Source organism: Parabacteroides sp. AM17-47 (assembly GCF_003434625.1).
GTDB lineage: Bacteria > Bacteroidota > Bacteroidia > Bacteroidales > Tannerellaceae > Parabacteroides > Parabacteroides distasonis.
In genome coordinates this window covers 1-57671 of sequence record NZ_QTLI01000019.1, presented here as the reverse complement: position 1 = coordinate 57671, position 57671 = coordinate 1, and the positions used below count along the sequence as shown (strand labels likewise).

Annotated in this window: 41 protein-coding genes and 2 tRNA genes (1 of these 43 running past the window's edge); 35 read left to right on the top strand and 8 right to left on the bottom strand. The window is 45.2% G+C overall.

The genetic code is table 11. The annotated features are described in order from the left end of the window. The 3 genes in view from DW205_RS15785 to DW205_RS15775 are tightly spaced (at most 35 nt apart) and all read left to right on the top strand, a layout consistent with a single transcriptional unit that may run on beyond the window. A protein-coding gene (locus DW205_RS15785) for a glycogen debranching enzyme N-terminal domain-containing protein (RefSeq protein WP_005861612.1) crosses the window boundary here: on the top strand, nucleotides 1-946 show its end. It extends 989 nt beyond the left edge of the window; 946 of the gene's 1935 nt are visible here — the last part of the coding sequence; the start codon falls outside the window, past its left edge; its stop codon occupies nucleotides 944-946. Between the two features lie 14 nt (nucleotides 947-960). Next, nucleotides 961-2229: a glycosyltransferase gene (locus tag DW205_RS15780; protein WP_005865850.1), complete on the top strand. Its 1269-nt coding sequence runs from the start codon at nucleotides 961-963 to the stop codon at nucleotides 2227-2229. A gap of 35 nt (nucleotides 2230-2264) precedes the next feature. After that, a complete protein-coding gene (locus DW205_RS15775) occupies nucleotides 2265-3557 on the top strand; it encodes a glycoside hydrolase family 57 protein (protein ID WP_005861616.1) in 1293 nt (430 codons plus the stop codon). 136 nt (nucleotides 3558-3693) lie between these two features. Here the strand turns inward: DW205_RS15775 and DW205_RS15770 are convergent, their stop codons facing one another. Both DW205_RS15770 and DW205_RS15765 read right to left on the bottom strand, forming a co-directional pair. Further along, entirely contained in the window at nucleotides 3694-5070 is a 1377-nt protein-coding gene (locus DW205_RS15770) for a DUF4270 domain-containing protein (RefSeq protein WP_005865853.1), read from the bottom strand. Between the two features lie 11 nt (nucleotides 5071-5081). After that, complete coding sequence (locus tag DW205_RS15765) at nucleotides 5082-5906, bottom strand: glycogen/starch synthase (RefSeq protein WP_005865855.1); 825 nt, start codon at nucleotides 5904-5906, stop codon at nucleotides 5082-5084. 100 nt (nucleotides 5907-6006) lie between these two features. On the opposite strand from DW205_RS15765, the gene panC reads away from it, so the two are divergent. From panC to DW205_RS15720, 9 genes are all read left to right on the top strand, one after another. Continuing rightward, nucleotides 6007-6846, top strand: a complete 840-nt coding sequence (gene panC / locus DW205_RS15760) for a pantoate--beta-alanine ligase (protein ID WP_005861622.1) — start codon at nucleotides 6007-6009, stop codon at nucleotides 6844-6846. A gap of 13 nt (nucleotides 6847-6859) precedes the next feature. Further along, nucleotides 6860-7210, top strand: coding sequence for an aspartate 1-decarboxylase (gene panD, locus DW205_RS15755; protein ID WP_005861624.1), 351 nt, complete (start codon nucleotides 6860-6862; stop codon nucleotides 7208-7210). 98 nt (nucleotides 7211-7308) lie between these two features. Beyond that, nucleotides 7309-8631: an MATE family efflux transporter gene (locus tag DW205_RS15750; protein ID WP_005865857.1), complete on the top strand. Its 1323-nt coding sequence runs from the start codon at nucleotides 7309-7311 to the stop codon at nucleotides 8629-8631. Nucleotides 8632-8774: 143 nt separating this feature from the next. Then, nucleotides 8775-9212 (top strand): Fur family transcriptional regulator, encoded by a 438-nt coding sequence (locus DW205_RS15745; RefSeq protein ID WP_005865860.1) that lies wholly within the window; start codon nucleotides 8775-8777, stop codon nucleotides 9210-9212. A gap of 80 nt (nucleotides 9213-9292) precedes the next feature. Beyond that, nucleotides 9293-11203 carry a heavy metal translocating P-type ATPase gene (locus tag DW205_RS15740; RefSeq protein ID WP_005865862.1) on the top strand — a complete coding sequence of 637 codons (1911 nt, stop codon included), beginning with the start codon at nucleotides 9293-9295 and terminating at the stop codon, nucleotides 11201-11203. A gap of 101 nt (nucleotides 11204-11304) precedes the next feature. Then, nucleotides 11305-12642: a signal recognition particle protein gene (gene ffh / locus DW205_RS15735; RefSeq protein WP_005861632.1), complete on the top strand. Its 1338-nt coding sequence runs from the start codon at nucleotides 11305-11307 to the stop codon at nucleotides 12640-12642. A gap of 22 nt (nucleotides 12643-12664) precedes the next feature. Further along, complete coding sequence (gene folD / locus DW205_RS15730) at nucleotides 12665-13561, top strand: bifunctional methylenetetrahydrofolate dehydrogenase/methenyltetrahydrofolate cyclohydrolase FolD (protein ID WP_005865864.1); 897 nt, start codon at nucleotides 12665-12667, stop codon at nucleotides 13559-13561. Nucleotides 13562-13659: 98 nt separating this feature from the next. Next, nucleotides 13660-13733: transfer RNA gene (locus DW205_RS15725), tRNA-His, on the top strand. A gap of 92 nt (nucleotides 13734-13825) precedes the next feature. Beyond that, nucleotides 13826-13899 (top strand) — tRNA-His (locus DW205_RS15720). 142 nt (nucleotides 13900-14041) lie between these two features. On the opposite strand, the gene DW205_RS15715 is transcribed toward DW205_RS15720, so the two are convergent. Next, complete coding sequence (locus DW205_RS15715) at nucleotides 14042-15589, bottom strand: M28 family metallopeptidase (protein WP_005865866.1); 1548 nt, start codon at nucleotides 15587-15589, stop codon at nucleotides 14042-14044. Between the two features lie 128 nt (nucleotides 15590-15717). Here DW205_RS15715 and DW205_RS15710 point away from each other — a divergent pair, with 128 nt between their 5' ends. From DW205_RS15710 to DW205_RS15695, 4 genes are read left to right on the top strand one after another with little or no spacing between them, the layout of a single operon-like run. Next, nucleotides 15718-16077, top strand: coding sequence for a hypothetical protein (locus tag DW205_RS15710; protein WP_005861714.1), 360 nt, complete (start codon nucleotides 15718-15720; stop codon nucleotides 16075-16077). Nucleotides 16078-16125: 48 nt separating this feature from the next. Next, a complete protein-coding gene (locus tag DW205_RS15705) occupies nucleotides 16126-17235 on the top strand; it encodes an efflux RND transporter periplasmic adaptor subunit (RefSeq protein ID WP_005865868.1) in 1110 nt (369 codons plus the stop codon). Between the two features lie 6 nt (nucleotides 17236-17241). After that, nucleotides 17242-20355 (top strand): efflux RND transporter permease subunit, encoded by a 3114-nt coding sequence (locus tag DW205_RS15700; RefSeq protein ID WP_005865870.1) that lies wholly within the window; start codon nucleotides 17242-17244, stop codon nucleotides 20353-20355. A 28-nt stretch (nucleotides 20356-20383) separates the two neighbouring features. Continuing rightward, the gene (locus tag DW205_RS15695) at nucleotides 20384-21658 is read left to right on the top strand and encodes a TolC family protein (RefSeq protein WP_005865872.1); all 1275 of its coding nucleotides are present in this window, start codon (nucleotides 20384-20386) and stop codon (nucleotides 21656-21658) included. Nucleotides 21659-21830: 172 nt separating this feature from the next. On the opposite strand, the gene DW205_RS15690 is transcribed toward DW205_RS15695, so the two are convergent. Further along, entirely contained in the window at nucleotides 21831-22094 is a 264-nt protein-coding gene (locus tag DW205_RS15690) for a hypothetical protein (protein WP_005865874.1), read from the bottom strand. An 88-nt stretch (nucleotides 22095-22182) separates the two neighbouring features. Between DW205_RS15690 and DW205_RS15685 the strand changes: the two genes are divergently transcribed. After that, on the top strand, nucleotides 22183-22959 hold the full coding sequence (locus DW205_RS15685) for an EFR1 family ferrodoxin (RefSeq protein ID WP_005865877.1): 777 nt from the start codon (nucleotides 22183-22185) through the stop codon (nucleotides 22957-22959). Nucleotides 22960-22979: 20 nt separating this feature from the next. After that, entirely contained in the window at nucleotides 22980-23963 is a 984-nt protein-coding gene (locus DW205_RS15680; protein WP_005865879.1) for a TlpA disulfide reductase family protein, read from the top strand. Nucleotides 23964-24064: 101 nt separating this feature from the next. Here DW205_RS15680 and DW205_RS15675 read toward each other — a convergent pair whose 3' ends face one another. Both DW205_RS15675 and DW205_RS15670 read right to left on the bottom strand, forming a co-directional pair. Then, nucleotides 24065-27403 carry a glycoside hydrolase family 2 TIM barrel-domain containing protein gene (locus tag DW205_RS15675; RefSeq protein ID WP_005865881.1) on the bottom strand — a complete coding sequence of 1113 codons (3339 nt, stop codon included), beginning with the start codon at nucleotides 27401-27403 and terminating at the stop codon, nucleotides 24065-24067. Nucleotides 27404-27514: 111 nt separating this feature from the next. Beyond that, on the bottom strand, nucleotides 27515-28069 hold the full coding sequence (locus DW205_RS15670) for a DUF3332 domain-containing protein (RefSeq protein WP_005865883.1): 555 nt from the start codon (nucleotides 28067-28069) through the stop codon (nucleotides 27515-27517). Between the two features lie 519 nt (nucleotides 28070-28588). On the opposite strand from DW205_RS15670, the gene DW205_RS15665 reads away from it, so the two are divergent. From DW205_RS15665 to DW205_RS15600, 14 genes are all read left to right on the top strand, one after another. Then, nucleotides 28589-31678, top strand: a complete 3090-nt coding sequence (locus tag DW205_RS15665) for a TonB-dependent receptor (RefSeq protein WP_005865885.1) — start codon at nucleotides 28589-28591, stop codon at nucleotides 31676-31678. A gap of 30 nt (nucleotides 31679-31708) precedes the next feature. Next, entirely contained in the window at nucleotides 31709-33316 is a 1608-nt protein-coding gene (locus DW205_RS15660; RefSeq protein WP_005865888.1) for a RagB/SusD family nutrient uptake outer membrane protein, read from the top strand. A 123-nt stretch (nucleotides 33317-33439) separates the two neighbouring features. Then, nucleotides 33440-34405, top strand: a complete 966-nt coding sequence (locus DW205_RS15655) for an alpha/beta hydrolase (protein WP_005865889.1) — start codon at nucleotides 33440-33442, stop codon at nucleotides 34403-34405. Between the two features lie 38 nt (nucleotides 34406-34443). Next, nucleotides 34444-36393 (top strand): ABC-F family ATP-binding cassette domain-containing protein, encoded by a 1950-nt coding sequence (locus DW205_RS15650; protein ID WP_005865891.1) that lies wholly within the window; start codon nucleotides 34444-34446, stop codon nucleotides 36391-36393. A 584-nt stretch (nucleotides 36394-36977) separates the two neighbouring features. Further along, entirely contained in the window at nucleotides 36978-38144 is a 1167-nt protein-coding gene (gene nagA, locus DW205_RS15645; protein WP_008778038.1) for an N-acetylglucosamine-6-phosphate deacetylase, read from the top strand. Nucleotides 38145-38156: 12 nt separating this feature from the next. Continuing rightward, nucleotides 38157-39323 (top strand): N-acetylglucosamine-6-phosphate deacetylase, encoded by a 1167-nt coding sequence (gene nagA / locus DW205_RS15640; protein WP_005865895.1) that lies wholly within the window; start codon nucleotides 38157-38159, stop codon nucleotides 39321-39323. Nucleotides 39324-39506: 183 nt separating this feature from the next. After that, nucleotides 39507-41492, top strand: coding sequence for a glucosamine-6-phosphate deaminase (locus DW205_RS15635; protein ID WP_005865897.1), 1986 nt, complete (start codon nucleotides 39507-39509; stop codon nucleotides 41490-41492). 158 nt (nucleotides 41493-41650) lie between these two features. Beyond that, complete coding sequence (locus DW205_RS15630) at nucleotides 41651-42217, top strand: RNA polymerase sigma-70 factor (RefSeq protein WP_008778039.1); 567 nt, start codon at nucleotides 41651-41653, stop codon at nucleotides 42215-42217. 65 nt (nucleotides 42218-42282) lie between these two features. Next, on the top strand, nucleotides 42283-43323 hold the full coding sequence (locus DW205_RS15625; protein ID WP_005865901.1) for a FecR family protein: 1041 nt from the start codon (nucleotides 42283-42285) through the stop codon (nucleotides 43321-43323). 246 nt (nucleotides 43324-43569) lie between these two features. After that, nucleotides 43570-46830 (top strand): TonB-dependent receptor, encoded by a 3261-nt coding sequence (locus tag DW205_RS15620; RefSeq protein WP_229103439.1) that lies wholly within the window; start codon nucleotides 43570-43572, stop codon nucleotides 46828-46830. 33 nt (nucleotides 46831-46863) lie between these two features. Continuing rightward, nucleotides 46864-48378 (top strand): RagB/SusD family nutrient uptake outer membrane protein, encoded by a 1515-nt coding sequence (locus DW205_RS15615; RefSeq protein WP_005865904.1) that lies wholly within the window; start codon nucleotides 46864-46866, stop codon nucleotides 48376-48378. 163 nt (nucleotides 48379-48541) lie between these two features. Next, entirely contained in the window at nucleotides 48542-49927 is a 1386-nt protein-coding gene (locus DW205_RS15610; protein ID WP_005865905.1) for an SGNH/GDSL hydrolase family protein, read from the top strand. A gap of 67 nt (nucleotides 49928-49994) precedes the next feature. After that, nucleotides 49995-52565 (top strand): glycoside hydrolase family 38 C-terminal domain-containing protein, encoded by a 2571-nt coding sequence (locus DW205_RS15605; protein ID WP_005865906.1) that lies wholly within the window; start codon nucleotides 49995-49997, stop codon nucleotides 52563-52565. A gap of 112 nt (nucleotides 52566-52677) precedes the next feature. Continuing rightward, nucleotides 52678-53628 (top strand): transporter, encoded by a 951-nt coding sequence (locus tag DW205_RS15600; RefSeq protein ID WP_005865907.1) that lies wholly within the window; start codon nucleotides 52678-52680, stop codon nucleotides 53626-53628. Nucleotides 53629-53694: 66 nt separating this feature from the next. On the opposite strand, the gene DW205_RS15595 is transcribed toward DW205_RS15600, so the two are convergent. Next, nucleotides 53695-54162 carry a hypothetical protein gene (locus DW205_RS15595; protein ID WP_005865908.1) on the bottom strand — a complete coding sequence of 156 codons (468 nt, stop codon included), beginning with the start codon at nucleotides 54160-54162 and terminating at the stop codon, nucleotides 53695-53697. A gap of 411 nt (nucleotides 54163-54573) precedes the next feature. Between DW205_RS15595 and DW205_RS15590 the strand changes: the two genes are divergently transcribed. Continuing rightward, on the top strand, nucleotides 54574-55854 hold the full coding sequence (locus tag DW205_RS15590) for a DUF2262 domain-containing protein (RefSeq protein WP_005865909.1): 1281 nt from the start codon (nucleotides 54574-54576) through the stop codon (nucleotides 55852-55854). Nucleotides 55855-55899: 45 nt separating this feature from the next. Here DW205_RS15590 and DW205_RS15585 read toward each other — a convergent pair whose 3' ends face one another. Then, nucleotides 55900-56403, bottom strand: coding sequence for a methylated-DNA--[protein]-cysteine S-methyltransferase (locus DW205_RS15585; protein WP_005865910.1), 504 nt, complete (start codon nucleotides 56401-56403; stop codon nucleotides 55900-55902). 157 nt (nucleotides 56404-56560) lie between these two features. Here DW205_RS15585 and DW205_RS15580 point away from each other — a divergent pair, with 157 nt between their 5' ends. Beyond that, a complete protein-coding gene (locus DW205_RS15580) occupies nucleotides 56561-57043 on the top strand; it encodes a ferritin (RefSeq protein WP_005861772.1) in 483 nt (160 codons plus the stop codon). Nucleotides 57044-57161: 118 nt separating this feature from the next. After that, entirely contained in the window at nucleotides 57162-57602 is a 441-nt protein-coding gene (locus tag DW205_RS15575; protein WP_005861774.1) for a DUF695 domain-containing protein, read from the top strand. Nucleotides 57603-57671 lie beyond the last annotated feature (69 nt).

Sequence of the window (57671 nt, the reverse complement as noted above, 5' to 3'; positions counted from 1 at the left end):
GGCGATGCCGGCGATGCGGGCGTATATGGAGAATGGGCGTTTCGATGCGGTGATTCGTGAGATCGAGCATCCGGATGTCTTTTTATGGGCGATCTGGGCGATCCAACAGTATGCTAAACATGAGGGCGTTGAAAAGGCACGTGAGCTATACGGCGATTTCGTGAAAGAGGTTATCGATTATATACGGGACCAGAAACATCCCGATATGAAATTGATGGAGAATGGTTTACTTTTCGCTAATGGAAAAGATAAGGCGATTACTTGGATGAATTCTACCGTAAACGGAAAACCTGTCGTAACTCGTTCCGGTTATATAGTGGAATTTAACGCTCTTTGGTATAATGCTCTTTGTTTCTATACGGAATTGATGGGGGGAGTACCTGTCGAGGGTATTGATCCGATTATCAAGTCGATGGATAAATCGTTCCCGGAAACCTTTGTGAACGGGTATAATTATTTGTTCGATTCCGTGAATGGTTCTACGGTAGATTGGAGCGTACGGCCTAATATGATTTTCGCTGTGGCATTGCCTTATTCCCCATTGACGAGGATGCAGAAACGTGCCGTGGTGGATATCGTGACGAAAGAGTTGCTTACCCCGAAGGGCTTGCGTTCCTTGAGTCCGAAGAGCGAAGGATATCGCCCGTATTATGTGGGGCCGCAATATGAACGAGATTTGGCTTATCACCAAGGTACTGCTTGGCCGTGGTTGTTAGGCGCCTATTTGGAAGCTTATTTGCGTGTATTCGGAAAGAGTGGCGTTGCTTTTGCTGAACGTATGTTGATAAGCTTGGAGGAGGAGATGTCATTACACTGTATCGGGACGATCCCGGAATTGTTTGATGGTAACCCACCGTTTACCGGACGTGGAGCTGTCTCTTTTGCGATGAATGTTGCGGCTATCCTCCGTGTTGTGGATTTGTTGAAGAAGTATAACGCCGAATAAAACTAAGTACCATTATGAAAGCATTAATGTTTGGATGGGAATTTCCTCCTCATATCTTGGGCGGTTTAGGAACGGCCAGTTTCGGTTTGACACGAGGCATGGCAATGCAGCCCGATATGGATATTACTTTTTGTATACCGAAGCCCTGGGGCGATGAAGACCAGAGCTTTCTAAAGATAGTGGGTGTCAACCAAGTTCCGATTGTTTGGAAGGATGTTGACCGTGAATATGTGCAGCAACGGGTTTCCAAAGCAGGAATGAACGCTGACCAGTATTATAAGTACAGGGATCATATTTATGCGGATTTCAGTTATCGTCATGTGACTGATTTAGGGTGCCTTGAGTTTTCCGGACGTTATCCGGATAATCTTCTGGAAGAGATCAATAACTATTCGATCGTTGCGGGAGTAATCGCTCGTACGGAAGAGTATGATATCATCCATGCGCACGACTGGTTGACTTATCCGGCGGGTATTCACGCTAAAAATGTGAGTGGTAAGCCTTTGGTCATCCATGTTCATGCTACGGATTACGATCGTAGTCGCGGTAATGTGAATCCGGATGTCTATGCGATTGAGAAGAATGGTATGGACAATGCAGACCATATCATAACGGTGAGTAATTTGACTCGTCAGACGGTGATTGAGAAATATCATCAAGATCCCTCTAAGGTAACGACCGTACATAACGCCGTAGAGCCTTTAAGTCCTGAGATTTTAGCGATCCCAGATAAAAAGGGTGTAAAGGATAAGGTTATTACATTCTTAGGTCGTATCACGATGCAGAAAGGGCCGGAATATTTCGTTGAGGCTGCCGCAAAGGTTTTGGCTAAGGCTCCTTATGCACGTTTCGTGATGGCTGGTAGTGGTGATATGATGGATCAAATGATTCGTTTGGCTGCGGCACGTAATATTTCAGATCGTTTCCACTTTACTGGATTTATGAAGGGTAAGCAGGTCTATGAGGTGTTGAAAGCCAGTGATGTATATGTGATGCCTTCGGTTTCCGAGCCTTTTGGTATCTCTCCGTTGGAAGCCATGCAATGTGGTGTACCCTCTATCATTTCTAAACAATCCGGTTGCGCCGAGATCTTGGATTATGCGATTAAGGTGGATTATTGGGATATTGAGGCGTTAGCGGATGCCATGTATTCTATTATTACTTATCCTGCCATGCATGAGTTCTTGAAAGTGGAAGGTAAGAAAGAGGTGGATAATATCAAATGGGAGTATGCCGGACAAAAGGTTCGTCGTATTTACGACAATGTGATAGGTAACAAATAAATTAACGACAAGACAAAAATAAAACAAACAATATTATGAAAACGATCTGCTTTTATTTTCAAATACATCAGCCGTTCCGTTTAAAAAGATATCGCTTCTTCGATATAGGTAACGACCATTACTATTACGATGATTTCCAGAATGAGGAGATTATCCATCGTATAGCTGAACAATGTTACTTGCCGGCAAACCGGACTATTTTGGAGATGATTAAGACCAGTGGTGGTAAGTTTAAGGTAGCGTTCTCTATTTCCGGCGTAGCGTTGGAGCAGATGGAGATTTATACTCCGGAAGTGATCGATAGCTTTAAGGAATTGGCGGCTACGGGGAATGTGGAATTCTTGTCTGAGACTTATGCTCATTCTCTTTCTTCCTTGGGAGATCCGGAGGAGTTCAAGCATCAAGTAAAGAAACAAGAAGATAAGATCAAGACTTTATTCGGGGTTAAACCGAAAGTGTTCCGTAATACGGAGTTGATTTACTCGGATGATATTTCCGCTATGGTTTCTGAGATGGGCTATAAGGGGATGTTGACGGAGGGTGCTAAGCATATCTTAGGTTGGAAGAGTCCGAACTATATGTATTCTTCTTGCGTAGCTCCGAAGTTGAGTTTATTATTGAAGAATGACCGTTTCAGCGAGGATTTATCGAACCGTTTCAGTGATTATAGTTGGAATGAGTATCCTTTGACAGCCGATAAGTATATGTCATGGATCGCTGCTACTCCGGATTCAGAGCAAATCATTAATTTGTTTATGAATTATGAGGTGCTGGGATCTTTGCATCCAGCTTCAACCGGTATTTTTGAGTTCTTCAAGGCTTTGCCTCGCTTTGCCGCAGATAAGGGTATTAGTTTCTCTACTCCATCGGAAGTATTTACATTGATCAAGCCGGTAGATTCTATCTCCGTTCCTTATCCGATCTCTTGGGTAGATGAGGAGAGAGATTGTAGTTCTTGGTTAGGAAATGTATTGCAGCAGGAAGCATTCCGTAAGATTAACGAGATCGGTGAGCGTGTTCGTTTGTCTCAGACTCGTCGTATCCGTCAGGACTGGTACTATCTGCAGAGCAGTGACCATTTCTATTATATGAGTACAAAGCATATGGGACAGGGAGGCTTTAGCCCTTACGATAATCCGTATGACGCATTTAATAACTATATGAATGTTCTTTCCGATTTCATTGTTCGTGTGAATGCGGAATTCCCGGAAAACATAGAGAATGAGGAATTGAATTCATTGCTTTCTACGATTAAGAATCAAGGAGAGGAGATCGAGAGTCTACAGAAAGAATTAGATAAATTAAAAAAGAAGGCGGCGAAGAAATAAGTCGTTAATTGATTTGACTAGACTATTTTTGGAGAGTGACGGGTCCTTTAGGGGGCCCGTTATTTTTTGCTTTGGAACAGTGCATAAAAAAAGCGAGATGTTCTTCTTCTCGCTTTTTTTGTATGAATACTTTTTATTATCTGGCATATTTACATGAAGTGATACCGATTTTCATTACTTCTTCATCTTTCCGTATTTTTACTCCTGAAGGGGCCAAATAGTTCGTGATTGCGGTTGTGATTGTTTGTACGCTACCATAATTGTTACTTTGGGTATAAGTCCAATCAACCGGTATGATAAGTAACGCCATATCTTTATCCGGATCTTTCTCTATCTGATATTTCAATAAATTGGCGAGATTCGGGAAAGAGTAAGTGCGAGTCGTCTCATTGTAAGCTTCCGATAAAAACGAGGTTACATTATTGTTTATCTGGTTGCCCTCAAAGAAACTTTTTACCGAATCCTCTGGCAATATTAATAGATAAGGAGGAGGAGCCAATGCATATTGCCAATCTTCTTGCGGCATCGCTTTTAACTCGAGTGGTAAATTATTCACGATACGCTCTTTCATGATCGGAGTGATTTCCTTTGTCGGAAGAACAATGCGTGTACAAACGCCGGCAGGAGTCTTAAAGAATGCATAGCTGTCGTTCGGTTGTAGCAATTGACTCATATCCGTATTTTTGAAACGACTTAGCTGAATAACCTCTTTAGTGACGGAGAAAGCTTCCCACGTGGTTATTAAAGAGTCTTTTCCTGCTGTGCTTTTAACCGCATAATTATAATATATCTTAAGGACAGAGCTAGCCACGGACAATATATTACCACTACCGAAGGTAGTTGTTACATAAAGCCCCGGGAAAAACTCATTGAAAGTTTCTTGATTCTTGAATGTACCCGGATTATTAATCGTTTCATCATAAAATTTTTGTCCGAACTCAGTAGGCATTTTAATGCTTACATGAGGGCTGTAACCATCAGAGTTTCTAAGGGAGTCGGATATACTTGTGTTATAAGCTGTATAAGCTTGAGCACCCATTGACTCTTGCATATTGCAATATTGCTTAGGGTCAATATTTGTATAAAAATTCTTTTGTAATGGACTTGTAATTTTAAAGATCTCCGCACGCATAGGCGCCAAGGAGTCTCCTACCCATACACCGTTTTTATTGGAACCATTATAATATATATTGAATTCCACCGAATCAATTTTTCCCTCATAAGGTGTATGCGCAAATTGAAAATCACTCGGACAATAGAATTGGCACATATAATCCGATACAAGGTTACCATACAGCGGATCGTAGAGTTCACCCAACTGGGCGCTAGTAGACCTTGCGTAAATAGAATCTAATTGCACCGTAGTGGCTTGTATCTGGAACGTGTCCATATATACTGCAATTGTATCGTCGCCTGGCTGAATACTTGTTCCTATCGAACTAAAATCATCATTACACCCGGCCAAAATGCTAGCACCAAGGCCAAGTCCAAGTATTAAAAGCTTGATTTTCATTACTACATTTATTATTTCGTGTTAGAATCCAATACCACGTCGTAGAACTTATTGAACTCGTCCATATAAGTTTCCGGTGACTGATAGGGAAGGAAAGGAGTATCTTTCTTGGCAGAGATATAATCAAGGACTTCTTGATTGATCGTCTCGCTACCTTGGATTACACCATCAGCGAAATCAATCGCTAATTTGGTTAAGGCCACAAAACTTGTATCTGCCTTGATTAACTTCAAGTCAGCTTCTTTGGCTCCGTCCGCCTTCAGTTTTGTCGCGAAATCTTTGTTTAGCGGGTTCTTGAAGTCATCGTTGTAGATCGAATAAACGATTTTCGCGTTACGCAGGCACGGGTCATCGGCATACATTCTCTTGATGTAAAGAGCCGTTAACGCTGACATCCAGCCATGGCAATGGATTACATCAGGAATCCAACGCAATTTTTTTACGGTTTCCAATACTCCGCGTACATAGAAGATCGAACGATCGTCATTATCTTCATACTCATTTCCATTCTCATCGCTGACCGTGGATTTCCGTTGGAAGAAATCCTCGTTGTCAATAAAGTAAACCTGCATCCGGGCCGATTGAATGGATGCTACCTTAATGATCAGAGGATGGTCCGTGTCGTCAATAATAAGATTCATACCAGACAGACGGATAACCTCGTGCAACTGATTGCGGCGCTCGTTGATATTTCCGAATTTTGGCATGAATGTCCTGATTTCGCGACCACGCTCCTGAATTCCTTGCGGCAAATTTCTACATATTGTCGCGATCTCGGATTCGGGAAGGTAGGGAGTGATTTCTTGGGCTATAAACAAGATTTTTTTTGCATCCATTCTGTAAACTAGTTTTATAAAGACGCTACAAAGATACGAAAAATCTTTTATTTACGGTAATTATTTAGTTGCTTTGCACCGTCAATTAAGCATCTATCTGATGAAAATAGTAAATAGTATTAAAGATTTGAAGGCTTATCTTGCTGAGGCAAAGCAGGATAATAAGAAAATTGGCTTTGTTCCTACCATGGGAGCACTGCATAATGGACATCTTAGCTTGGTACAACATTGCGTGAAAAACAATGATGTATGTGTAGTCAGTGTTTTTGTAAATCCAACCCAATTTAATGACAAACACGACTTGGAAACGTATCCCCGTACGTTGGAGGCTGATTGTGTGTTATTAGAATCTGCCGGCTGTGACTATGTATTCGCTCCCTCTGTAGAAGAGATGTATCCGGAGCCAGATACCCGTACGTTTGATTTGGGAACGGTATCTGAGGTAATGGAAGGCGCTAAGCGTCCGGGGCATTTTAACGGTGTAGCGCAGGTGGTAAGTAAATTGTTCTATATCGTGGAGCCGGATAACGCTTATTTCGGAGAAAAGGATTTCCAGCAGATCGCTGTGATCCGGGCGATGGTGAAACAATTGAATATCCCTGTAACGATCAATGCTTGTCCGATCGTTCGTGAGGGCGATGGCTTGGCCTTGAGTAGCCGGAATACCCGTTTGACACCGGAACAACGTCAAAAAGCTCCGTTAATTGCTCGTACGTTAAAAGAAAGTACTACCTTTGTGCCCGGAAAAAGCGTACAAGAAGTGATTGACTATGTTGTCAATACGATTAATAGCGATCCTGTCATGGAAGTTGAGTATTACGAGATCGTAGATGGCAATACGTTAGAGTCTATCAAGAACTGGTCGGATACCGATTATCCGGTAGGTTGCATCACGGTATATTGCGGAGAGGTACGTTTGATCGACAATATCAAATACTAATTATAAGTCATACATGTTTATAGAGGTAGTAAAGTCAAAAATTCACCGGGTAACGGTAACGGAAGCTAACTTAAACTATATCGGTAGCATCACTATCGACGAGGATTTGTTGGACGCCGCTAATTTGATCGCGAACGAGAAGGTCTCGATCGTGAATAATAATAACGGAGAACGTTTTGAGACGTATATTATCAAGGGCGAACGTGGCTCGGGAGTGGTTTGCTTGAACGGAGCGGCTGCCCGTAAGGCTCAACCCGGAGATATTATAATCGTTATGTCGTATGCCATGATGGATTTCGAGGAGGCGAAAACATTCAAGCCTTCCGTGGTATTTCCCGATACGGCGACAAATAAGTTGATATAGCAGACGCTAGGCTTTGTAGAGATCTCTAATCATAAGAAAAGCTCGTCGGGATGCGGCGGGCTTTTTTTATCTTCATAAATTTAAGTAATAAGCGAGTTATGTACACGAACAGGAATATATGGAATGTTAGCTACCCGATCTTTTTGAGCTTGTTGGCGCAAAACGTGATAAACGTGACTGATACGGCTTTTCTAGGTAGGGTTGGTGAAGTCGAGTTGGGGGCTTCCGCTATGGGAGGACTTTATTATATCTGCGCTTTTACGATCGCCTTTGGTTTTAGTACGGGATCTCAAATCGTGATTGGCCGTAGAAACGGAGAGGGACGTTATGACCAGATAGGGCCTGTCATGATACAAGGCGTTTTCTTCCTATTGTCGCTGGCTGCTATATTGTTCTTGTTTTCTCGTTTTTTCGCGGGAGATGTGATGCGTGTATTGATTTCTTCGGACGCTATCTTGAATGCCACGGAGGAATTTTTGGATTGGCGTGTGTTTGGCTTCTTCTTCTCTTTCGTGAACGTGATGTTCCGGGCTCTTTTTATTGGTATTACCCGTACAAAGGTGTTGACATTGAACGCTGTCTTGATGGCAATGACGAATGTCTTACTGGATTATCTTTTGATTTTCGGACATGCCGGATTCCCAAAGATGGGCATTCAAGGGGCGGCTATCGCTTCCGTCATAGCCGAGGCGGTATCGATTCTCTTTTTCGTGGTTTACACGAGACTTACCGTAGATATACGTAAATATGCGCTTAACCAGATTCGTTCTTTCGATTTTGGCTTGTTGAAACGGGTGCTGGATATTTCCGTGTTCACGATGCTGCAATATTTCTTGTCTATCGCTACTTGGTTTATGTTCTTTATCGCTGTGGAGCATTTGGGGCAACGGGAGTTGGCGGTGGCGAATATCGTACGTAGTATTTACGTCGTGATGTTGATTCCCGTTAATTCCTTAGCGACCACGACAAACACGTTCGTGAGTAATAGTATCGGGGCGGGAGCGATCAATCAAGTTATGCCGACTATCAGGAAGATCTGTAAGTTATCGTTGGGCATTATGGTCGTGTTTGCCGCTATTGTCAGTTTGATGCCGGGATGGGTCGTGTCTGTTTATACGAATGACGCTTCATTAGTGGCGGCCTCGGTTCCATCCGTCTACGTGATTGTCGGTTCTTTATTGATCGGATCGGTAGCTAATGTGGCGTTCAACGGGGTGTCGGGTACGGGAAATACACGTTCTGCGCTTTTTATGGAAGCGGCGGTATTGATTCTGTATGTGCTTTTTGTATATGTCGCGGGGATACGTTTGCGTTTGTCGGTAGCCGTATGCTTCTTGACAGAGGCTATTTACTATAGTGGATTGCTCGTCGCTAGCGTAATCTATTTAAAGAAAGCCTCTTGGCAAAATAAGAGAATATAAGTATATGAGGGGAAAAAAACACGTACGTCTTTTTTCGAAAACACGTACGTGAATTCTGAAAAACATGTACGTGTTTTTTTGAACTGTGAATATTGGGAAATTGTTCGTATTTTTGTATTGTAATCAAATAAGAAAGGTAACTCATGTCCACGAAGCAATGTGAAGATATGTTGGTAGGAAAAGGAGTACGGCCTACTGCCGCACGGATCCTTGTCTTGCAAAAATTATCAGAACGAACCAGCCCGGCTTCCCTGTTCGAATTGGAGGCGGAGTTGGAGACGTTGGATAAATCGACCATTTCCCGTTCATTGGCCTTGTTATTGGAACATCATGCGATCCATTCTTTCGAAGATGGTAGTGGCTCTATAAAATATGAGATATGCCAGAGCCGTTCGGAGACATGCCCAGTGGGTGATAGGCATATTCATTTTTTCTGCGAGGTATGCCGTAAAACCTCTTGTTTAAATAATATCAAGATCCCGGTCGCTCAATTGCCGGAAGGATATATAATGGATACCATTAATTATACGGTAAAGGGTGTTTGCCCATTGTGTAATAAGCGACGTTTTCAGAAACCCTGATAATTTGCAATCAAGTTGCAACTCCCTTCTCTTACCTTTGTACCGTAATCAAGAAGTAAATAATTAAAATAGATAAGATTATGAGTACAACATGTGGATGTGAACATTGCCATTCGCACGGAAGTTCCGGTTTATGGATGCCGACGGTTTCTTTCGTTTTGTTGGTGATAGGACTTATCGGGAAGTACTCGGGGATAAGTTGGTTTGCTGAGTCTTGGATAGAGGCTATTTGGTTTCTGGTCGCTTTTTTGCCGGTAGGACTTCCTGTTATGCGAGAAGCTTGGGAAGCGGCTTTGCGGAAAGACTTTTTTAGTGAGTTCTCGTTAATGGCGATCGCCTCGATCGGGGCGTTTTGTATTGGGGAGTATCCCGAGGCCGTAGCCGTGATGCTTTTCTATACGGTAGGAGAGAGGTTGCAACTTCTAGCCGTGAATAAAGCTTCGAAGAATATCAGTGACTTATTAGATGTCCGGCCGGAACGAACGGATGTATGGCGGACGGGTACATATATGAATGTATCTCCGAAGGATGTGAAAGTAGGCGAGCGGATCGAGGTGAAGCCCGGCGGACGTGTGCCTTTGGATGGCGTTTTATTGGAAGCCGAGGCACAGTTCGATACCTCGGCATTAACCGGGGAAAGTATGCCTCGTTCTATCCGTGAGGGTGAGGAGGTGCTTGCCGGAATGATCGTGCAGGGGCAGGCGGTACGTATACAAGTGAATCGGCCGTACGAGCAAAGTGCCTTGGCCCGTATTTTGGCTTTGGTGAAAGATGCCTCGGAGCGGAAAGCGCCGGCGGAATTGTTTATTCGGCGTTTCGCACGGATTTATACCCCAATCGTGATTCTTCTGTCGTTTCTAATCGTGTCGGTTCCTGCTTTGGTAGGGATGGTGACGCCTTCTTTCCAGTATGTTTTCTCGGATTGGTTATATAGGGGATTGGTTTTCTTGGTTATTTCTTGTCCTTGTGCCTTGGTTATAAGTGTTCCGCTCGGGTATTTCGGTGGTATAGGCGCCGCTTCTCGTGCCGGGATATTATTTAAGGGCGGTAATTATTTAGATGCGATCACACGGGTAAATACGGTAGCGTTCGATAAGACCGGTACATTGACTACCGGGCGTTTTGAGGTCACAACGGTGGAAAGCACGGAGATCCCGGTTTCTGATCTTTTGAGTATTTTGTTATCAGTAGAGCGGAAAAGTACCCATCCGGTAGCGCAGGCTGTAGTTCGCTATGCGGAAAAACAAGATAGCGTGCCGATGGAAATCACTGACATGCGGGAATTGGCAGGGCATGGTGTCGAGGCTATCGTGAACGGTCGGCAGGTGCTTGTCGGTAACATTCGTTTATTGGCCGAACGTGATATTCCTGTCCCGAAGGAATTATCCGATAGTGTTTCTACCGTGGTGGTTTGTGCGATCGATGGGAAATATGCGGGGCATCTTCTCCTTTCGGATACCTTGAAGAAGGATGCCGTGGATGCGATTCGTCGGTTAAAGGATTTGGATGTTAAAGATATTTGCTTGTTATCCGGGGATAAGCAAGAGATCGTGAATCAATTCGCTGAGCGTTTGGGTGTCGATAAAGCGTATGGTAATCTGCTGCCGGAGGATAAAGCCGCTTATATAGAGCGATTAACGGCGGAGCCGGATAAGTCGGTTGCCTTTGTGGGCGATGGGATGAACGATGCGCCGGTACTGGCTTTAAGTGATGTCGGTATTGCGATGGGTGGATTGGGATCGGATGCGGCCATCGAGAGCGCGGACGTGGTTATCCAAACGGACCAGCCCTCTAAAGTAGCGGAAGCTATTTCTATCGGACGTGCTACCCGGAATATCGTCCGTCAGAATATCGTGGGATCTATTGGCGTGAAGGTGATAGTCCTTGTGGCGGGAGCCTTCGGTTTTGCCACGCTTTGGGAAGCTGTTTTCGCGGATGTAGGCGTATCTTTGCTGGCGGTTCTTAATTCGATCCGTATACTAAAACGTTGAGAAGTGAAGAATTTCGAGATCGCTTTCATCGCATACTCATCTCTTTTTCGTACCTTTGCCCCTTAATCCAGTAGAAAATAATATAAATACACATACGAATTATGTTTGAGAACTTAAGCGAAAGGTTAGACAGATCGTTTAAACTGTTGAAGGGCGAAGGCAAGATTACCGAGATCAATGTGGCGGAAACATTGAAGGATGTGCGTAAAGCGTTGTTGGATGCCGACGTCAATTATAAGGTTGCCAAGAGTTTTACGGATACGGTAAAAGAGAAGGCTTTAGGACAGAACGTGCTTACATCGGTTAAGCCTAGTCAGTTGATGGTTAAGATTGTTCACGATGAGTTGGCCAGCTTGATGGGAGGTACGGCAGTCGACGTGAATTTGCAGGGAAATCCCGCCATTATATTGATGTCCGGTTTGCAAGGTTCGGGTAAGACTACTTTCACTGGTAAACTAGCGTCTTTATTAAAGACCAAGAAAAATAAGAAACCATTATTAGCCGCTTGCGACGTGTATCGTCCGGCAGCTATCGAGCAGTTGCGTGTAGTCGGAGAGCAGGTAGGTGTTCCGGTATACATGGAATTGGAGAATAAGAATCCGGTGGAGATCGCTATGAACGCTATCCGCGAGGCACGGGCTAAAGGCAATGACGTCGTGATCGTGGATACCGCCGGTCGTTTGGCTATCGATGAGCAGATGATGAACGAGATCGCCGCTATCAAGAGCGCTATCCAGCCGGATGAGACCTTGTTCGTGGTAGATGCCATGACGGGTCAGGATGCCGTGAATACCGCGAGGGAATTTAATGAGCGGCTGAACTTCGACGGCGTCGTACTTACGAAGTTGGATGGTGATACCCGTGGTGGTGCCGCTTTGTCGATCCGTACGGTTGTTGATAAGCCGATTAAGTTTGTCGGTACGGGCGAGAAGATGGATGCCTTGGATATTTTCCACCCTGAACGTATGGCGGATCGAATCTTAGGCATGGGTGATATCGTGTCTTTGGTGGAACGTGCGCAAGAGCAATATGACGAGGAAGAAGCGAAACGTTTGCAGAAGAAGATCGCTAAGAACCAGTTCGATTTTAACGACTTTATCTCCCAGATCCAACAGATCAAGAAGATGGGTAACTTGAAAGAGTTGGCATCCATGATCCCGGGTGTAGGAAAGGCATTGAAAGATGTGGATATCGATGATAACGCGTTCAAGAGTATTGAGGCTATCATTTATTCGATGACTCCGGATGAGCGCAGCAACCCGGCTATCTTGAATGGCTCACGCCGTCAGCGTATCGCTAAAGGTAGCGGTACGAGCATCCAAGAGGTGAACAAGCTGATCAAGCAATTTGATGAGACCCGTAAGATGATGCGTATGCTTACTTCTGCGAAGTCGGGGAAGATGAAGCTACCTTCGATGAAGCCCTCGTTCAGACGTTAATTAACAGGAGACAATCAATAATATGGAAGAACAACATTATCAATTGCTGGATGGTAAGGCCGTTTCCGCTCAGATGAAGAAGGAGATGGCTGAGGAGGTAGCCCAGATCAAGGCTGCCGGAGGTAAGATCCCTCACTTGGCTGCTATTTTGGTGGGCCATGACGGTGGTAGCGAGACTTATGTGGCTAGTAAAGTCAAGACTTGTCAGGAGATTGGTTTTAAGTCTACCTTAATTCGCTTTGAGGAGGATGTTACGGAGGAAGAATTGCTTCGTAAGGTCGATGAGTTAAATAATGATCCGGATGTGGATGGCTTTATCGTACAGCTTCCGCTTCCGAAACATATATCCGAGCAGAAGGTGATTGAGGCGATCGATTATCGTAAAGACGTGGACGGTTTCCATCCGATTAACGTGGGTCGTATGTCTATCGGTTTGCCTTGTTTCGTATCGGCTACGCCTGCCGGTATCTTGGAATTATTGAAGCGTTATCATATCGAGACGCAAGGAAAGCATTGCGTGGTTTTGGGACGTAGCAATATTGTCGGCAAGCCGATGGCTACCTTGATGATGCAGAAATCTTATCCGGGCGATTGTACGGTGACCGTATGCCATAGCCGTTCTAAGAACTTGAAGGAGATGTGCTTGTCTGCTGATATTATTATCGTGGCTTTAGGTGTTCCTGAATTCTTGAAAGGGGATATGGTGAAGGAAGGCGCCGTGATCGTTGACGTGGGAACAACCCGTATGCCAAGCAGCGTAACCAAGAGCGGATTTAAGTTAACGGGAGATGTCTTGTTTAACGAGGTCGCTCCTAAATGTTCCTATATCACTCCGGTTCCGGGTGGCGTAGGGCCTATGACAATCATTTCTTTGATGCGTAACACATTGTTAGCGGGAAAGAAAGCGATCTATAAGTAAGTGGATGGATAAAAAAGTTCGCAAAAGGTTTGTGTAATCAGAATTTATACCTATCTTTGCGCCGTCTTAAAGGGGGAATCCTTTGAAAGGCGGATATGGTGAGAGTAGCTCAGTTGGTTAGAGCATCGGATTGTGGTTCCGAGGGTCGTGGGTTCGAGCCCCATCTTTCACCCATTGTGGTTTTTTAGATAAAAATCTTGTTATGAATAAAACAAGGTTTTATGAACCAAGGCGTCTGTGAAGAATGAAAGGTTTTTTTATATGGTGAGAGTAGCTCAGTTGGTTAGAGCATCGGATTGTGGTTCCGAGGGTCGTGGGTTCGAGCCCCATCTTTCACCCTAGAATGAGAAAAGGATATGCCCTATTAGGGCATATCCTTTTTCTATTTCTTATAATGGGCATTGTAAGTCTTTTATGATGCCCATCATAAGGAGCTTACAATAGGCATTGTAAACTCCTTATAATAGCGATCGTGCTGACCTACTCTTCGGTATATAAACCTTCTCTTGATAATTGCTTATCCAGATTCGCTACACCGAGGGCTATGATAGCGGTAACCGTAGCCGTATGTTCTTGGTATTCGGGGATGTTCTTTGTGTATAAATCCCGTTCCGTATGCCAGATTTCGCCGTAATCAAAATCATATCCTTTGAAATCCTCTGTGGTGAAACCTAATGTGGGGACACCTTCGATGGCGAAAACTGATGCGTCTGTTCCCCCCATGCGTGTCGGGCGTTTACGGGGTTCACGAACTTTTACCTCGAAAGGATAGTCCGGACGGATTTTTTGGATGGGTTCGCTGATCTTCACGAAATCATCATACATGGCTTGAGGGACGGAGATACCGACAGGAGGTTCCGGGCCACCGTCACGATTGAACAAATTAGCGATTTTGGGTAATTTATCCTTATGCGCTTTCACCCAAGCTTGTGCTCCTAATAAGCCAAATTCCTCACCGGCGAATCCGATAAATAAGATCGTGCGCTTAGGCTTGGCTCCGGATTTGGCGATCATGCGAGCGGCTTCCATCATCGGTCCGATTCCAGTACCGCAATCGATGCCTCCGGTAGCCACGTCGAAAGCATCTAGGTGACCGCTGATAATAACATATTCGTCCGGGTATTTGCTGCCTTTGATAGACGCTACGACATTATGGTATTTAACCGGGCCTAATTTAAAATGATTACGAATATCGAACTCTAGTTCGAATGTACGTCTCTCTTTCACCATTTGTTCGATGATCGCGAATTGATGCTCGTCTAATTTGATATCCGGAAGTTCCGGCAGATTGTCGAAGTTCGTATTCGGGTCGTTCATCATTTTCCGGTCGTATAACGCACGGATAGGTACGGTGGAGGATTGGATAAAACCTAAAGCTCCGGCCTCGCACATTTCCTTATAATATAATCCGGGGAATTCTTTATAAGGCAACATCTCGTTTTTCTCCCCGTTTTCCCAGTTGCGGCGTCTTAGATCATTGTTTTTCTTCATGATCTCGTTGTTCTCTTTCTTGATCTCCGCACGGATGGAATCTCCCGAGGCGGAGCGGTCGATAGGCCAACCTACATTTTTCCCTGAGATAAGAACCCAAGCACCATTCAATCTTCCTTTGATTTGCTGGAACTCCTCGTCGTTACGAGGCTCCATCACCGCATGCCCACGTTGCACGCCTTTCGTTCCGGAAGTGTAGGAAGGGGTGGCGAAATGCAGGATCATTCCGTTGTCGCTCAACAAGCGTCCGAACCAAGGTCCTCGATTAAAGCCGACAGGGACGGTACCGGCCTCTTCTAATTGGACATCGAGTCCCCAACTCTTAAACTCACGCACCATCCACTCGGCGGCGTTCTCATAAGCGTCGGAACCTATTAAACGTCCGCCAAAGCGGTTTGTAAGGATATCCAGCTGATGCATCACTTGATTATCGTTCTGACCCATCTCGATGATTTTTTTTACGGCAGCGTCCTGAGCTGGTACAGGGGAGACTGTCATGCAGGCTAATGCCGCACAAACAAGTAAGATTTTTCTCATAAAGTAGTGTTTATTTCATTGATATGACTGTTTATTATTCAGTGTATGCAAATAAAGGAATAAATTTTGACTTATTGCAAATGAAATGGCAGTTTCTTTTATAACTTTGCGGAGTAAACAGATGGCGAATGAAAACAATGCGTAGCTTGAAGTGGTTAAGACCCCTCTTGGTAGTACTCTTTATGAGTTACTACGTGGGTGGCACGGCCTTTACCCATACGCATCATTTCCTAAACTATAGTATCACTCACTCTCATCCCTATCTGCCGGGAGCCGATGGCTTGCCTCATCATGAGCATAGTACGGTAGCGTTTAATACGATTGAAGAGCTGACCGAATTGTGTATGGAGTTAATTCCGTACTTACCTTTGGTTATGGCTTGGGCGCTTTTGATGGTAGTGCTCGTCTTTCTAAAGAAAGAGGTTGTCTTGCGTCTTGTGCGGCGTGGCGAATCCCGTGCGCCTCCCTCGTTTGGTATAGTAATTTGAATCAAGCATTAGAATCACTTTTTATACTAAACATTTTACGCATCTTATATGAAATCTATATTTTTACTATTGCTTCCAGCGATAGTACTATGCTCTTGCCATACCCAAAAGCAAGAGGATGAGTCTGCGCATGCCGTAACACTCAAAGGGGATATTATACATATCGGTTCCGAATCTCCTGTTTTATCCAAGTTGACAAAGGAAACGGTTAAACGGGAACCTTACCGTATGGAGTTTACCACCTCGGGGGTCGTACAGGCGATTCCTTCTAATTACGCGGAGGTGGCTTCACCGGTAAGCGGGCGAATTACGAAATCGTTCGTTCGCTTAGGGCAAAAAGTGGCCCCGGGTAGTCCGATCTTCGAGATTAGCGCTCCCGCTGTTTATGAGGCGGGGAAATCTTATTACCAAGCTCGCCAAGAGATGGAACTGGCCTTGAAAAGCTTGAATCGGGAGAAAGACTTGATGAAAAACAAGGTTGGTGTCCAAAAGGAATTGGAAGAGGCCGAGGTGAATTACGAGTTAAAGAAAAAAGACTATGAGAATATGGTCGCCGCATTGAAAGTCTTTCAGATTAATCCGGATGAAATGGCTTTGGGGCAACCATTGATCGTTCGCTCGCCTATAGCCGGTGAGGTCGTGAAAGATCGGATCGTAATCGGGCAATATATGAAAGAGGACGCCGAGCCTGTAGCTGTCATCGCCGATTTGAGAAAGGTATGGGTGGTCGCCCATGTAAAAGAGAAGGATTTGAGTTTAATACAGGCTTTGGATGAGGTGGAAATCCGGTTGGTAGCCATGCCGGATAAACCGATATCGGGAAAGATTTATCATATCAGCGAGATGCTGGACCCCGATACCCGTTCGGTGGAGGTCTTGATCGAGTGCGATAACAGTACCCGTTTGATGAAACCGGAGATGTACGGCACGGTCAAGTTGAGCGACCGTGAGGCGGAGGTGATCCGTATACCGACTTCTGCTATCTTGCAAGAAGAGGAGAATATGTACGTATTGGTGGAATTGGGGAATAACGATTACCGGAAACAAAAGATCGAGACCGGCCTTACTGAAGATGGCAAGACGGTGGTTTTATCCGGCTTGAACGTAGGTGATGAGATCGTAGCTACGGGAGCGTTTTATTTACTTGACGCACGCTAACGGATTATGAAAAGGATTATTTACTTGGCGATACATCGGCGAGGACTGATGTTCGTGTTATTTCTGTTCTTAGCGATCGTTGGTTATTATTCTTGGACGCGGTTGGCGATAGATGCTTATCCGGATATCGCCGATACCACCGTGCAAGTCGTGACGCAAGTTCCCGGATTGGCCGCCGAGGAGATCGAGCAACAAATCAGTATTCCGATCGAGCGGGCTATGAATGGTCTGCCGGGACTAAACGTAATGCGTAGCAAGAATACGTTTGGTTTATCTACGGTCGTATTGGTTTTTGATGATGGTATTGAGGATTATTGGGCCCGGCAACGTGTACAAGAGCGGTTGGTAGACGTGGAGCTTCCTTATAATGCGGTTCCCGGCTTAAATCCTTTGACTTCGCCGACGGGAGAGATCTTTCGTTATGTGGTGGAAAGTGACCGTTTAGACTTGAGGGAGTTGACCGATTTGCATAAATGGGTAATTATTCCGAGACTGAAACAGGTTACAGGTGTAGCGGATGTAAGTAATTACGGCGGTATCACTACCCAATATCAGATCGAGGTGAACCCTTATAAGATGGAGCAATATGACATTACCTTAGGGGATATTACGGAAAAGATAGAGAAGAATAACGTGAACGCCGGTGGTAGTATGTTAAGCCGGGGGGATTTGAGTTATGTGATCCGTGGAATCGGTCTGGTTAAGGACTTGGAAGACTTGGGGCATATCGTGATCAAGACCGTGAATGGTGTCCCGGTCTACTTGAATGATATCGGTAAACTGAAATACGGAAACTTGGAGCGTAAGGGCGTTTTAGGTTTTACGGACGATACCCGTGATTATTCCGATGGCGTGGAAGGCATCGTGCAAATGCTCAGGGGGGAGAATCCGTCCCGGGTGTTGGATGATGTGCATAAGGCGGTAGACGAACTAAATAACGAGACACTTCCCGAGGGAACCCGTATCCATCCGTTTATGGATCGTACGGATTTGGTTAATACGACCTTGCATACTGTATCGCATACGTTGTTCGAGGGGATGGTACTGGTTGTCTTAGTACTGATCTTATTCTTGGGGAGTTGGCGTGGCGCTTTGTTGGTGGCCTTAACCATTCCCTTGTCTCTATTGATTGCCTTTATCTTGATGCATGTTACGAATATTCCTGCGAACCTACTATCCTTAGGCGCTATAGACTTCGGTATTTTGGTAGACGGAGCGATCGTGATGATGGAGACGGTCTTGAAGAAAAGGGAACGGCATCCGGATGAGGTATTGACGGAGGATTCGATCTTGCGCCGTACGACTGAGGTGGCTCGCCCGATCTTTTTCTCTACATTAATTATTATAACGGCCTATCTTCCTTTGTTCGCTTTTGAGCATATTGAGAAAAAATTGTTTACGCCGATGGCTTATACCGTAGGGTATGCTTTGCTGGGCGCTTTGTGCGTGGCCTTGTTCTTGATTCCGGGATTGGCCTTTTATGCGTATCGTAAGCCGGGAAAGATTTACCATAATCGTTGGTTGGAGAAACTTTCCACGGCTTATCATTCACAAATTGTCCGATTGATGGAGAAGCCAAGACGGGTTATTGTACCGTTACTGGCGATATTGCTGGGAGCGGGGATTTTAAGTTATACCGTAGGAAAAGACTTCTTGCCTCCGTTGGATGAGGGGGCGATCTGGATACAGGTACAGCTTCCTCCGGGTATTTCCATTGAGAAATCTAAGGAGATGGGGGCGGAGCTTCGGAAGACTTTGAAAGAGTTTAAGGAAGTCTCATATGTAATGACCCAAGTAGGTCGCGATGATGAGGGGGCGGAAGCGTTCTCACTCTCCCATGTGGAGTGTGGCGTGGGATTGAAGCCCTATAGTACATGGGAGTTCGGTAAGACGAAAGCGGATTTGATCGAGGAGATGGCAGCTAAGTTGGAGACTATGCCCGGCTACTCGGTCGGCTTTTCACAGCCGATCATCGATATGGTGATGGATCAGATCGCCGGGGCTCATAGTGATTTGGCGTTGAAGATCTATAGCGATGATATTACGGAAAGTCGCCATATCGCAGATCAAGTCGCTAATGTGTTGAAGGAAATACCGGGTGCTGCCGACGTAGCGGTAGATCAAGAGCCTCCGTTGCCGCAATTGCAGATTATCGCGGATCGTGCCCGTATCGCCCAGTATGGCTTGAACGTGTCGGATGTGGCCGATTTGATTGAGTTAGCGATCGGTGGAGCCTCTATTTCCCAGATATTTGTCGGAAGTAAAAGTTATGACGTGATTTGTCGTTTCGATGACGCTAGCCGCAATTCTCCCGAACGTATCGGTAATCTATTGTTGACTACCGGTTCCGGAACGAAGATTCCTCTTTCGCAAGTAGCGGAGATTAAGATGACAACCGGTGCCAGTACGATTACTCGTGAGATGAATAAGCGGCACTTGACGGTACGGGTTAATTTACGTGGCGTGGACTTGACAGCGTTCTTGAATAAGGCGAATGCGTTGATTGATAAAGAGGTGAAATACGATCATGATTCCGTGCATTTGAAATGGGCCGGACAGTTCGAGAACCAGCATCGTGCGTATGCCCGTTTGGGGGCTGTGGTTCCTTTGGCGTTGGGACTGATGCTGCTTCTGTTGTTTGCGGCTTGCGGTAAATTCCGGCAGGCGGCTTTGATGATGAGTGTCGTTCCCTTGGCTTTGTTTGGTGGTATGTTGGCGTTGAATGTGCGGGGAATGACATTGAATGTTTCCTCGGCGGTTGGTTTTATTGCCTTGGTCGGTGTCGCTATCCAAAATGGCGTGATCATGATTTCCCATATCAATAACTTACGTACAAGGGAACGAGATTTGAAAGATGCGGTGATAACGGGAACTAAGCACCGTTTCCGTCCGATCTTGATGACGGCTACGGTTGCGGTCTTGGGATTGCTTCCTGCCTCTGTTAGTACAGGTATCGGTTCGGACGTGCAGCGTCCCTTGGCTACGGTAATCGTTTACGGGCTTTTATTTGCTACGGTTATTACGCTTTATGTACTTCCCGCTTTATACTATATGATCGAGAAACATTATGAGGGGAAGGATTTGACGCCGGTATCGGAGGAAAAAGAGCTGCACGCTTAATCCGGAGGTGGAATTAAAAAGATATACTATGTTTAGATTAGAAGATATGAAGAAATATATAATCCTGTCGTTACTCTGCGGATGCTTATCCGTGAATGCCCAGACCATGGTTCCGCTTACGTATCGGCAATATATGGAGCGGGTTGCGGAAGGCAACCTTGAGTATGCGTCGGAGAAATTGAATGTGCCGGCCGCTAAGGCTGAGGTAACGGCGGCAAAGGTGTTTAACGATCCGAACCTTTCCGTGTCTTATTTCAATAATGAGAATAATTCCTTGCAAATGGGAGAAGGTGTTGAAGTAGAACTGAGCAAAACTTTCTCTTTTGGAAAACGGGGTGCGAATATCTCATTGGCACGTAGCGAGAGTGAGTTGACCGAGGCTTTGTTGGCTGATTATTTCCGGAATCTCCGGGCAGACGCTACGATTGCTTATATGGAAGCCTTGAAGCAACATGAGTTGTATAAGGTAAAGGAGAATGCCTATGAGAATATCCGGACATTGGCGGAGAGCGACAGTATCCGTTTCTCATTGGGGCAAATCCGTGAGGTGGATGCTACGCAGAGCCGGGTAGAGGCCGGGGTCTTACGAAACGAGTTGCTGCAAGCCGGAGCGGAATTAAAGAATGCTTTCTCGAACTTAAACTTCTTGACGGGGACTTTCAGTACGGATACTTTATTTCACCCAGAGGCTGAGTTACGTACGGAGCCTCGGGATTTTATCCTTGCCGACTTAATCACGGCGGCAAGCGAGGGGCGTACGGATTTGGTAGCCGCCTTAAAAAACAAGGAAGTGGCCGCTAGAGCCTTGAAAGTAGCTCGCCGGGAGCGGAATACGGATGTGGATTTGTCTATCGCCGTAAGCCGTAATGCCCGGGTTTATAATGAGGAAGCCCCGGCACCTCCTTTTACCGGAGTGACGGCAGGTATCGCTGTTCCTTTGAAATTCTCTAATTTCAATAAGGGAACGGTTCGTGCCGCTCGTTATCGGGAGCAACAAGCGGAAGCGCAATATAAGCAGGCTCTTTTGCAAGTACAGACGGAGGTGATGCAGGCATATCGTAATTATCAATCTTTCGCCGAGCAAGTTTATCATTATGAGGATGGGCTTTTAAGGCAAGCCCGTGAGGTGATGGATGGCAAGATTTACAGCTATAATAGGGGAGAAGTCTCTTTATTGGAAGTCTTAGACGCCCAGCGTACTTACGATGAAGTACAAGCTCAGTATATTGAGACGCTGTTTAATTACAGCTCAGCCTTGGTCGAATTAGAACGTTCGGCGGGTATTTGGGATATTGAGATTTGATTTGCGCTATAATTCAGAAAAGTAACAAGGGATAAATTGTAAGACGCTTACATTTCTATCCCTTGTTATTTTATCTGAATAAATCCATCAGTTTATCCGGTGATTGCCTAGTATCGAATATCTGATATTTCAGTAAATGATTCTTCTGCATGTTTAGACCATTGGATTTCTTTTACCATGAAGCCAACTTTTTTTGTAGTTTTTTCTTCAGCGCTTTTTGCGTACAATAATCCCCATTGTTGAAATCTACTTCAGATTCAGCTATCTTACAAGTTAATTCAGCCTCGTCTGGTGCCCAAGGATAAAGACTCTCCTTTTGCTTGGCAAGGCATAGACGTTTTATATAGGTCTCCACTTTCGATAATCTTTCCTCATCCATGCCTTTTATCAAGTCATAGAGATATTTTTTCCGTAAATTTAATTCCATCGTTGTCATAAGATTTGTTTTTTTAGGTTTCTTAAACTAGACAAAGATAGCGTATATATTTGGATATTATGTATTTTTGCATCTAAAAAATGAGCGCATGATATTCTACTTTACAGGGACAGGAAACTCCCGTTGGGTTGCGGAAGCGTTAGGAACGGCTTTCGATGAGCCGTTGGTTTCCATTGCCGATGCGTTGAATGAGGGTAAGGATGAGAATGTTTATCCATTGAGGGAGAGGGAGAAAGTGTTTTTTGTGTTTCCTGTCCATTCTTGGGGGCCGGCTGTATTGGTGTCCCGTTTTATTTCCCGGTTGATCCTGTCTGGATATAAAGGGCAAGAGGTTTATTTCGTCTGTACTTGTGGTGATGATTGTGGATATACGGATCGGATCATGCGGAGCACCTTGGCGAGACGGGGAATTACCTTAACCGGAGGATTCTCTATACAAATGCCGAACAATTATATCTTAATGCCCGGCTTCGACGTGGATAGTAAGGAGGTAGAGACTGAAAAACTGAAAAAAGCACCGGAACGTGTAGACGAGATCGTAGAGGCGATCCGGCAGAAGAAAAATCCCTCTTTGTATTGTGCGGGAAGTGCCCCTCTTTTGAAGAGCTATATGGTCTATCCGTTATTTACTCACTTTGCGATAGGCAGTAGCCGATTTTATGCTACGGATACCTGTATCTCTTGCGGTATCTGTGCGAAGGTCTGTCCGACCGGTACGATTTCCCTGTCGGGTGACGGAAAACCGGAATGGGCTGATACTTGCGTTCAGTGCGTTGCCTGTATTCATCGTTGTCCGGTGCGTGCGATAGAATATGGGACGATCTCGTTGAAAAAGGGACGTTATCATCACCCAGAGTTTAAGTAATCAATAAATAGAATAGAGAAATGAAGCAATTTTGTATGATGGCGCTTGCCGGCCTTTTGGTGGTTGGTTGCCAAGAAGTTCCAAAAGGATATGTTATCAATGGTGAGGTAGAGAATATGCCCGACGGCAAGATTTACTTGAAGTCATTCCGTAATAAAATGTTCTTTGACGTGGATACGGCAGAGGTAAAAGACGGGAAATTCACCTTTAAGGGTGAGGTAGATCAGCCTTTACTATTCGGTTTGGCAACCGAGAGCATGAACTATCCGGTTCAACTTTTCTTGGAGAATACGGATATGAATGTCAAGATCGGGAATGACGGGGAGACCATCACCGTACGGAACTCGCCGGTGAATGATATCTTTCAAGAAAATGCGGAGAAGGTATTTGAGGAAGGGTATGATATTGACAGTTTGATCTCGAAATATCCGGATTCTCCGGCGGCGGCGTTCTATCTATATCGTTATTTTACCTACCAATTATCTTTGGATGATTTGAAGGCGACTCGTGCGAAGATTTCCCCGGCATTGGCGAATAGTCCTTATGTGAAGGACTTGGACGGTATTATCAAGCAATTAGAACACGTACAGATCGGACAAGTCGCTCCGGAGTTTTCCTTGCCGGATACTGCAGGAGTTTCTGTGTCATTGTCGGACTTTAGGGGAAAATATGTGTTATTGGATTTTTGGGCCTCTTGGTGTCCCCCGTGTCGCAAGGAAAACCCTAACGTGGTAAATGCCTTCCAGCAATATAAGGATAAGAACTTTACGATCGTAGGTATATCCTTGGACAAGGATAAGGCTAAATGGCAGAAAGCGATCGCAGACGATCATCTGACTTGGGCTCACGTTTCCGACTTGAAATATTGGGATTCTGAGATCCCTGCTCTTTATGGGGTACGGGGTATTCCGGCAAATGTGTTATTGGATCCGAATGGGGTGATCATCGCCAAGAATATCACTGGAGAAGACTTACAGAATACCTTGAAGGAAGTGATTAAATAAGGATACGTTACTGCAAAGCCGTTGCAGTAGTATAAACAAAGGGAGTGTATTGGATTAAGCCTAATACACTCCCTTTGTTATGGATAAGTTATGACTTTTCTTTATTTAAGCGGAATAAGGGTAAAGCCCCAGTTGTATTCCCGGTTTGCGGGTAATGTATAAGCTGGTTCCGGACGTGAACCCCAGCTATCATAACCTGCTACACCTTGTTGTTTCAAGTCGACGCAAACCTCAACGAAGTCGCGAGGCGTGATATCGTTGATATGATGCTGGCGACGTAATACGTTCTTTGCTGCGGCTTCATCATGATTCGCTACTTGCTCTGGTGTGAAATTACTCCATTGACGGGATAGGCCAGTCGCTTCCTCGTCATCGAAATCCTCTATGGAATTACGCAAAGCGTTAAAGCCAATCGTATTATCCGCTTGGATCAACAAGCCTTTCTTGCCGGTACTAAGTGATACCCAACGAGTGTCGGTATGATGACCGTTTTCCTGCGGGCGTACATATGGGAAATATAATTCCTCGGCTGTAGATTTATATAAGCCGACCATACTACCGGCGTTTCTATCCAAGTAGTTCTCAGCAGGTCCTCGTCCGAAATATTCCACTTGATTCATGCTTGCCGGTAAGCGGAAGCGAACACCGATACGGGGAACATTCAATTTGGAAGCCTCTTTACGGGCGGCGTCACGTCCCGGAGTGAAAGTTGCCGTGCGAGTAGATTCCGATACCTCGGTTTGGGCGGCATCCATATCCGTGGATGTGAAACGGGCGGCCACATTTACAGCTCCGCTTGGATAGATCGTATAATTAACAATGTATAGATTTCCTGCCGGCAATAAATAGTTCACGTTAACCACGGCGTTATTGCCATCCATAGTGACGGTAGCGTCTGTCACGTTGAAGTTCTTGCTGCTTTCCTTCCAGACTTGCAAGCGTTTTGGCATACCGTTTCCGTAATCGTTATCGGTCGGCGCACGCCAGAAGTTCGGTTGGATACCGAAACCCTCGCTGAAATATTCCGTACCATCCACTTTATAAGAAGTAACGATTCCTGTCTTCTTGTTAAACATGAAGTTTACCTTTGAGGAGGATGCCGATAAGTTATCTCCATTTGTCGAAACCGTTAATTTAGGGCCGCTGGTCTTAAACGCCTTCTTGGGGCTTTCGATCGGTAAGCGGAATTGATCGCAAGCGATTTCGTGTCCGATAGGGATTAACGGCTCTTTTTCTACGGTCGTTACGTTGAAGTTTACGAAATATTCCGTACCGGCTTGTGGCTTTAAGTTGCCTACGGGAACCGTAAATTCCTTAGAAGCTTGGGGTTCTATGTCCAAAGAGACTTTACCGGAGCGTACAACTTTATTATTGGCTGTTACGCTATAGTGGACCATATATTTCTTTAGGTTCGTGAAATAAAAACGGTTCGTGACGCGGAATAAACCGTTCGCTAAATCGATCGCCTCAAACCCGATATTTTGATGGGCGTATTTAACCTCTGCCATAGCGGGATGCGGGGTACGATCTGGGTTTACTATACCGTTGCAAAGGAAGTTTCCGTCACTAGGGGCGTTTACTCCATAGTCACCACCATAGGTATAATATTCACGTCCATTCTTATCTTTTTCCAAGATACCTTGGTCCACCCAGTCCCAGATGAATCCGCCTTGCAGGTTCGGGTATTTATAGATAGCTTTCCATTGATCCCATAAGTTGCCGGAAGAGTTTCCCATCGCATGTGAATACTCCGAAGGAGCTACCGGACGATCACTACCCTTACGCCCGATTTCCTCTAGCCATTCAGCGCTCGGGTATTGAGGTACGTACATATCCGTATTCCATTCCCAAAGGGCACGTTCATAGTTCACCGGACGATTCATGCTATTTATTTCCTTGTCTTTCAGATATAAATAAGTTTGATAGAAGTTGTATCCGTTTCCAGCCTCGTTTCCGAGTGACCAGAAAGTAACGCTCGGATAATTCTTGTTTCGTTCGTACATATTCATCGTACGGTCCATATGCGGGATCAGCCATTCCGGATTATTACCCAAAGTGCCGCCTTTTTTCAGGCTGTAATACATACCGTGAGACTCGATATTCGCTTCATCGTAAACATACAATCCGTATTCGTCGCAGAGTTCATAGAATTTACGGTCTTGCGGATAGTGGCATAGGCGGACAGCGTTGATATTGTTTTGCTTCATCAGCTCGAAATCCTTACGCATGAGTTCCTCGGTTACGTAATGTCCGGTTTCCGGGTTATGCTCATGAATATTGACACCCTTGAACTTAACCGGTTGCCCATTGAACAATAAGACCGTATAAGGTTTTCCGTCTTCCGCTACTTGGTCAATTTGCTTCATCTCGAACCGGCGGAAACCAACGTTGAATGGAACTACCTCGATTACCTTACCCTCTTCTTTTATCGTCATCAATAATTTGTATAGATTCGGATGCTCGGCACTCCAAGGGGCTACGTTCTTTAAATCATACTCGAAAGATGCTGTTTGAGGACTTGCAGGACTTACCCATATATCATTAGCCTCGGAGGTCACAAGATTACCTTTTGCGTCCAAAAGCTCATATCCGACATTTAAATTTTTCGTTTCTTGGGTATGATTCTTTAAGTCTACCGCCAGTTTGAAGATTCCATTCGTATACGTATCGTCCAAGGTTGAGACGACACGGAAATCTTGAATATTGGCCTTGGGTTGAGACCAAAGGAATACGTCACGTTCGATACCGCTCATTCTCCAGAAATCCTGACATTCCAAATAAGAACCGGTGCTCCAACGGAATATCTTTAATGTAAGCACATTCTTTCCGGGTTGCAGGTATTTATTGATCAGGAACTCGGCGGGATTTTTGGAATCCTCGCTATAACCCACTTCTTTCCCGTTTAAATATACGTAAAGGCCGGATTTAGCTCCGCCGATGTGTAAATAAATATCCCGGTTATCCCAACTTGCGGGTATCTCGATGTCTCTGCGGTATACGCCAACCGGATTCGCTTCCGGCAATAACGGAGGTTGGGGATTTCTTGGTTTAAACTCGTAACCATGATTCGTATAAATGGCTACGCCATGTCCTTGTACTTCCCAGTTTCCGGGAACGGTTATATCATCCCATGAAGAGGTATTAACGGAAGGATCTGTGATATTTTGAGGAAGATCTTTGTAAGAGTCGACAAAGAAAAATTTCCAAGTACCGTTTAATAGGGAATAGTACGGGCTTTTCTCAAATCGAGAGGTGAGGGCGGTTTCTCGGTCCGCATAACTCATGAAGGAGCTTCTGGGTTTTTCCTTGTTTACGGCTACGACTTGAATGTCTTGCCAATAAGGTTTTACGGGTTGGGGTGAAGAACCGTCCGCATAAGCCATTCCGGAAATAAGGCAACCTAATGCTCCGGAAAGCATCATTTTTTTGATAGAGTTCATATTCATCGTATTTTATTTAGATTAGCACTGGGGAATTGAAAATTGAGAATTGAGAATTGAAAATTACGTAGAGTCACTTCTAATTTTCAATTCTCAATTCTCAATTTTCAATTATTTAGCTGCATAGTAAGAATATCCGTTAGCTACTTGCTGGAATGCTAAAACCCCAGATTGGCTTAACTCGACATTCATTTCTTTTCCGTCCGGTAGGTACATGACAACTTCGTCATTGCCATTGAATTTTAACAATTTTGTGCTTTCACCGTCAGCCTCTACATTCCAGCTTTGATCTGCTTCGTTGAAAACTAAGTCAAGCGCTTTCTCGTCGCCTTCCTTTTGGATATGGTATCCGTCAACTTTTGTTTCTACGGTATAAACGCCGTCTTTACCATCGATTGTTTTAACGTTACCTACATCTGCTACAGGATTACTTCCGCTCCAAAATTCGATAGAGTTGATCACAAGGACATCAGCCAAAGCGGAAATCTCGTAAACCGGGACAATCCAGAAAGCAATGAACACTAGCTCATTAACAAACTTACTGTCGATGCTTCTATTCCACGTTAAAAGTTTGTTTGTTAAACCAAAAGATCCTATACAGGACGAAAATAGGATACTACTTGCCACCGTAGTCGCTAGTAATAAAGTTAAGCTTTTCTTTTTCATAATTTAATAATTAGTTATTACAAGGGACGAAGATAACAACTTTTTCATGATAAATAGTGGTTATAAAGGAATAAATGGAATAAGTGCCTTAATATTAATCAAGCTTCTATTAAGTACGTAGTTCTGGCGGAACTCCGTTTATTACTCATATACACTAACTTTATGTTTGAATTTCAAACCATATACCTCTTTGATGTCCATAGCTCCATACTAAAAAAGATTATGGTTGGAAAGATTGTTTGTTAAATATTTTAATAACTAGATGGTGTTGTTTTAGATTCGTATGCGAAAAATTAGTCTTTTTTGTTTTATAATTAAAAATAGTGCTATATTTGCTGCGTCTAATGATTATAAGTTCCGCCAGAACGATGAAGAAGTGCTTTCATGGTAGTTAACCGAGGATTTATAATTATACATTAATGATTTAGAAGAGTGAATATTATAAGAAACGAGATCTAAAATAGTATGCCTTAAGTCTTATAATAGTAACAGCTATTTAATAAACAAAAAACGATTCTTATGTTGAAAATTGTAAGACCTGTCAGTTTTGTTCTATTGTCTGCAGCGTTTTGTTCCGGGGGTGTGGTTCATGCTTCTGATCGTGCGGCGATAACTCCGAGGGTAGGTATTTCCCAGCAAGAAGGTAGTTTGAAGGGAACGGTTAGTGACAGTTTTGGCCCTGTGGCTGGAGCGTCAATAGTTGTAAAAGGTACTACGAATGGTACTGTAACCGACATGAATGGTAATTTCGTGTTGGATGTGAAGAAAGGGGATGTGATCCAAGTATCCTTTATCGGTTATCTAACTCAAGAATTCAAATATAATGGAGAGCCTTCCATCAATGTGTCCTTGCAGGAAGATACCCAGAAATTAGATGAGGTGATCGTTGTTGGTTATGGTACGCAACAGAAGGCGAACTTGTCGGGAGCGGTAGCCCAATTGGATAGCAAGGAGTTGACAAGCCGTCCTATCTCTAACGTGTCTTCCGGTCTTCAAGGTATGATGCCGGGTGTAACCGTTACCTCGGGTCAAGGCCGTCCGGGACAGGATGGTAGTACGATCCGTATCCGTGGTGTCGGTACTTTGAACTCTGCCAGCCCATATATCTTGATCGATGGTATCGAGAGTGGCTCCATGAATGATATCGATCCGAATGATATTGAGAGTATTTCTGTATTGAAAGACGCTTCTTCCGCCGCTATTTACGGTTCGAAGGCTTCTAATGGTGTTATCTTGATCACGACAAAACGTGGTAAGACGGGTGCTCCTCGTATTTCTTATAACGGATATGTGGGTGCCTCGAAAGCTACTTCCATGATTGATCGTGTCAGCTCAGCCGATTACGCACGTTTGTGGAATCGTTTCGAGCCGGGACGTTATAGTGACGAGGACATCCGGATGTTTGAGGATGGCTCTGATCCTTACGGACATCCTAATACGGACTGGAATGATGAGGCTTATCGGACAGGTTTGTTGCATAAGCACAATGTTAGTATTACAGGAGGTGCGGAGAACGTGAAGTATATGGCTTCGGCCGGATATTTAGGGCAGACGGGTATCCTTCCTAACTCAGATCGTAAACAGTTTAACGGACGTACGAATCTGGATATGCAGTTGACGAAGAAACTGGCTGTTCGGATGAACATGTCTTTTATTAAGAATGACTTCTCGGATCCGAATGCTAGCTATTATGGTGGTTCTTCCGACCAGATTATCCGTCAATTGAATATTATTAGCCCGATGATCCCAGTCAAGGATAAGGATGGCAAATACGGACAAACTAACGATGGTAACCCTATCGCATGGTTGGATTCCGGGCAGACGGTGGATAATTGTAACCAGAATTTTACGGGGGCACTTTCTGTTGATTATGATATTATTGATGGGTTGAAGGCTACTGTGACGGGTGCCTACGTGAACGAGGACCAACGTCATACGGAGCGAGTCCTGAGCATACCGGATGATCCGGCATCTGCGTCTCGTACCACTTCCTTGGTTGAACGTTTCGTGAATTGGAAACGTTATAATTTCGATGCTTTGCTGAATTACAGCAAGAACTTTGGTCAGCATGGCTTGAAAGTGATGGTAGGTTATCATGCGGAGAAGTATGAGGTTAGCAAGAATCAGATGCAGAGGAATAATTTCCCGAGTAATAGCCTGAATGATATGGATGCCGGTGGGGCTTCTACACAAACAAATGATGGTTTGAGCCGAGAGCTTGCCATGCTTTCCTATTTTGGGCGTATTAATTATGATTTTGCGGGAAAATATTTATTAGAGGCAAACTTCCGTGCGGATGCTTCCTCTCGTTTTGCTCCGGGACATCGTTGGGGATATTTCCCTTCTTTCTCCGGTGCTTGGCGTATCAGCGAGGAGGAGTTTATGGAAAGTACGCATGATTGGTTGAGCAGTTTGAAGATTCGTGCTTCTTGGGGTATGTTAGGTAATCAAGACGCCTTAAATAAATCGAATCCTTGGGAGAATCAATATTATCCTTGGATGCAGACTTATAATTTGGATGGTAATTATCCTATGGGAGGCAACTTGACGACGGGATATTATCAGAAAGCCTATCGTATCGAGGATTTGTCATGGGAGAAATCTACGACTTGGGGTATTGGCTTGGATGCGGTTATTAATCATGTGACTTTCACGTTTGATTACTATGATCGCAAGACTACGGATATCATCATGGAGGTACCGGTCCCGACTGAGTTTGGCTTGGATCCTTATTTCGATAACGTGGGTTCTATGCGTAACCGAGGTGTCGAGGTACAGCTAGGTTATAACAATAAGTGGAATGACTGGTCATTGAATGTGATGGGAAATATGGCCTATAATAAGAACAAGATCGAGGATTTAGGAGGTGTAGACCGTATGACAAATCCTGATGACGGTGATTTGTGGCGTTTTGTTGGAAAGCCAATCGATTCTTACTATGTATATAAGGCTGATGGCTTTTTCCAATCTGACGCAGAGGCACAGCAATGGATGGATACCTATAAAGGAAAAGACGGCTACCCGTTCGGACAGGATTTCCAAGCCGGTGATTTACGTTATGTAGATACGAATGGAGATGGAAAGCTGGATGCGGATGACCGTGTATTGTCTAAGACTATCAATCCAGTTGTTACATTTGGTTTGAACTTGAATGTAGGCTATAAAGCATTTGACTTGACTTTGAACTTCACCGGTGCGGCTAATGTAGGCCGTGCGTTTACGAAAGAAGCGTTTGGTGAGTTCTCGGGTAGTGCCGGACATCCTTCTACTGCATGGCTGGATAGCTGGACACCGGAAAATACCAATGCAAGTATGCCGCGTGTAGCGGAGTCTAGAAAATCTCCGAGTGAGGCTTCTAACGTGATGTCTGATTTCTGGGTAATTAATACCAGTTACCTGCGTCTGAAGACATTGCAATTAGGATATACGCTTCCAAAGAGTGTGCTGAACGCTATCGGTTTGTCGAATGTACGTGTTTATTATTCTGCGGAGAATTTGTTTACGATAGATTCTATGCCATTGAACGTAGACCCGGAGACTGTTAGTTCCCGTTTGTCTAGCTACCCATTAGTGATGACAAATTCTTTTGGCGTAAATGTGACATTCTAATTAGTTAAGACCATTTAAATAGAAGATTTTATGAAACGATTATCAATATATATGTTGGCGGCTGGTATGGCTGCGTTATCTACTTCGTGTTCAGATTTTCTGGATACGGTGCCTAAGGATCAGTTGGCTCCTTCTACCACATGGCAGACAGAGGCGGATGCGAAGGGCTTCATAGTAGGCTGTTATAAGGATTTGCTAGATGGAAATACGTTGCTTTATCTGGATTGTGGCTCAGATATAGGCTATAATAATTTCCCTTGGGAAGGATTCCGCCCGTGGGGGGATGGGTCATTGTCTAGTTCTAATCCTGGGCAGATCCTTTATGATTACAAGTCGATTCGTAAGGCGAATACATTCTTGGAGAATGTAGACAAGGTGACGTTTTCTAGTGACGCTGTAAAAGCTAATTATGTGGCTCAAGCTAAAGCGATCCGTGCTTATAAGTATTTCTTGATGAATTGGTGGTATGGTGGTGTACCTATTATTAGTTCTTATTCAAGTGCGGACGAGGCTAAAGTGGAACGCAATACGGAACAAGAGGTGCGCGATTATATAGCTAAGGATTTAGACGAGGCCTTAGCAGGGATCGCAGAGGCTCCGGAGGCTCGTGGCTATATCGCTAAAGGTGCTGTTTTAGCTATCAAGATGCGTGAGGCTTTGTATTATGGTGATTGGCAAAAGGCAAAAGACGCAGCTAAGGCAATCATTGATTTGAAGCAGTATGAGTTGGATCCGGATTATACGAATCTTTTTAAGGTATCGGGAGTGGATTCTAAAGAGATAATCCTAGCGGATCAGAATATTGAGACGTTGGACGGATTGGGAACCATCGGGCAAATGTACAATAATGTAGACCAAGGCTGGTCTTCTATCGTCCCGACCCAGAATTTGGTGGATATGTATGAAATGTCTGATGGATTGACGAAAGAAGAGTCGAAGACTTATGACGCAAAGCATCCGTTCGCGAATCGCGACCCTCGTATGGCCATGACCATTTTATATCCGGGACGTGACTGGAGAGGTGATATCTTGAATACTTTGGACGAGAAATTTCAAGATGGTACTGTCAACAAGAACTTCCCGACTTATACAGATAATGCTTCCAAGAGTGCTTTGACTTGGGCGAAATACTTGGATCCGATGGATCAATATGGAGATGTTTGGAGCTCGGGAGCTTGTCCGATCGTATTCCGTTATGCGGAGGTCCTATTGACGTATGCGGAGGCTGCGAATGAGTTGAGCGGTCCTTCTGATGAGATCTATGGTTATTTGAATCAGATCCGTCAGCGTGTAGGAATGCGGGAAGTGGATAAGGCTAAATATGGGACGAAGGAGAAACTTCGTGAATTGATCCGTCGTGAGCGTACGGTAGAGTTGGCCGGCGAAGGCTTGCGTCGTGCGGACATCGTCCGTTGGCAGGAAGATGGAAAGATGCTTGCCGAGAAAGTCCTGAATGGTGATTTGTTACGTGTTACAGGAACGATTAATTATGGGGAGTCTGAGCCTACTAAACGTGCGGAAATCACGGGTACGGCTGTTATTGAGACTCGTCAGTTCTCTTCTCGTAACCGTTACTTGCCGATTCCTCAAACAAGCATGGATAAGAATCCAAACTTGAAACAGAATCCGGGGTATTAGTTTCCTATGAGATGTTAGATAAAAAGGGGGGGAAGGCCGAGAGGTTCTCCCCTTTTTTAGTTACATTTGGCGAATATTGAGATTGTATGTCTCATGTGCTTAAGTATATAAATTGATTCCGTTATGAAAAAGAAACTGATAGTTTTTGCCTGCTTTCTTCTCGTATCCTTGTCTTGTTTGCCGCAGTTGCCTGTACGGTTGAACGAGCGTTCGGTGGTGCTAAATACGTCTACCGGGGCATTAAAAGGGAAGATGGTAACTCCCAATCAGGAGTCCGGTTATCCTGTGGTATTGATTATACCCGGTTCCGGCCCTACGGATATGGATGGGAACTCCGCCGCCTTGCCGGGTAAGAATAACTCCCTTAAATACTTGGCGGAAGGGCTAGCGGGAAAAGGTATCGCTTCCTTGCGGTATGATAAACGGGGTATCGCCTCCAGCGCCTCAGCGGGAAAGGATGAGTATTCCATGCGTTTCGAGGACGGGATCAAGGACGCACGAGGCTGGATCGATTATTTGAGCCGGGATAAACGTATTTCCGGAATCTATGTGTTGGGGCATAGCGAGGGAGCGTTAGTCGGTATGGCGGCTTCGGTGGATAACCCGAAAGTGAAAGGATACATTTCGGTGGCAGGTGCGGGGCGTCCAGCCTATGAGATCGTGGAGGAGCAAATGGCGGGTCAGCCGGAAGTGATCCGGGACATGGTAAAGTCGATAAATGCGTCCTTGAAGGAAGGGAAGCTCGTACCGGACGTGCCGATCGGCTTACAATCCTTGTTCCGTTCGTCGGTACAGCCTTATATGATCTCATGGTATACGTATAATCCGCAAGAAATCATCAAAAAATTAAAAGTGCCGGTGTTGATTTTACAAGGGGATAAGGATATGCAAGTATCCGTAAAAGATGCCGAACTGTTGAAGCAAGCCCAGCCTTCGGCGGATTATCATTTGATTGGAAATATGAACCATCTGATGAAGACCTGCGATACGATGGACCAGCAGAGGCAAATGGCTACCTATACCGATCCCGCCCTTCCGTTGCATAAGGATGTGCTGATATTAATTGAAAAGTTTGTGAGTAAACCTTGAACTGTTGTATCTTTGCGGTCATAAATTAAAGAGACAGTATGATTTCGGTTGAAGGACTAACAGTTGAGTTTGGCGGTTTTACGCTTTTTGATGACATTTCATTTGTGGTAAACAAGAAGGACCGTATCGCCTTGGTGGGCAAGAACGGTGCGGGTAAATCGACGATGTTGAAGATATTCGCCGGTTTGCAATCACCCACTTCCGGAACTGTTAGCGTACCGAAAGATGTTACTATCGGGTATTTGCCCCAGCACATGCAATTAGTTGATACCCGTACGGTGCGGGAGGAGGCGGAATGCGCTTTCGAGCATATCCATGAGATGGAGGAGGAGATCAACCGCTTGAATACTCAATTGGCGGAGCGTACGGATTATGACTCCGAGAGCTATCAAAAGCTGATCGATCGTGTCACGTACCTATCCGAGCATTTCCAGATGATGGGAGGAAACAACTACCATGCGGAGTTGGAGCGTACATTGGTCGGATTAGGCTTTAGCCGTAGCGATTTCGACCGCCCGACGTCTGAGTTCAGCGGAGGCTGGCGTATGCGTATCGAGCTGGCAAAGCTCTTACTCCGGCAACCGGACGTGTTGTTGCTGGACGAGCCGACGAATCATCTGGATATAGAATCCATCCAATGGCTGGAGAACTTTATCGCTACCCGTGCCAACGCCGTGATCTTAGTCTCGCACGACCGTGCCTTTATTGATAATACGACTTTCCGCACCTTGGAGATCGAATTAGGCAAGGTCTACGATTATAAAGTGAAATATTCGGAGTACGTCGTACTTCGCCAAGAACGCCGTGAGCAGCAGCAGCGCGCTTATGAGAACCAACAAAAGAAATTGGCCGATACCGAGGCGTTTATCGAGCGTTTTCGTTATAAAGCCACGAAGTCCGTACAGGTACAATCCCGCATCAAGCAATTGGAGAAGGTGGAACGTATCGAGGTAGACGATGTGGATACAGCCATGCTGCGGCTGAAATTCCCGCCCGCTCCCCGTTCCGGTTCCTATCCGGTGATCTGTGAGGAGGTGGCGAAGCGTTATGGCGATCATCTGATCTTCGACCATGTGACCTTGACGATCAATCGGGGCGATAAAGTAGCTTTCGTCGGAAAGAACGGCGAGGGTAAATCTACCTTGGTGAAATGTATCATGGGAGAGATTGCCGATTTCACCGGAAAGCTCCAATTAGGTCATAACGTGAAGATCGGTTACTTCGCCCAGAACCAAGCGCAGCTATTGAACGAGAATCTTACCGTTTTTGATACGATCGATTACGTAGCCCAAGGAGATATCCGCTTGAAGATACGGGATATCCTAGGCGCTTTCATGTTTGGCGGCGAGGCTTCCGATAAGAAGGTGAAAGTCCTGTCGGGTGGCGAGCGTACCCGTTTGGCGATGATCCGCTTGTTATTGGAGCCGGTCAACCTGCTAATTCTCGATGAGCCGACGAACCACTTGGATATGCGTTCGAAAGACGTGCTGAAAGACGCCTTGAGGGAGTTCGACGGCACGGTGATTCTGGTTTCCCACGACCGTGAGTTCTTGGATGGCCTAGTCGATAAGGTCTATGAGTTCGGTAACCAGAAAGTCGTCGAGCACTTAGGCGGCATCTATAATTTCTTGGAGCATAAGAAAATGGATAGCTTGCGTGAATTGGAACGTTCTACCGGGACGAGCACTTCCACATCCGGTACCGGTGAGGCTCAGGTATCTCAAAACAAGCTCTCCTATGAGGCAAGGAAGGAACTGAGTAAAGCGATTAAGAAAGCGGAGAAAGTAGTTGCCGAGGCCGAGGCCCGTATCTCGGAGCTTGAGAATGGCATTGCCGTTATCGAGGCGAAGCTGGCTACGCCGGAAGGTGCCTCCGACGCTTCTCTCTACGGTGAATATTCTGCCCTAAAAAAAGAACTTTCCGATGCGATGGATCTATGGACCGAACGGACAATGGAGTTGGAAGAGCTGAATACGCAGGATTCATGAAAAGGCTGCTAGTCAGTGAAAGGCTGCTTATCTGATCTTTTTGATCCAAATACTCCTGTTTTCGTGACAAGCGCTTGTTATTGATGACGCAAAATAGCGGAAGGGAGAGTACGAGAGCTGGCTTTTAAAGGGGAGAATATCCCTTTTCTCATGCGTGATAGGCTGCGTTGGACTACGCCAGTACTGCCATCGGCCGATGCGTATGCCGCCGTTGGGCATCGTGACTACTCAAGAATAGGGTTATGACTACTTGTGAATAGGCATTCTTACCCTGCTAGAACCCTATTGTAACCCTATAAATGATACCAATCTTTCCTTTTGATATGAATTAGGATGAATTGATTTCGCTAGAATAAAAGGCTATTTTTGGGTATAGAGTTGGCTATTAGTTGTTTGCTGAAATTTTCTTTCGGATTTGGAGGCGAGCAGTACTTAGGCCCGGAATATTCGGTTCTCCGGAGGTTCGGATTACAAAGTGTCATTTTGATTATTCCTTGAAAATAACCTTTAATAGCTTACTCGTTTTAAAAAGAAAGTCCTTAACTTTGCTATCCAAAAAAACGCGAAAGCTTAAAGCACATATCATGTTAACACAGATCATTAATGGAAAGATTCTTACCCCGCAAGGCTGGCTGAAAGACGGCTCGGTACTGATAAGCGACAGTAAGATTTTAGAAGTGACAAACTGCGACTTAGCGGTAGTAGGGGCAACCTTGATAGACGCCAAAGGTATGTATATCGTCCCCGGTGGCGTGGAAATTCACGTGCACGGAGGTGGAGGCCGTGATTTTATGGAAGGTACCGAGGAAGCTTTCCGTGCGGCGGTAGCCACGCACATGAAACACGGTACGACCAGTATCTTCCCCACCTTATCCTCTTCTACCATCCCGATGATCCGTGCCGCCGCCGAGACCACCGAGAAACTGATGGCTGAGAAAGATAGTCCGGTTCTGGGGCTTCACTTAGAAGGACATTATTTCAATATGAAAATGGCTGGTGGACAAATCCCTGAGAATATCAAGAATCCCGATCCCGAGGAATATATCCCTCTGTTGGAGGAAACGCATTGCATCAAGCGCTGGGACGCCGCTCCGGAACTTCCGGGAGCGATGCAGTTCGGTAAATATATCACCTCGAAAGGCGTACTCGCCTCGGTAGGGCATACCCAAGCCGAGTTTGAGGATATCTTGACCGCTTATGAGGTAGGTTATACCCACGCCACCCATTTCTATAACGCCATGCCGGGTTTCCATAAACGCCGCGAGTATAAGTATGAGGGAACGGTGGAAAGTATCTATTTGCTCGATGATATGACCGTCGAGGTCGTTGCGGATGGTATCCATGTGCCGCCTACGATCCTTCGTCTGGTCTATAAGATAAAAGGTGTGGAACGCACTTGTCTGATCACGGATGCCTTGGCTTGCGCCGCCAGTGATAGCCAAGTCGCTTTCGATCCCCGTGTCATCATCGAGGATGGCGTGTGTAAGTTGGCCGACCGCTCGGCCTTGGCGGGTAGTGTCGCCACGATGGACCGCTTGATCCGTACGATGGTGCAAAAGGCCGAGATTCCCTTGGAGGATGCCGTGCGTATGGCCTCGGAGACTCCCGCCCGTATCATGGGCGTATCCGATCGCAAGGGAACCTTGCAGCGGGGCAAAGACGCCGATATCGTCTTGTTGGACCGTGACTTGAATGTCCGTGCGGTTTGGGCGATGGGTAAGTTGGTTGAAGGTACGAATAAACTATTCTAAACAAGAACGATTATGTTGACACAAATTATAAATGGCCATATCCTTACGCCGCAAGGATGGATGAAGGATGGTTCCGTATTGATTAGCGACGGGAAGATCTTAGAGGTTACAAATAGCGATTTAGCGGTGATTGGCGCCAAGGTGGTGGACGCGAAAGGAATGTCTATCGTCCCCGGTTTCGTGGCGATGAATATCCATGGCGGTGGGGGCTTCGACTTCTCCGAATGTACGGAAGAGGCTTTCCACGGTGCGGTAGCTGCTCATCAGAAACATGGGGCCACGACGATATTCCCTACCGTGTTGGCTCCAGAAATCGGGGTGATCGATAAGGCGGTAACTGTATGCGAGGAGATGATGAGGAAAAAAGACGGTCCTATCTTAGGATTGCACATTGAGGGACCGTATTTGAATCCGAAGATGGCGGCGAGTTTATTTATCGATAAGGAGAATCCCGCCGACCCGAAAGAGTATAAAGAGATATTGGAACGTACGGATTGCATCAAGCGTTGGGATTCCAGCCCGGAGATACCGGGTGCGCTTGAGTTCGCCCAATACTTGAAGTCGAGGGGAATCCTATCCGCTATCTCGCATACGGAAGCGGAGTTTGATGATATTAAGACCGCTTACAATGCCGGTTTCACGCATGCGGCTCATTTCTATAACGCTATGCCCGGTTTCCATAAGCGTCGTGAATATAAGTACGAGGGAACGGTGGAAAGTGTTTTCTTGATGGACGATATGACGGTAGAGGTGATCGCTGACGGGCGTCATTTACCCTCTACGATTCTCCGATTGGTCTATAAGCTGAAAGGAGTGGAACGTACTTGCTTGGTTACGGATGCTCTTTCTTGCGCAGCCAACGAGGGTAAGCCGTTATCCGATCCCCGCATTATCATTGAGGATGGCGTATGCAAGTTGGCGGATCATTCCTCATTGGTGGGAAGTATCGCCACGATGGACGTACTGGTACGTACGATGGTGCAGAAGGCCGATATTCCTTTGGCCGACGCTGTCCGTATGGCTTCCGAGACTCCGGCCCGCCTGATGGGGGTAAGCGATCGCACCGGAACCTTGCAAAGAGGGAAGGACGCGGATATCGTGATCTTGGATCGTAAGTTGAATGTGCGTGCGGTATGGAGCATGGGAAACTTAGTTCCGGAGACAAATACATTGGTCTAAGCTCGTTAATAATATAAGGAAGGGACTGTCTTGGCTGGCCGGGACGGTTCTTTTTTATTTTTAGGCGATATAGATCAAACCTTTCGGCTAATAAATTTGTTCTATCAACGTATGGCGAAATCAGTACTTATTTCATATATTTGTGATTCAAGTAAGATTGTAATACTAAATCAATAATTAAACATGAAAACGAACCTTAGTTCTCAAATTACTCTGACGCGTATACCGTTGCGGTATTATCGCCCGGAAAATGCTTTCGAGCATTCAGTTTTAACTCGTTTGGAAAAGATTCCGACAAACATTTACGAATCGGCCGAGGAAGGTTCTTTCGCTATCGCTAAAGAGATAGCAACACAAATCCGTAAAAAACAAGATATTGGTAAGCCCTTCGTGATCGCTTTACCCGGCGGACGTTCTCCGCTAAGCGTTTACAAGGAGTTGATCCGTATGCATAAAGAGGAGAATTTAAGTTTCCGCAACGTGATTGCTTTCGTGGAATATGAGTTCTATCCATTGGCTAATCCCAGCGCCGGAAATCTGGCTCGCCTAAAAGAGGAGTTATTCGATCAGGTCGATATCGATCCTGCGAATATCTATTGCCCGGACGGAAGCATGCCGAAAGACGCTATCCTAGATTTCTGTCGCCAGTATGAGGAGACGATCCAATCCGTGGGAGGTATCGATTGCATGTTGCTAGGTATCGGTAACTCCAGCAATATCATGTTCAACGTGGGTGGAACGACGATCAGCTCGCGTACCCGTATGGTCTTGTTGGAAGGCGCTTCCCGCAAGGAGGCTGCCCGTACGTTCCCTTCGCAGGAGAATGTCCCGGCAGGTATCATCACGATGGGTATCTCTACGATGATGAACGCCCGCAGCGTGATCTTGATGGCTTGGGGCGAGGATAAGGCTAGCATTGTCGCTAAGACCGTTGAAGGCAAGGTTAGCGATGCCGTTCCTTCCAGCTATTTGCAGAATCATCCGAACGCCAAGGTCGTGATCGATCTTTCAGCCGCTTACGACTTGACTCGTATCAGTCATCCTTGGTTGGTGACTAGCTGCGAGTGGGATAATAAGTTGATCCGCCGTGCGATCGTTTGGTTGTGTCAGTTGACGGACAAACCGATCTTGAAATTGACAAACAAGGATTATAGCGAGCACGGATTGGGTGAGTTGTTAGCCCTGTATGGTTCGGCGTATAATGTAAATATCAAGATATTCAATGATATCCAGCATACGATTACCGGATGGCCGGGTGGTAAACCGAACGCCGACGATTCCAATCGTCCGGAGCGTGCTAACCCGTATCCGAAGAAAGTGATCGTATTCAGTCCGCACCCGGATGATGACGTGATCTCCATGGGCGGTACCTTGCGCCGTTTGTGCGACCAACATCATGATGTGCATGTGGCTTACGAGACTTCCGGTAATATTGCCGTAGGCGACGAGGAGGTAATCCGTTATTGCGAGTATTTGCGTGATGTATGTGAGAAATACTCTCCCGACTCGGCCGTGAAGGATAAAGCGAACGAGATCATCAACTACCTGCGTTACGAGAAGGTGGAGAACGGCGAGCCGGAGAGAAAGGATGTCCTCTTTATGAAAGGAACGATCCGTCGTGAGGAAGCCCGTCACGGTTGCCGCTACTCGGGCGTGAAGGACGATCATGTTCATTTCTTGGATCTTCCGTTCTACGAGACCGGATTAGTGAAAAAGAATGATTTGAGTGAGGCCGACAAGGATATCGTAAAGGCGCTGTTGCTCGAGATCAAGCCGGATCAAATGTTTGTCGCCGGTGACTTGGCTGACCCGCACGGAACTCACAAGGTTTGTCTGGATGCCGTACTGGCCGCTATCGACGAGGTGAAAGACGAGGAATGGATGAAGAACTGCCGTGTATGGATGTATCGCGGCGCATGGGCAGAATGGGAAATGGACCATATCGAGATGGCCGTACCTATCAGTCCGGAGGAGTTGCGCTTCAAACGTAACGCTATCTTGAAGCATCAATCGCAGGCCGAGAGCGCTCCGTATCTGGGTGACGACGAGCGTTTGTTCTGGCAGCGTGCCGAAGATCGCAACCGTGCTACCGCGGAGTTGTATCGTCAATTAGGTTTGGCTTCTTATGAGGCGATCGAGGCGTTTGTACAATATATCCCGTTGAGATAATATCTAGCGATAGAATAATCTGAAAGCCCTATCTGATTAAGTTCGGATAGGGCTTTTTGTTTTTGTGTTATTTTTTTCGTGTGGGCGTAAGTAGATCTGTTTCTATGATCGTATATAGATAAAGGAGAAGCCTTGAATTGTCTAATATAATACAAGAAATGTCCACATTGAGCATGAAAGACTATATTATTAAGAACCATGAGTTAGATAAATTTAAATTATTATATCTGGAGAATGCCCCCAGACTGATCTTTTATGCCTCGAAATATGTGGATAGCGATACGGCGGAAGATTTAGTGCATGATATATTCATCAAGATCTGGCAAAAGAAAGAGATTTATTCCGTGGAAGAAGGCTTGAAGACATACCTATTCCGTTCCGTTCAAAATGCTTGCCTCGATTACCTAAAGCATAAATCAATAGAAATGACTTATGCGGATGAGGTTGCTCGTAGACTAAAGATAGAGGAGATAGGTTATTATAATCAGTCGGATGCGGCGGAGCTGGAGAAAGAGCGTCTGGACTCCGTTTACCGGGAAATAGCCAAGTTACCGGACAGATGCCGAGAGGTTTTTACGTTGGCTTATGTGGACGGGAAGAAATCAGTGGAGATCGCAGGAATGCTAAATATCTCTCAACGTACGGTAGAGGCGCAACTCTATAAAGGATTGAAGATCATACGGAATGTGTTGGCACTTCTGGCACTGGTTTTATTTTTTAGATGAAAATACGGTAGAATACGTAAGTAAAAAGAGGAAACCGGTCGTATATATTATAAATGAAACAGAAAATGGAATCTAATAATTCGATAGAAGAACTGATCATACGCTATTTGCAGAACGAGATTCAAGAGGATGAACTTCGGGTGTTGGATGCTTGGATTCATGAGAGTGACGCTAATAAAGCCCACTTCTTTGAGCTTAAGGGGCTTTTTGACACTCGGAAAGAAGTGGCGTTCTTGAACCATTATTCCGTGGAGCGTAGTTGGGAGCGAATGGCTGGAAAGCTGGATGCGATCTCTGGCGTATCTGTGAAATCCAAGGTCCTTGGCAAACAGTTCTGGCTTTCATTCTTGAGATATGCGGCGATTATCGTAATCGCTATGGGAGTAGGTGTGGGTATGAATCAATGGATAAGCAATCGTTTATATGCCGGCGATATGGAATATAACGAGATCGTAGTGGAAAAAGGCGGACGTGCGAACACGCTATTGCTATCCGACGGCAGTAAGATCATACTCAATGCCTCCACCCGTTTTAAATACCCCACCTCTTTTAATGGAGATGAGCGTGTGGTTCATCTGGAGGGTGAGGCCTATTTCGAGGTTGCGAAGAATCATTCGAAACCTTTCATCGTAAAACTAAAGAACCAACAAATCACGGTACTCGGAACCTCATTCAATATACAGGCTTTCAACGATGATCGCTTTAGCGTCACCACCTTATTAAGTGGTAGTATCCTGTTGGAATCTTTTGACGCTCAAGGACGGAAAATGAGTAGCATGAAGCTAAAGCCGAATCAACAAGCCCGGTCGGATAACCGGACCGGCTCTATTTTCTTGTCAGAGACAGATGCCTCGATCTCGAACGCTTGGGTAGGAGGGAAATATCGTTTCAAGGATGAGACCTTAGTCTCTATCGTAAAACGTCTGGAGAATTACTATGGGGTAAATATCCGCTTGGCGCATGACAGTCTGCGGAACATCCGCTACACGGGAACCTTCTCTTTGGATCAAGGTATACAAGAGGTGTTGGATATTATTAACTCGGAGAAACAATTCACTTTCATGAAAGACGGAAAAGATATTCTGATATCGGCGAGAAGCAAATAACAAAATAATAGATGTATAACCTTAAACATTGGAATTGCCTATGACAAATACTTGATCACAAAAAAAGAATCGGGACTGACACCACTCACCCCCGATCCTTATTCGTTTTTAATTTATGAATCACCTTTCTCGCCAGTCCGCTGAAACCGTGCGATCGAGGTAAGTCCTTAATAAAAAAACATTTACAAATTTATGGAAAAAGTTTGGAATAGTGATGATCTATTACCTAAAAAATTTAAATCAATCATGAAGATCACATTGCTTTTTTTAATACTGGGTATATTGCATGTCTCGGCGGATACCTATGCGCAAAAAGCTCAAGTTACGGTAGAAGTAAAGAGCGGGACGTTCTATGATGTCGTCTCGGAGATTGAGAAACAGACCGAGTTCATGTTTTTCTATAAGAGCGAGGATATCGATAATAGTAAGCAGGTGGATATACAGGTGAAGAATCGCCAAGTTACCGACGTGTTGAATGAGTTGTTGAAAAACACGAACTTGACCTACCGCATATCAGGTAAGCACATCACGATCTTGAAGAAAGACGCCGTACAGCAACAAAAGAAAAAGATCTCCGGTACCGTTACGGATCCGGATGGCATACCGGTTATCGGGGCCAATGTCGTGATTAAGGGTACGACGGTCGGTACCGTTACGGATCTGGATGGAAAGTTTAGCTTGGATGCGGCTAATAACGATATCCTGTCATTTTCCTATATCGGCTATGCGGAGCAAGAGATCGAGGTCGGGAATCGTACACTGTTTAACGTGAAGTTGGCCGAGGATTATAAAGCGCTTGAAGAGGTCGTTGTCGTTGGATATGGTACGATGTTGAAACGAAACTTGTCAACTTCAGTGGGTTCCGTAGACTCGGAGAAGTTATTGGAGCGTCCGAATGCCACGAACGTATTCCAAGGATTGGCCGGAAAGGTAGCGGGTGTTAATATCGCTTTGAATTCTGGTGCGCCGGGTGGTAGCCCTGCGATAAAAATCCGTGGTATCGGTTCTTTGAATTCTTCCAATACACCGCTATATGTGGTCGATGGTGTGGTTGGCGTGGATCCGGACCAGATTGATCCGAATATAGTTCAGTCTATCGATATCTTGAAAGACGCTACTTCCTCTTCTATTTATGGTGCGAGAGGTGCGAATGGTGTTGTGGTGATAACAACGAAGGAAGGTAAGAAAAATACAACGAATATCTCGTATAATACCGTTTTGTCTGCCGGAACGTTAGCTCGTAAAGTCGATGTCTTAAATGCGGAAGAGGCTTTGGATGTATTCAAGCGTGCTTATGAGGCTCAACCGGGACGTATCGCTCCCCATCTGGATCCGAGCAATATGTTTACGCATAAGAATGACCTGTTCAATCCGGACGGGACTCCGAAATATGATACGGACTGGCAGGATGCCGTGACCCGTACGGCTTTTTCTCATCAGCATTCACTTAGTTTCTCCGGAGGAAGCGATAAGCTGACCGCTGTGGCGAATGTAAGTTATAAAGATAATCAGGGTATTATGTTGGAGACTTATAAACGTCAGTTGAATGCGTTTATCAATGTAGGATGGGATTTGAAAGAATGGTTCCATTTACAGGCCATGTTGAATGTTGGATCTAGTAATGCCCGAAACTCGGAGAATGCGATCTCTCGGTATACATTGGAAGCATTACCGTTCCTTCCGGTTCAATATGAGGATGGTACCTATTCCCGTAAAGGAGATTATCCAGGTGCGGAAGATACGGAGAATCCCGTGAGGATTTTAAAGGAACGTAAGAATATCGATAAGAATCAGTACACGTTGGCTAACGTGATTGGTACGTTTAAGATTACCTCTTGGTTAAAGTTAACGACTAGCTTCAGCCGCCAGGATGGTTCTTATATCAATTCATCTTATAACCCGAGTACCTTATTCGGCTATGGAGATACTCAAAAGGGTAAAGCGGAGAAAGCACATCGAAATACGATGTCGTGGACGAATGAGGACTACTTGACTTTTGATAAAAGCTGGAATAAGCATAACTTGAATGTCGTAGCGGGAGCCAGTTGGTATTACTCAAAAACAGAGAAAAGCGAGCTAGGGGCCGAGAATTTCTTCGATGATTATTTTGAGTACAATAATATGGGAGTCGGTACCGTACGTTCTAAGGTTGGCTCAGACTATACGGATAATAAGATGAATTCTTACTATGCCCGTATCAACTATAATTTTGACAATCGTTACTTATTGGGCGCTTCTTTCCGTGAGGATGGTTCTTCTCGTTTTGGCTTGAATAACCAATATGGTTTCTTTCCTTCATTCTCGGCCGCTTGGCGTGTATCCAATGAGAATTTCTTCGAGAACGCGAAAAAGGTGATTGATGATATGAAAGTCCGTTTGAGCTACGGTACGGTGGGTAACGCGGAAATCGGTGATTATGCGTCTATGGCACGTTATGAGAATAAACGCCTTCCTTTTGGCAAGGATATGACGACGATCGTTACGTTGAAAAGTATGGCAAATCCGGATTTACGCTGGGAGAAATCCAGACAACTTGACGCGGGTATCGATTTGAGTTTCTTTAATGGGCGTATCGAGTTTATGGCGGATTATTATCATAAGATTACGACTGATTTATTGTATGAGCTACAATTGCCTTCTAACTCGGGATATGAGAAAACTATGACAAATTTGGGTAAGATCCGTAATCAAGGTCTTGAGATGAGCTTGAATACACGCAATATCCAAAGCCGTGATTTCTTATGGACTACCTCTTGGAATTATACGATGAACCGCTCGATGGTACTGGATATAAATGATAATATTATCGGTAAGTGGGGAGGACGCATTGAAGAGGGACATCCTTTAAATGCTCTTTACGGCTATGTTCGCCTAGGTACATGGGGTACTGATGAGGCGGAAGAAGCCGCTAAGTATAATAAGAAACCCGGCGATATCAAGTATTGGGACAAGAATGGTAATGGAATGAAGGATGGCGAAGACCAAGACTATATCGGAAATGGCGCTCCTAAATTCGAGATGAATATGACAAATACATTCTCGTGGAAAGGCTTCACGTTTATGTTTGATTTGCAATGGGTATATGGTAATAAGTTGATTAACTTCACTCGCCAGTTGATGGGTAACCGTGTGACATTCTCCAATGCTTATGCGGACATTCCGGTGAACGCTTGGACGCCGGAAAACCAAAACACGATGGTGCCTAGCTTGCGCCTTCCGGGAGATGGATATGAGAATGACGTAGATTCTTGGAGTTGTGAGCCGGGTTCGTTCTTGCGTTTACGTAATATCGGCTTGAAATATGACTTTAGTTCCCGTATGCTTTCTGCCGCTCACATCAAGAGTTTATCCTTGGGATTCAATGTGGAGAATGCGTTCTTGATTACGAACTATTCTGGTAGTGATCCGGAGGTAACGAGTTATGATGCCGTATTTGAGCAGGGAGTGGATTTTTATACCTATCCCAAACCTCGTACGTACTCATTTACTTTAGGTGTTAATTTCTAATTATTTAATCTTTACTTCGTAAAAAACTAAGATATGAAAAATAAAGCGCTTGTATGGATGTGTGGCTTGCTTTCCGCAATAATGGCTTTTACATCCTGTACGAATTTTTTAGAGGAAGACCCGAAAACCTTCTTGAGTCCTTCTGAATATTATACGACAGAGAACCAGATAAAGGCGGCTGTGGATGGCACTTATGACGGGCTTGATGATCTGTTGAGTTCCGACCTCGAGATTGCTACAGTTCACCTTTTTAACTTGGAATATCTTGTAGGTACTAGTTATCGTCCTCGTGCGGCCGGTAATGAGCAGAACCAGTTCTTATTGCTTTCCGGTTTGGAAGAGAGTAACGGCATTATTCGTAACTTCTGGAAGACTACTTTCTTTCCTTTGGAAAACTGTAATAGCGTGATTCAAAATGTTTCCGCTACGGATATTATTAGCGAGAGCCAGAAAGCGAAGTATCTGGGAGAGGCTTATTTCTTGCGGGCATATTACTATTTCCAAGGGGTACAATTATTCGGGGATATCCCGTTGAAGACGGAACCTACGGTAGACCTGAATACGGTGAAGATCCCAAGGTCTCCTAAGGAGGATATTTATAACCAGATCGTGGAAGACTTGAAAAAGGCGGAGCAGTCCGGGCTGGATTGGAGTGATAAAACAGGCCATGTCTCTATGGGAGCGATCAAGACCCTTTTAGCTAAGGTTTATTTGACAATGGCAGGTTATCCGCTTCAAAAAGGAAATGAGTATTATCAATTGGCTTACGAGAAAGCCAAGGAGGTTATTGATAGTGGAGCCTTTAGCTTGTTCGCTGATTATAAGGATTTGCGTGCGTCAGAGAACGAAAATAGTGGTGAGCATATTTTTATGATCCAGCGTGAGGCGCAAGATGCCGGGGCTCCTTTCCATTTTGGCCTTTTGCCTTATCCGGAACAACCGATTTCCATTACTCCGGCTTATGGGGGTGGTTTGGCTCCTCGTAAAGAGTTTTATGAAAGTTATGATGACCAAGATATTCGTAAACGGAATGAGGAGTTTTTCTATACTTCTAAACCCAAATATGGTGATCCGGAGACAACGATTACTTTGGATGTTCCTTATTTATGCAAATATTGGGATGAGAATGCCGAATCTACAGGAAAGAGCGGGGCGAATATTCCGGTTTACCGTTATGCGGACGTTCTATTAATGTGTGCGGAGGCAAAAGCTACCTTGGATGGTGGATCTACTTCCGACGCTATAGCTGTGGATGCTTATTTCCAAGTTCGTCACCGTGCGTTGCCCAATGAGGCGAGACCGACTTCAATCACGGTTGATCAAGTATTGAAAGAGCGTGCGTGGGAACTCTGTTATGAGTTTACAGGATGGTATGATATGTTGCGTACTCACCGTGCGTTTGATCCGGTATCGAAGCAAATGGTTGATTTATTCGGCTATCAGGCGGTTAATCATACGTATCCGTTTAAAGAATCGGATTTGGTTTTCCCGGTACCTTTGCGTGAGAAAGAACTGAACCCTCTGCTCGGTGAGGATGTCGTTCGCTAAAAGTAAGCGAGCGATTCTCTAGACTAGAGGTGTGTGGGAGGATATTACTATCCGTAGTAATCCGGATTATTATCCATGATAAATACGATTACTATTGATAGTAATATTTTTTAACACGGTATATATTATTCATCACAAAAAATTAGAGAAGAGAGAAATAGAGATGAAAAGATATGTTTTGTTTGTCTGTTTGTTTTTATCAAGCCTTGCTGGAGTATATGCTCAGTCGATAGCTCCGTTTCAGAAAGGAGATCGGATCGCTTTCGTGGGAAACAGCATTACTTGCGGTGGTCATTATCATTCATATATCTGGCTATACTATATGACCCGTTTCCCGGATCAACGCATCGATATCTTTAACGAGGGAGTAGGTGGGGATGTAGCCGAGATGATTTACCAGCGGTTGGATAAGGTTTTCGAACATGAGCCTACGGTGGTGACGCTATCTTTTGGCATGAACGATGTCGGCTATATGGATTTTCGGAAGCCGGGGGCGGATACGATCGCCCGGAACCGGGTAGAGAAAGCTTGCCGGGATTATGCCTTTATCGAGGAGGTCTATAAGAAGTATCCGGAGGTGAGGAAAATCTTGATCGGAAGCTCTCCTTATGACGAGACTTCTCGTTTCAATAAGGTCGCTTTCCCGGGGAAGAATACGCCGATCTTGGAGATCGTGGATTTCCTGAATGCCCGGGCCCGGGAGAATCAATGGGGATTCGTGGATTTTAACCGCCCGATGGTAGCGATCAACCAATGGGAGCAAGCGGAGGATTCCATGTATACCTTATGCGGGAAGGATCGTATACATCCCTCTACGGACGGGCATCTGGTCATGGCTTATCTCTTCTTGAAGGCGCAAGGTCTGGCCGGTAAGCCGGTAGCCGATATCCGGATAGACGGAGCGGGGAAAAAGGTGACTCGCTCGGATAATTGCCGTGTCTCGGATTTGTCTGTTTCCTCGGATAACCTTACTTTTACGTACGAGGCGAAATCGCTTCCGTATCCTATCGATACCTCTTATTATGATAATGAGAAACATACGCAGGCAGATGCCTTGAGTGTTATCCCTTTTATGGATGAGATGAATTATGAGGGATTGTCCGTGAGCGGTTTGTCGGATGGATATTACGGGTTGACGATCGGTGGGGAGTTTATCGGTCGTTTTACGGCGAGGGAGTTGGAGCGAGGCATCAATATGGCTCTTCTTCAGAATACCCCGCAGTATAAACAAGCGATGAAGATCCGCCAGATGAACGAGGAACGCTGGTTGAAAGAGCGTAAGATGCGTGAATTTTATTGGGTGGAATATAACTTGATGCGGAAGACGGGCATGCTTTGGGCCTGCAACGAGGCTGCCGTGGACACCTTGCGCAAATACCGTCCCCACGACATCTTCTTGCAATGGAACGGCGACCTTTGGCTACAATACATGCACAAGGGGATTCGTGAGGATTGCGTGAATGAGCAACAGGATCTGGTTAACCGGATCTATGAGCAAAATAAACCAATCCCCTTGCGAATAGAGATCAAGAAATTTACAGACTTGTAGAGACGGGGCGTGCCCCGTCTCCCACCGACTGGAAGTATTCTAAATGTGAATTAATAGTACATATTATATGAAAAAGAAACTAGCGATATTCGTATTAAGCCAATTCTTGTTGGCCGGTTGGGCAGATGCCCAACAAGCCTATTTCATCGATGGCTATCATGGCGGTATCTACGGGCATTACCCGGTGGGGCAGACCGCCTTTATCGCCCAGAAATTAAGGCAGAATCCCAACTGGAATATCAATATCGAGATCGAGCCTGAATCATGGGAAGTCGTACGGCAACGAGACCCCGAAGGTTACGAGGCTTTCAAGCGCTTATTTAAGGATCAATCCGTGGAGAGCGGGCGGATCGAGTACGTAAACCCGACCTATGCCCAAAGTTATTTCTTCGGGACATCCGGCGAGAGCGCTATCCGCCAATTCGAATATGGAATACGGCTGATCCGGAAACATTTCCCCGAGGCGGTATTCACCACCTATTCGGCGGAGGAGCCTTGCTTTACCAGTTGCCTGCCCTATATATTGAAGTCATTCGGCTTCTCGTATGCCTCTACTAAGAACCCGAATACGATGTGGGGTGGCTACGTAAGCGCCTACGGAGGTGAGTTGGTGAATTGGGTAGGGCCGGATGGTACGAGACTTACCACCGTCCCCCGTTACGCCTGCGAGGATTTACAACCCGGCTCTTGCTGGCAATCCATCTCGTGGTTCAATACGGAGGACTACATCCATAAATGCTTGGATGCCGGTATCCAGCACCCGGTCGGCATGTGTATCCAAGATGCCTCATGGAGCCATGGTTGGGATAAAGGCCCTTGGCTGGGACAGGATACGACGGGCTATTATACGCCGACCGTCTATAAGACTTGGCGGAATTACATCCAAGACTGTTCCGTCGGGACTACTCAGGATGATTGGCATTTCTCGCAAGAGGATGTCCTAGGTGGCTTGATGTGGGGAACGCAGGTCATGCAGCGTTTGGCCGGAGAGGTACGGGTAGCCGAGAACGCTATCGTGCGTGCGGAGAAAATGGCGGCTTACGCTCGCTTATACAAAGGCATGGAATGGCCGACTGAACGTATCGATGAGGGATGGCGCACGCTTCTATTGTCGCAGCATCATGATTGCTGGATCGTTCCTTACAATCGATTACAAGGGAAAAAGACATGGGCGGAGACGGTTACGGATTGGACTGGGGTGACCAATCAAAACAGCCGTCAGATAATTGATAACGCTTTGTCCTTATTGAAAGAAAAGGAAGGTGAATCCACGGTGTACGTATATAATACCTTGGCTACCGACCGGAATGAATTGGTGGCGGTGGAAGTTCCCGTCTCATGGAGAAACTCGGATTGGGTGGTTCTTGATAAGCAAGGAAAGAAACAACCGGCTCAATGGTTGACGGAAGACGGCATTTCAAAACTCTTGTTTCGTGCGCAAGTCCCCTCGGCCGGTTATGCCTCTTATGCGATCCGGAAGGCAGAGGATAAACAGTCTGGAACCTTGAAGGCTGAGAGACAGAAAGACGGTACGTTTCGCATGGAAAGTGATTTATACACCTTGGTGCTAAACCCCTCTAAAGGAGGTGTAATAGAAAGCTTGAAAGCGAAAGCCGTACGAGGCAAGGAATTCGTGGATAACCGGAATGAACGTGGGTTCAATGAGCTTCGGGGATATTTTATCGACGAGGGTGGTTTCCTTTCCAGTATGGATCAACCGGCTGAGGTGAGCGTGTTGGAGCAAGGGCCCTTATTCGTGAAGGTAGCTGTGAAAGGCAAGATCGGAAAGTATTCATTTACCCAAACGATCCGGTTAACGCAGGGAGAGCCTCGCATCGATATGAGTGTTAAACTGGATTGGACAGGAAACCCCCGTATTGGTGAGCCGGGTATCGAATTCCGTGCGGATAATCCTCGTAAGTCATTCTATGACGACCGTTACAAACTTCTGGTATATCTGCCTATCCAGATCGCCAACCAACAGATTTATAAGGATGCTCCGTTCGATGTTTGCGAGAGCCGGTTGGAGAATACCTTTTTCAATCGTTGGGATAGCATCAAGCATAATATCATTTTGAATTGGGTGGATGTTACGAGCAAGGATAACTCTTGCGGTCTGTCATTATTCACGGATCATACGACCAGCTATGCGCATGGTAAGGATTTCCCATTGGCCTTGAACGTACAATACGCCGGTAAAGGCTTGTGGGGCCGGGATTATATCATAGACCGTCCGACCGAGATCTCGTATGCCTTGATCCCTCATGCCGGAACTTGGGAGAAAAGCCGTATTTGGACACAAAGCGAACGACGCAATGAGCCTTTGGTCGCAACCTTGGGCGGCGATGCTACCTTGACATCCGGTTCCCTTTTCCGGATAGAGAATAATGCCTACGAGTTGGTCTCCATGGTCTATAAAGGGAATGACCTTTATATCCGCCTATTCAATGCCCAAAGCGATGCTTCCCCTAAAACGATAATCTTCCAAGGACAAGACGTGAAAGCGAGCTTGGTGGAATTGGATAACCGTCTGGTTGAGGACTTAACCGTCACCGAGAAGAAAGGCGCCAGTTCAATGCGTCTTTCTATCCCCCGTTACGGAATAAGGACATTAAAACTAAGCTGTAAGAATATCTAATGTAGAGACGGGGCATGCCCCGTCTCTCTTTATCCCTAATTAATCCCCGTTTCTCTTGCCTCTTTCGGTGGAAAGATGTTATTTTGCATCCCGAATTAAAAGAATAGGCGTTATGTTGAAATTCTTCAAGACATGGACACTCCCTATCTCCATGTTAGCGGGTGCGATAGGGTATTTTGTTTTCGCCAATGTTACTTTTCTGGAGCCTACAAAGCCGTTCATGTACACTTTAATAGCGTATCTGACGCCCTTTTTGATTTTTGCCCAGCTGCTCCTGACCTTCTGTAAGATCTCTGTCCGGGAATTGATGCCCAGCCCTTGGCATGGTTGGCTATTGCTTATCCAAGCGGTTTCCAGTTTGGTGCTTGCCGCCTTATTGCTCTGGCTGCCAATGAGAGAGGAATACCGGGATGTGTTCGAGGGAGCGATGGTCTGCCTGATTTGCCCGACCGCTACGGCGGCCGCCGTGATTACGGGTAAATTAGGGGGAAGCGCCTCTAGTCTGACTACTTATACCTTATTATCGAATCTATTAGCTGCGATTGTCGTGCCGCTGGTCTTCCCATTAGTGGAACCGCATGCCGAGATTACTTTCTTCGCCGCATTCTTGAAGATCTTGGGAAAAGTTTTCCCATTGCTGTTATTCCCGTTTTTCCTCGCTTTGTTCTTGCGTAGATTCATACCACCTATCCATCGCTTCCTTGCGGGGCTTCGGGATATGGCCTTTTACCTCTGGGCCGTCGCTCTAGCTATCGTGACCGGGCAGACCGTGAAATCCTTGGTCAATAGCGAGGCGGAGATTTATGTAGAAATCTTGATCGCTTTAGGCGGCTTGATAACCTGTATCGCGCAGTTTTATTGGGGAAAGCGCATCGGCACGAAATACAATGACCGTATTAGTGCCGGACAAGCCTTGGGGCAAAAAAATACCGTGTTAGCGATCTGGATGTCTTACACCTATTTGAACCCCTTGTCTTCTGTTGGCCCGGGGAGCTATGTCCTGTGGCAAAATATTTTCAATAGCTATCAGCTGTGGAAAAAGAGGAAAAATGAGCTAGAATAATAAATGCGACCCGGAAAAAGGCGGCACACCGAAATAACGATGGAGCCGCCTCATTAATTTTCTTTCCTATCCTCTTATCAGTAAATTGAAGCAAATCCCAAATATGAAATAAGCTACATAGCAGAAAACGGAAACACCTAGGGAAACAAGCAGTTGTTTCATGAAAGACTTTTCCTGCCGCATATAATTGTAATTGAATGTAGCGCCCACAAAACCGAATACGGCGCCGATCAATCCCCCTAAAAAGATGAGTAACACAGGCAGTCCGCCCACGATATACTCTCGGGTAGACAACCGCTCCTCCAAATCGATTTTCTGTCCACGGAATACAGCGACGTGAACAAAGTCAAAGCCATAGACAATCTTTATCTCTTCCTTTTCCCCATTGGTATTAGTCACATAGTATTTCGGATTGAATCGTCCTTGTCTTTCGATTTCTCTGCCGTCTTGATATAAACGCTGCTTAAAAGGGCCGTACTCCAATTTCAAATCGCCTTGTACGCCTTCCAACGTAAAATTTAACTCTCTCACCATACTTGTTTGTTTTAGAATTAAGTCTATTTACAAAGATAAATAAAAGCTTTGATTTCCGTTGCTCATGAATTCTTTATTTATACATTTCTTCATCCGCAAAAAGCCTTGACTACATCAAGCAACATTGGCCTTCTTATGCGAATCAAGTCCTATAAGTTTAATTTTATTCCTTATATTTGCGAATACGTTGAATGATAGACTCTCTGTAATATGATAACAACAATCGCCCCATGGGATATGAATTGTTGATTTGGGTAAAACGTGGTGAATTACATGGAACAGCGTTCGTTACGCTTTGAAGCTATAACCATCATATATTTATCTTAATTGCAGGATATACGTTTACGGGGAAAACTTATTGGCTCAAAGGTGATCAAGTTGTCTATTTCAGTATAATAATTATTCATACTTATGGAAAAGGAACAAACGGATGAAAATAGTTGGGAATTTCATCTGACAGATAAGATCGCCCATCTTTCCAAAATGACCTTGGAAATGCATACGGAGTTTTGGCTTAGTACACTCCAGACATGGTTTCGTGGCTATCAAACACCCGAAGAGTATAAAGCGACGATTTGGGGGAGGGAGGTAGACCTATGCATCTCCATCGCTCCCTTGGAGACACCGACCGAGAAATTACCTATCATTGAAGAGAAATCGGCAAAAGGTAAGAATGAGCTGCTTCCCCCGGAACAGCAAGCCTACGTAGACGAACTCAAAAAGAAGATAAAAGCTCTCAAAAAACTCCTGCCGCCTAAGGTGGACGAGGCGTTAGAGCAACGCTATTTGGATTACATGAACGCCGAGAGGATTAAGGTAATCATTCAAGACTGCACCAAGATATGGAGCAACCCGGATTTGCCCGTTGAAGAAAAAATCAGTCAGCTCATTCCTTATAAAATTGAATTATATGACCTTGTGCGTAATGTCCAACTGCCGGATGATTTGATGCGTGCGGATACGAATATTTCAATTACAATGGCCACTATTCAATTCTTTGCGCAAAGCGTAGAGAAAAATGCGAAGAAAAACAAAATAAAAACACCCAAGCAGGTACGTCAATTAGTGAAATTTACCAATGACATCATTACTCGCATGGATGAGGGTCAGAATAAGCTAAACGGCGTTGAGCGAGATATGACTAAGGAAGAGTCTAAAGCCTATGATGCTTATCTTGATATAAAGATTGGAGCAAGGTCTGCCCTTCACTCGTTTGAAAAACGATTGGAGTTATACGAGCGACTTTGGGAAATGCCCTCGGTTTCTATCGGTACTAAAATTGAATGTTTGAATGAGACCATTAAACTAATTAGGAAGCAATGCGGTAAAAACTTGGAGCCCCGTTGTCCGCACGAATCCCTTATCCGGAAACATCTGAAAGCTATTAGTGGCTATATGAATAGGCTGGAAGAGGAAGGGGAAGCGATATGGCAATTGCGCATGGCCGACGAATTGCTCCCGACAGCAAACGCATGGCGGGAAGATTGTGAACTTCCGGCATTGTCCAGAGAGGAGTTTGCCCTCCAAGTAGAATTGCAATCTGTTCATATAGAGACCAAGGAGAAAGAAGACGGCTCCATCCATTACGAACTGGAGCTTTTTTTCCAAGACACGGAAGACACTTTCGCCGGCCACTTCCTATATGCTGATATTGAGGACCATGAGGTGAAGGAGATAACGTTAATGGGATAGTTACATTCTATGTTTGTCCACAAGGATTTGCAAGGTAAAGTCTCTTTACGATACTTTTGGGACCCGTTCGATTGTAAGCAGGCTCCTTTTTTTGTCGATACCTCCGGCGTATCCGGTTAGGCTGCCATCGCTGCCTACGACACGGTGGCAGGGGATGATGATACTGATCGGGTTATGGCCTACCGCTCCTCCGATCGCTTGCGTAGACATGCTCGGGATACCTTTTTGCCGGGCGATTTCGCCGGCGAGCTCCTTGTAGGTTACGACTTCGCCATAAGGTATTTTGCTCAATAAGTCCCATACCGCAAGTCGGAAAGGCGTATCCTCCAGATGGATAGGAGGGGTGAAGCTGGGAATCTTACCCATGAAATAGCTATCCAGCCACTCTTTGGTTAACTCGAATATCGGCAGTTCTCTTTCTTGGTGTTCCGCCGATAAAGTGGCGGCAAAATATTTTTGCCCGTCGAACCATAATCCTGTCAGGTGGTCGCCATCGCTGGCTAGGGTTATTTCTCCCAAGGGAGATCGATATTTGTCGGTGTATTGCATGATGTTTATCAAATAAGGGCGTAAGTTAGAAAAATTTTCGAAAGTAGCCAATATCTAAGGGCGGAAATGAGATAAGGAATCCTACTTTTATTTATATTTGCATAGTGAAATTTCGTGAACGGATAATACTTCAACATTTTTAAACAATGATAAAATTATGATCTTAAGTAGAAATTTATCAGAGGCGTTCAATGCCCAAGTTAATGCGGAGATGTGGTCTTCGAATTTGTATTTGTCAATGTCCGTGTATTTCCAGAAAGCAGGGTTGAACGGTTTCGCCCATTGGATGAAGAAACAAGCGGCTGAGGAATTGGAGCATGCTCATAAGTTGATCGATTACGCCTTGGATCGTGGCGGCGATATTACGATCGGCCAGATCAACGTGGTTCCGACAGGCTGGGGAAATCCGTTGGAGGTATTCGAGCATGTTTACAAACACGAGTGCTATGTATCAGAGTTGATCGACAAATTGGTTGATATCGCCGAGGCTGATAAGGATCATGCTTCCCGTGATTTCTTGTTCTGGTTCGTACGCGAGCAAGTAGAGGAAGAATCTACGGCTAAAGAGATCGTGGATCAATTGAAGAATTATGGGGAATGCCATTACGCCATTATGGATCATAGATTAGGAAAGAGATAATAAATTTCCGTCGAGAAATATAAAAAGGCTGTATCTTCACCGGACGCAGCCTTTTTTGTCGTATTTTTACCCGGTAAAGTCAGTAAGGAATACTTATAGATAAATAGAAAATATAAATATGAGATTAAGCGATGTATGGTTTACGGCTCTCTCGGAAAACGAGTCAGGGCAAATGATTACCGTTTACGGGCGGGACGAGTTGAATGAGTTCACCGAATCCGGTAAGTTCAAGGAACGTGTCGAGATCACTTGGAAATACGAGGGAGATGGGAGAGGCCTTCCTAGCGATGACCTTGGCGAGAAAATGGAGGCCGTGGAGGAAGCGCTTCGTAAGGCGATGGAAAAGAAAGACAAGCTGGCTATCCTGACGGGTGTCTATACCGGAGGAGGAGAGAAGGTCTGGGTGTTTTACACACGTACCGTGCGTGTATTCGGCGAACGCTTGAATGAGGCCTTGGCTCCTTTCGAGTTACTGCCCATCTCTATTTATACCGAGATGGATCCGGATTGGGAAGAATATAAGGATATGTATGAGATGAAAGAGTGGGCGGTGGATTGAGATCCTGTGCTTCGAGTTTGGCGTGAAAGGTATCTTTTTGATTGAAATACCTTCTTTTTCACGACACGG

Coding starts and splice junctions, on each gene's coding strand:
- nagA (WP_005865895.1), top strand. CDS start 38,157: ATGTTGACACAAATTATAAATGGCCATATCCTTACGCCGCAAGGATGG.
- panC (WP_005861622.1), top strand. CDS start 6,007: ATGAAAATAGTAAATAGTATTAAAGATTTGAAGGCTTATCTTGCTGAG.
- DW205_RS15620 (WP_229103439.1), top strand. CDS start 43,570: ATGAAGATCACATTGCTTTTTTTAATACTGGGTATATTGCATGTCTCG.
- DW205_RS15590 (WP_005865909.1), top strand. CDS start 54,574: ATGGAAAAGGAACAAACGGATGAAAATAGTTGGGAATTTCATCTGACA.
- ffh (WP_005861632.1), top strand. CDS start 11,305: ATGTTTGAGAACTTAAGCGAAAGGTTAGACAGATCGTTTAAACTGTTG.
- nagA (WP_008778038.1), top strand. CDS start 36,978: ATGTTAACACAGATCATTAATGGAAAGATTCTTACCCCGCAAGGCTGG.
- DW205_RS15575 (WP_005861774.1), top strand. CDS start 57,162: ATGAGATTAAGCGATGTATGGTTTACGGCTCTCTCGGAAAACGAGTCA.
- DW205_RS15675 (WP_005865881.1), bottom strand. CDS start 27,403: ATGAACTCTATCAAAAAAATGATGCTTTCCGGAGCATTAGGTTGCCTT.
- DW205_RS15690 (WP_005865874.1), bottom strand. CDS start 22,094: ATGACAACGATGGAATTAAATTTACGGAAAAAATATCTCTATGACTTG.
- DW205_RS15625 (WP_005865901.1), top strand. CDS start 42,283: ATGGAATCTAATAATTCGATAGAAGAACTGATCATACGCTATTTGCAG.
- DW205_RS15770 (WP_005865853.1), bottom strand. CDS start 5,070: ATGAAAATCAAGCTTTTAATACTTGGACTTGGCCTTGGTGCTAGCATT.
- DW205_RS15615 (WP_005865904.1), top strand. CDS start 46,864: ATGAAAAATAAAGCGCTTGTATGGATGTGTGGCTTGCTTTCCGCAATA.
- DW205_RS15600 (WP_005865907.1), top strand. CDS start 52,678: ATGTTGAAATTCTTCAAGACATGGACACTCCCTATCTCCATGTTAGCG.
- DW205_RS15630 (WP_008778039.1), top strand. CDS start 41,651: ATGTCCACATTGAGCATGAAAGACTATATTATTAAGAACCATGAGTTA.
- DW205_RS15680 (WP_005865879.1), top strand. CDS start 22,980: ATGAAGCAATTTTGTATGATGGCGCTTGCCGGCCTTTTGGTGGTTGGT.
- DW205_RS15780 (WP_005865850.1), top strand. CDS start 961: ATGAAAGCATTAATGTTTGGATGGGAATTTCCTCCTCATATCTTGGGC.
- DW205_RS15710 (WP_005861714.1), top strand. CDS start 15,718: ATGAAAACAATGCGTAGCTTGAAGTGGTTAAGACCCCTCTTGGTAGTA.
- DW205_RS15765 (WP_005865855.1), bottom strand. CDS start 5,906: ATGGATGCAAAAAAAATCTTGTTTATAGCCCAAGAAATCACTCCCTAC.
- DW205_RS15585 (WP_005865910.1), bottom strand. CDS start 56,403: ATGCAATACACCGACAAATATCGATCTCCCTTGGGAGAAATAACCCTA.
- DW205_RS15610 (WP_005865905.1), top strand. CDS start 48,542: ATGAAAAGATATGTTTTGTTTGTCTGTTTGTTTTTATCAAGCCTTGCT.
- DW205_RS15685 (WP_005865877.1), top strand. CDS start 22,183: ATGATATTCTACTTTACAGGGACAGGAAACTCCCGTTGGGTTGCGGAA.
- DW205_RS15695 (WP_005865872.1), top strand. CDS start 20,384: ATGTTTAGATTAGAAGATATGAAGAAATATATAATCCTGTCGTTACTC.
- DW205_RS15635 (WP_005865897.1), top strand. CDS start 39,507: ATGAAAACGAACCTTAGTTCTCAAATTACTCTGACGCGTATACCGTTG.
- DW205_RS15705 (WP_005865868.1), top strand. CDS start 16,126: ATGAAATCTATATTTTTACTATTGCTTCCAGCGATAGTACTATGCTCT.
- DW205_RS15670 (WP_005865883.1), bottom strand. CDS start 28,069: ATGAAAAAGAAAAGCTTAACTTTATTACTAGCGACTACGGTGGCAAGT.
- DW205_RS15605 (WP_005865906.1), top strand. CDS start 49,995: ATGAAAAAGAAACTAGCGATATTCGTATTAAGCCAATTCTTGTTGGCC.
- panD (WP_005861624.1), top strand. CDS start 6,860: ATGTTTATAGAGGTAGTAAAGTCAAAAATTCACCGGGTAACGGTAACG.
- DW205_RS15580 (WP_005861772.1), top strand. CDS start 56,561: ATGATCTTAAGTAGAAATTTATCAGAGGCGTTCAATGCCCAAGTTAAT.
- DW205_RS15660 (WP_005865888.1), top strand. CDS start 31,709: ATGAAACGATTATCAATATATATGTTGGCGGCTGGTATGGCTGCGTTA.
- folD (WP_005865864.1), top strand. CDS start 12,665: ATGGAAGAACAACATTATCAATTGCTGGATGGTAAGGCCGTTTCCGCT.
- DW205_RS15665 (WP_005865885.1), top strand. CDS start 28,589: ATGTTGAAAATTGTAAGACCTGTCAGTTTTGTTCTATTGTCTGCAGCG.
- DW205_RS15775 (WP_005861616.1), top strand. CDS start 2,265: ATGAAAACGATCTGCTTTTATTTTCAAATACATCAGCCGTTCCGTTTA.
- DW205_RS15745 (WP_005865860.1), top strand. CDS start 8,775: ATGTCCACGAAGCAATGTGAAGATATGTTGGTAGGAAAAGGAGTACGG.
- DW205_RS15595 (WP_005865908.1), bottom strand. CDS start 54,162: ATGGTGAGAGAGTTAAATTTTACGTTGGAAGGCGTACAAGGCGATTTG.
- DW205_RS15715 (WP_005865866.1), bottom strand. CDS start 15,589: ATGAGAAAAATCTTACTTGTTTGTGCGGCATTAGCCTGCATGACAGTC.
- DW205_RS15650 (WP_005865891.1), top strand. CDS start 34,444: ATGATTTCGGTTGAAGGACTAACAGTTGAGTTTGGCGGTTTTACGCTT.
- DW205_RS15750 (WP_005865857.1), top strand. CDS start 7,309: ATGTACACGAACAGGAATATATGGAATGTTAGCTACCCGATCTTTTTG.
- DW205_RS15740 (WP_005865862.1), top strand. CDS start 9,293: ATGAGTACAACATGTGGATGTGAACATTGCCATTCGCACGGAAGTTCC.
- DW205_RS15700 (WP_005865870.1), top strand. CDS start 17,242: ATGAAAAGGATTATTTACTTGGCGATACATCGGCGAGGACTGATGTTC.
- DW205_RS15655 (WP_005865889.1), top strand. CDS start 33,440: ATGAAAAAGAAACTGATAGTTTTTGCCTGCTTTCTTCTCGTATCCTTG.